Raw genomic sequence first — 57671 nt, forward strand, 5'->3', positions numbered from 1 at the left:
GACGCGCTCGCCGAAGAACTCGGTGAGATGGAGCGGACGCGGACCAACGGGATTGTGGCATTGCCTGGAGCCGCGGAACTCCTGCAGTCCTTGCCTGCCGATGCCGTCGCCATGGTCACCTCGGCCGATCGGATCCTCGCCGGCGTGCGCATGCAAGCAGCGGGACTCGCGATGCCCACGACCACCGTGACCTCCGAGGCCGTGACCCGCGGCAAGCCGGACCCGGAAGGGTACCTCACGGCGGCCGCGCTGCTTGGTGCCGAGCCGGCCGACGTCGTCGTTTTCGAAGATGCTCCCGCAGGGATCGCCGCCGCCCTCGCCGCCGGGATGAGGACAGTAGTGGTGGGCGATGCCGGCGGCCAAGCGGCAGATGGGTTGTGGCAGATCGCGGACTACTCCGCTGTCACTGCCGCAGCGAGCCTGGACGCTTCGGGCCGCCGGGTCATCGAACTACGGTTCTAGCGAGCCCGAGGGCAGCCAACACTCAGCCGGCCAGCGCGTACACCGTGGTTCCGCCGATGGTCTGCGCCTGGAAGTTCGCAGCSACCCATTGCGCGATCTGGGCCGGAGCGGCAGACCCACTATCGGCTTGCATGGTCCCACCGGCGATGAAGTAGTGGATTTTGCCCTGCGCCACGAGCCGCTGGAACTGCTCAAGCGTGGGAGACGGATCCGTTCCGTTGAATCCGCCCACCGCCATGACGGGCAGTTCTGTGGCCAGCTGGTARCCGGCCGCATTGTTGGAACCCACGACGGCGGCCGCCCAAGTGTAGTTCGAGGCGCCGGTTTTCAGTGCGGCCACCAACTCCGACGACGGCGTGGTGGAGCCGAGAAGACCGCCCATACCGCTGCCCTGCCGGTTTCCGCCAAAGCCGCCTTGCGCGCCGGGCTGCTGAAGGGCTTGCGGTGTTGTGTTTTGGCCAGTGCCGTTCTGTCCGAAACCGCCCCGGCCGCCGAAGCCGCCTCCGCCGAAGCCACCGAATCCCGCCGTCGGACCCGCACTGACGATTGCACCACTGTGCGTCACGGACGCCGTTGAAATCGAGTAGGCCAACGGCCCGGCGAGCGATGCCGCGAGGGCGAGTGCCGCCGTCGTGCGCTGGAGGGTCCGGGAGGCGAAGCGTCCGGCGAGCAGCAGTCCGGCCGCCGTGGCGAAACCGCCGAACAGCACCAGCCAGCGCAACCAAGGGACAAAGGCCGGCGTCCGGCCCAAGAGCTCGAACGCCATGAGTCCTGCAGCGATAATCGCCACGGAGAGCAATACGGCGGCGACGAGCTGGGCCCGGTGCTGCCACAAAAGCACCCCGCCCAAGCCCGCGAGACCGGCCATGCCCGGAGCCAGGGCTACCGCGTAGTAGGGATGGATGATGCCAGCCATGAAGCTGAAGACGAGCCCGGTGACAAGCACCCACGAGCCCCACACGATCACCGAGGCACGGACGCCATCCGTGCGCGGGGCACGGCGGTCAAGCCACAGGAGTCCGGCCCCGAGAACCAGCACCGAGGGAAGCAACCACGCGATCTGGCCGCCGAACTCGCTGTTGAGCATGCGGAACAGCCCTGGAACTCCCCAGCCGTTGCCGCCCCCCACGCTGCCGGTCTCCTGTCCGCTGAGCCGGCCCAGGCCGTTGTAGCCCAGCGTCAGTTCCAGGATGGAGTTGTTCTGGGAGCCGCCGATGTAGGGCCGCATGTTCGCCGGAATGAGTTCGACGACGGCGAGCCACCAAGCGGCGGCTCCCACCATCGCTGCACCTGCGCCRAGCAGCCGAAGCAGGCGACGCCCCACCCCACCCTGCGCGGCAGCTACATATGCCGCGGCAAATCCAGGTACCACCAGCAGGACCTGGAGTTGCTTAGTGAGGAAGCCGAAGCCCAGGAACACCCCGGCCAGCAGGAGCCAACGCAGCTTGTTGTCCTGGATGGACCGCAGTGTGGCGTAGCCGGCGGCCGTCATGAGCAGCACCAGCAAGGCGTCCGGGTTGTTGAACCGGAACATCAGCGTGGCCACCGGGGTGATGGCCATGACGACGGCGGCAAGCAGCCCGGCCCGGTGTGCTAGCCGTAGATCGCCGGTGGCGGGGGCCGCGGCCCGCCGGACTGCCAGGTACAGCAGCCACGCCGTGGCAACGCCCATGAGCGCCTCGGGAACCAGGATGCTCCAGGAGCTCAGCCCGAAAATCCGTACCGAGAGGCCCATGATCCAGAGCGATGCCGGCGGCTTGTCCACCGTGATGGAGTTGGCGGCGTCGGAGGATCCGAAGAACCAGGCAGCCCAATCCTGCGAACCAGCTTGGGCTGCCGCGGAATAGAACGGGTTGGCCCAGCCGGAAGCGCCAAGGTTCCAGAGATACAGGGCCGCCGTTGCGAGGAGCACACCGGCAAGTTCGACGCGGTGCCGCAGGGCTGGGCGGCTTTCGCTTCGGCTTCGGCCGGTGCGGGACTGCTCGTCCCGGACCTGCGTCCGCGGCAGGGGCACCAAGCGCGGTCGCAGGACCAACGGCATCGGCTGCTCCGACTCATCTGGCTTGGAACCGGCTTCCGTCGAGTAGGAGGTGGTCATCGGAACCTACTTCGTCAGCTTGTAGACGGTGGAGTTGCCCACTGTCTGGGCTGGGAAGTTGGCCTGAACCCAAGCTGCCACCTCGGAGTTTCCGCCCCGGCCGCCGAATCCACCGCCACCCATGCCGCCACCAGCGATGAAGTAGCCGATCTGTCCCTTGGCCACCATGTCCTGGAATTGTGCCAGCATGGGGTAGGGATCGCCGCCGTTCCAGCCACCGAGTGCGATCACGTTGGTGTTCGTGGCCAGCTCGAGGCTGGCGGCCTGGGTGGCGCCGGAAACGATCGCGGACCACGTGGTGGTGGTGGACGTCAGCAACGCGGTCAGTCCGGCGTCGGCCGTTCCCTCCGAACCGGGGCCGCCGGCAGCTTGACCATCAGCACCAGCACGTGCAGCACCGAATCCGCCAGCACGGCCCCCGAAGCCGCCCATCGCGGAGCCGCTGGGACCCGACGTCGGAATGGAACCGGAGTGCGCGGTAGCTGCCGTCGCGAGGGTCCACGCCGCCGTGCCGAGGCCGCCGGCGAGAAGGGAAACGACGACGACGGCCGCGGCCGCCGCGTTGCGGAACCGGCCGGCAGTATTTTGGCTGGCAGGGCGTAGCGAGTCGAGGCGAAGCAGGATTGCAGCGGCCGCCACCACACCCAGGACGACGATCACAATGCGCAGCCAAGGAAGCCATGAAGCATCGCGGCCCAGGAGAACCGCGGACCAGACTGAACTACTGAGGACCACCACGGCCAGGATGATCCGGGCTGGCCAGTACCCGCGGCCACGCCACAATTCCACGCTGCCCATGCCCACCAAGGCCGCGATGGCCGGAGCAAGCGCAACCGCGTAGTAGGGGTGCACGATGCCGCTCATGAAGCTGAATACGCCAGCGGTGACCAGAAGCCAGCCACCCCACAGGATGAGGGAAGCGCGGGTGCGGGAGGCTCGTGCTTCCCGGCGGGTGAACCACAGACCGGCCGCCAGCAGAATCAAGGCGGCGGGCAGAAGCCAGGAGACCTCTCCTCCGAAGCTCGTGCCGAACATGCGGGTGATCCCGGCAGCTCCACCGAAGCCAGCGTTGCCGCCACCGCCACCGCCGAAGCCACCAAGTCCACCGGCGGGCGCGCCGCCTCCGCCGCCCGGCATACCTTCGCCCGAGCCAGTGATACGGGACAGGCCGTTGTAGCCGAAGGTCAGCTCAAGGAAGCTGTTGGTTGTCGAGCCTGCCATGTAAGGCCGTGCCGAGGCCGGAGTCAGTTGGAAAAGTGCGATATAGCTGCCGGCCACCACTGCGATGCCGGCCAATGCGCCGAGCAGGTGCAGCAGCCTCCGACGCAACGTCGTGGGTGCGGCCCACAGGTAGGCCAGTCCTAGGCCCGGAACAATCAGGAAACCCTGCAGCATCTTGCTCAGGAACGCGAGGCCCACCACGGCGCCGGCAGCGGCGAGCCACTTCCAGCCCGCGCGTTCGATGGCGCGAGCGGTGAAGTACGCCGCCAACACGAGGCACAGCGTGAGCATGGCGTCGGGATTGTTGAAGCGGAACATGAGTGCGGCCACCGGAGTCAGTGCCAAGGCACCACCGGCCAACAAACCCGCGCCCGGTCCTGACACGCGCTTGACCGTCAAATAGAGGAGTCCGACGGCGGCCACGCCCATCAGCGCTTCGGGAACCAGCATGCTCAGGGGCGAGAAGCCGAAGATCCGGCCCGCCAAGGCAGGGATCCACAGGGAAGCAGGTGGCTTGTCCACGGTGATGGCGTTGCCGGCGTCGAGCGAACCGAACAGAAACGCCGTCCAGTCCTTGGTACCGGCCTGGATGGCCGCAGCATAGAAGGAGTTTCCATACCCGGTGGCCGCGAGATTCCAGAGATACAGGAACGCGGTGGACACAAGGAGCCCGGCGGCGGACGGACGCACCCAGCGAGGCTGCCGGCCAAAGACGTAACTGGCCCAGCGGGGCGTGGTACTCGAGGCCCCGGGGGTTGACGGGCCGGTCGAGCGGCGGCCGTGCGCTGCGTCGCCGGAACCAGGAGTGACAGTTCCGGCGGCGGGACCTGCCGTGTCGGTTCCGGCGGCGGTTTCGGTGCCTGCGGGAGAGATCGTGGAGGTCATGATGCTGCCGTTTCTGTGAGCGGGCTGTCTGGCGTGGTTGATTCGATCACTGGCTCTGGCTGGGCCGGCTGCGCCGGCGGGACCTGCGCCGGTCGAGCGGCTGGCTGCCGGAAGACCCATAGGCGGAACAACAGGAAGCGGACCGCGGTGGCGGCGAGGTTTGCCCCGACTACGGTGAGGAGCTCGCCCCCGCGGTCCGGCGTCGTCGTACTGTGCACCAGGGCGAGCGCTCCGGAAGTGAGTGCCAGGCCGATACCGAAGACGATCAATCCCTCGAAGTGGTGCCTGACGGGGTTGCCGCCTTGGATGCCGAAGGTGAAGCGCCGGTTGGCGCCGGTGTTGGCGATAGCCGTGATGAGCAGGGCTAGGAAGTTGGCCAGCTGCGGGTCCATGAAGCCGCGGCAGAACAGGAAGATGAGCACATAGGCGAGGGTGGACGCAGCACCGATCGCGGCAAACCGGACCAGTTGCCCGAACAGGCTGCTGCGGGGGCTCTGTTCAGCGGTTCGGGACGACGCCGGGAGCGGCCCGCGCGCAAGGGCTGCACGCAGTTCCGGGATGGGAATCCGTCCGGAGACGAGGTCCCGCGTGAGTCGGGCCATGCCGCGGATGTCGGCCAGGGCGGTGCGGACCACGTCGACGCTGGAATGGGGATCGTCGATCCAGTCCACCGGCACTTCGTGGACCCGGAGGCCGCAGCGTTCTGCGAGGACAAGGAGTTCAGTGTCGAAGAACCAGGAGTTGTCCATGGTGTGGGGGAGGATCTGCTGCGCCACATCTGCCCGGATCGCTTTGAAGCCGCACTGGGCATCACTGAAGCGGGCGCCCATGAACGAGTGCAGCATCAGGTTGTAGCTGCGGGAGATGAATTCGCGCTTGGGGCCGCGGACAACCCGGGAGTTGCGCGTCAACCGTGTGCCGATGGCGAGGTCCGAATGGCCAGAGATCAGCGGCGCCAAAAGGGGAGCTAGTGCGGCGAGATCCGTGGAAAGATCCACGTCCATGTAGGCCAGAACCGGCGACGGCGATGCGAGCCATACCTTGCGCAGGGCGTTGCCGCGTCCCTTCTCCTCCAGATGGACCACCACGAGCTCCGGCAGTTCCCTAGCCACCCGCTCGGCGATCTTCAAGGTGCTGTCCGTGCTGGCGTTGTCGGCCACGGTGATGCGGAAGCCGTGTGCGAAGGATTCACGCAAGTGGCCGTGAAGCCTGCGCACGCACTTTTCGAGGTCGCGTTCCTCGTTGAAGACAGGGATCGTGACGTCGAGGACGGGGACAGCGGTGCGGATGTCCACGGGGGCGTGCCGCATTGCGTTGTGTTGAGCGACAGTGCTGCGTTGAATGGGGTGCATCGGGGGGCCCGGCGGCACCACCGCGGGGTCCTTCAGGGTTCCTGTGGTGGATTCGATGAGCGTCATGAATCCAGAGTGGCGCTGCCGAATTTGAAGGCTTTAGGCGCAAGCTGTGATGTACCTGTGGAAGTGGGTAAGGCCGGTTAACGATGACTGATTAAGACCCCTGAACAGGCGCCACATCGTTGCTCTCGCCAGGGTTGATTGCGAGACCCGCGATCAGGGCGGCCAACCCGCGCTCGAACTGCTTCTCACCAGCGACCTCTGGCAGCTCGTCGAGGACGCCAACGACAAATGGAATCTCGGCTGGAGGCAGTTTGGCAACTTCTCGCCGCCAACTCGCCGCGTACGTCGCTTGTGGCTGCCGGCGTGTGCGCGGTATTTCCCAAGCCGCAAAACCTGTGGCATAGGTGAGGACGGCGTAGACCGCGTGGACGCCCTGCGCTGGGGGCATCCCGGCCCTGGCCAGTGGCCCGAGGAGAGCCTCGAGCCCGCGGAGGATGCCGGACCCGATCACCGCTCGGGAGAGGAAGATCATCGGTAGGCTCGGGTGCTCGATGAGGTTCAGGCGTAGAGCCCGTCCCCAGGCGTACAGGGTCGCCCCGGCATCCTCAGGGAGCGGGTGGGGGAGCTGGAGGTCTCGCAGACCGCGTTGGGCGATGGCATCGAGCAGGTCTTCCTTGCTGTTCACATAGCCATAGATGGTCATCACCCCGCATTTGAGGCGGCGCGCCAGCATCGGCATGGTGAGTGCCTCAAGACCTTCGTTGTCGGCCAGCGCCAGCGCGGCTTCGACCACTTGCTCTCGAGTCATGGAGCCCCGCGGTCGCCGTTTTCGCGGGGTCTTGACAGAGTCCTGCATGGATGTATCGTACTACTTACGGTAAGTAATACGCTCCTGGAGGTGTCAGGATGCTTCCCGACCATTTTGAAGTATCGCCATCAGCGTCACGCGCGCTTGACGCGACGGTCGGCCCGCTTACCCCGGGCCGGAGGGTGCTCTTCGCCGTCGCGTGCATCGTGGCTGGATTCCTGCCGGTGTCGGTCGGATACGTGCCCGGTGATGCCGCTCGGCTCGTTTACGGCCTGGCCGTCACCACCGCTTTGCTCGCCCTCTCGCTGCTGGCGAGGCGCAGTACCGCCATGCACGCGTACTGGGAGATACCCCTGGCCTTCTTCGGCATGTCCCTTTTTATCCTGGCAGATCGCTACGTGCCCGGATTGCTTGCCACCCAGGTCCTGCATAGCCCTCCGGTCGCCGGCAACCCACTGGCTTCGACAGTTTCGGGCACGATGATCATCGAGTTCGATGAACTGCTGCTCACCGTCGTCGCCGTCCTCGTGGTGGTCTGGATCTCAAGGAGTTCGCTGGCCTCGATCTATGTCCGCGGCGGGCGATTCGGAAGAGCATACTTGATCGGAATCATCGTGTTGGTCGCCTTCTATTTGCTCACTTTCGGCGTCCTATCGCACTCACGTTTCATGCCTGTGCACGGCACCTTCGATTTCGGCCGTTACCTCAGCCTGACGCCTGYGCTCTTGGCGGCAGTTGCTGCCAACGGGTTCCTGGAAGAGCTGATGTTCCGCGGGCTCCTGATGTCCAAGCTCAACATCGCCTTCGGGCCATACCTGGCAACCATTATCCAGGCGGCCATCTTCGCGTCCTGGCACGTCGGCGTGACCTACACGTCCTCCGCCATCCTCTTCATCGTGCTGTTCGCCTTCCCGCTCGGTCTGATCGGCGGCTATCTCACGCGCAGCTCGGGCAGCATTGTTCCCTCGTCCCTTTTCCACGCGGGTGTGGACATGCCGATCTACTTGGGATTCCTGTCCTTCGTCTCCTAGCTTCCTGAGGGCCCGTGGTCACGGGCAGCTCCCAGAGAGCGGATGCTGGCACAGATCTCAGACATGCCGCCGACAAGCGACAGCAGTCCCCCAAAGGACTGAGCCGATTAAGGACGCGGAAGTCCGCCCCTGACGGGACGGACCTCTTGAGTGCTTGGTGCGTCTAGTACCAGTTGTGGGCCAAGTGGAAGGCCCAAGCCGCGGACGGGGATCCGTAGCGTTGCTTGATGTAGTTCAGGCCCCAGCGGATCTGGGTCTGGTAGTTGGTCTGCCAATCGGCGCCTTCCGAGGCCATCTTTTCGCCGGGCAACGACTGCACAATGCCGTAAGCGCCGCTCGATGCGTTGGTGGCAGTGGTCCGCCAATCGGATTCCTTGTTCCACAAGGTGATCAAGGCAGACATTTCGCCCTGGCCCCAACCGTAGGAAGAAAGCATGCTCGCGGCGTAGGCCTGGGCGCCGGCGGGGTCATCGACGGCGACCGGAGCTGCGGGAGCGGCGGGTGCCACCGGCGCTGCCGGTGCGGCGGCCTGGGGAACGACGGCGGCCGGAGCGGGAGCAGGTGCCTGAGTCGGCGCGGTGCTCGGCTTGGCACTTGCGCTGGCACTTGCGCTCGCCGATGGCGTGGCGGTGGCGGACGGGGTCGCGTTGTGCTCTGCGACGGTGCGCGATTCGGACGCCCGGCTCAGGTCCTGGGCGCTGATGGCCTGTCCGGCGGCCTGGCTGGCTGCGCCTGCCCCGAGGAACACAGCAACAACGCCGGCAACAACGGCCATGCGCTGGCTGGGGCCGAGGTTTGCGGCTGCTCGCCTCAGGGTGGAACGTGACTTGTTTGTCCGGGCAGGTTCGCCGCGGTGGCGCGCAACAGGGCGCGACTGATTCTTGGAACCAGACATGGTGATTGCCTCTCAACGCCTGCGGAGTTAGCTGTCGGATTCGGATGAGGTCATCCGGCCGTGGCCACTGAGAATCGTGGCGGTACGGCTTCACCCCTAGGGCCGGCTCAACATGAGCGCTTGCCCGGAGACCTGGGTCCCCCGTCTCTGCCTGGAGTGTTCGGGCACCGGGCAGTGGCAGAGCTCGGCGCCTACCCGGCGGTGGCCGGGGATACCCTGCGCACCTATTCGACGGTACAGGAGGTCCCCGCTTAAGTCACATTTAGGTAACGGAGATCACGACGCCGGTGCGCCGACTTGCGCTCGCCGCGCTCCGGCGTCGTGATCTTCCGGATGGTCTTCAGGCCGTGGCGGTCCTGAGCGCCGGAAGGCGCACGGCAAACTCCGTCCGGCCCGGACGCGAGACTACCTCAACAGTGCCGCCATGGGCCTGGACAATGGACTCAACGATCGACAAGCCGAGCCCGGACGTGCCCTCGGAACCGGAACGCGCGGCGTCGGCGCGGGCAAAGCGGGAGAAGATCCTGCCTTGGAATTCAGGCGGAATGCCGGGACCGTTGTCGGTCACTGTGACCACGGCGCTGCCATCGGCCGAGCGCATGACTCCCGTGACCACCGTGGTGCCCGCCTCTGTGTGTTTACGGGCATTGGAGAGCAGATTGGCCAGGACTTGGTGGAGTTGCGTGGTGTCTCCGCGGACCGTGAGGGGCTCATCCGGGAGCTTGAGCTGCCAGATGTGCTCGGGGGCCATGACTTTCTCGTCACTGACGGTCTCTATCACCAACTGTGTGAGGTCCACGTCGGTGAACTCCGGTGCCTTGCCTTCGTCCAACCGCGCCAACAACAGGAGGTCCTCCACGAGGGTGGTCATTCGCTCGGACTGGCTCTGGACCCGGCCCAGGGACTTGCGGCCGTCCTCGGTGAACTTCTCCGTCATGCGCAACAGCTCGGTGTAGCCGCGGATCGCCGTCAGCGGAGTCCGGAGCTCGTGCGAGGCATCGGCCACGAACTGGCGCACCTTGGTTTCGCTCAGCTGGCGTGCCTCGAGGGCGCTGGAAACATTGTCCAGCATCAGGTTCAAAGCATGGCCGACGCTTCCCACCTCTGTACCCGGGTGGGCCGCCGACGCCGGAACGCGCACCGCGAGCGCCACCTCACCGGCGTCGAGCGGAAGCTTCGACACCTTCGTGGCAACGTCGGAGAGTTGCTCTAGTGGGCGCATGGTGCGGCGGATCAACACAGTTCCCGCGAGTCCAATCAGCACCAGTCCGCCCAAGGACACCAGCACCATGGTCCACACGAGCGAGGCCTCGGTATCCTCTTTTGAGGCGAGTGGCAGGCCAGTGATGATCACATCGCCGTAGGGGGTTGCGGTGGCCACCAATCGGTAGCCGCCCTTGGAAAGGCTCCGATCAACCGGACGTCCATCGTGGGGCAGCGCCAACAGCACCGCGGCATCGTTGGGTGACAAGTTCGTACGTGTGGCGTCCGGGGACAAGAATCCAGCGCTGCTCACTTGCCCGCCAAGAATGCGGGCATTCAGCGTGCCGATGCTCTGACCCCGGGCATCCAAAGGATCCGAGCGTCCATTTGGATCACCTATGGGCGGGCGGCCATGGGAGGCCTGCATCAATTGCTCGTCGAGCTGCTTCGTGAGAAACAGGTCCATGGAGGCGTAGCTGACGACGCCCACGGCTCCACAGATGGCCACGAGGAGGGCCATGGAGACCAGGATCAGGCGTGTGCGCAGGTGCCAGGTTGATGGATTGAACCACTGGTGATCCGTTTGGCGAGGGATACCCGAGAGTGCGGACATTCGGCGCCCCGGGCTATTCGGCGGGCTTGATGACGTAGCCGGCCCCGCGCACCGTGTGGATCATGGGCGGGTGGTTGGCTTCGATTTTCTTGCGCAGGTATGAGATGTAGAGCTCCACGATGTTGGCTTGCCCGCCAAAATCGTAGTCCCACACGCGGTCCAGGATCTGGGCCTTGCTGACCACGCGCTTGGGATTCTCCATGAGGTAGCGCAGGAGTTCGAATTGGGTTGCCGTGAGCTGGATGTCTTCGCCCCCGCGGGTGACTTCGCGGGTGTCTACGTTCAGGGTCAGGTCGCCCACAACCAGTTCGGCCGTGTCCATCGCGGCCACGCCGGAACGCTGGACCAGGCGGTGCAGGCGCAGCAGGACTTCTTCCATGCTGAACGGCTTGGTGACGTAGTCGTCCCCGCCGGCGGCCAACCCGACGATGCGGTCCTGGACGTCGTCCTTCGCGGTGAGGAAGAGCGCAGGCACCTCAGGGGCAAAGGCGCGGATCCTGCCCAACAGCTCAACGCCGTCGAACCCTGGAAGCATCACATCCAGCACCAGGACATCCGGCCGGAAATCCTTGGCGAGCTTTACCGCTGCGGGACCGTCGCCCGCCACGGCTACGGACCAACCCGCCATGCGGAGGCCCATGCTCATGAGCTCGGCGAGGCTGGGTTCGTCGTCCACCACAAGGGCGCGGATGGGGGAACCGTCCGGGTGGCTGAGCTGGGGAAGGTTGTTGGTCATGGAGTGCGAGGATGCCATGGGACAACTCTCCATTCTGCCGGTTTGCCGGTGCTTTGCCGATGCTGTGAGCACCCTGTGAGTCTCAGCCTAGCCACCTGACCAACTGCACGGTACAACGGCACCGGACGCCCGACGCGCAATGGCGGCTTTGTTCCCGGGGCCGGATGGGGCACTGGGCGCGGGTTTCGGCGGGGGCGGCGTCGGATTCTGCTGGATCACTCCTCAGTCCAGCCGGGCGATCCGCACGATCACGGGGCCTGGCGCTCGATGGCAGCGAATGATCCAGCAGAATCTGTCACAACACCGCGGGAGGTCACAGGAAGGCCTGCCGTTCGACACAGCCCGCACACAGCAAAGAGGCTGACGCTGTTTGGGACAAGGACAACTTCGACACAACAGTCCCGACTTCGATGGAGAACACCATGGATCAGCAAAACAACCCCTCCGCACCTGGGTCCGAACCTGGGTCCGAACCTGGGTCCGAACCTGGATCCGTGCCGGAGAATGGGCAGCCGCAGCCGGTGATCCGGCCCCTTGACGATTCTGCGCAGCCGGTTGCTGGGGAGCCTGCCGCTGGGTGGGGTGCGCCGCAGCCGCAGGGYCAGCGGCCCGGACAACCTGCCGCCGGGCAGCCCGCCGCTGGGCAGCCTGCCGCTGGGTGGGGTGCGCCGTCCCAATACGTCGTCGGGCAGACACGACCCTCGTTCTTCAAGAATTGGTCCGTGAAGAAAGGGCTCATTGTTGGTGGCGTCGCAGTGGTGGTCGCTGCGGCGGCGGGAGCGGGTGCATATGCGGCTGGAAACGCAACTACTGCTGATACCAGCAATGCGCTTGGGCCGGGTGCCGGGGGACAGGCCGGGCAGAACGGTCAGGGTGGATTCGGTGGCCCAGGTGGCACGAACGCCGGCCCAGGCGGCCTGGGTGTGGGAATGGGCGGCTTGAATGCGGCCATCCATTCTGAGTACGTGGTCCTCCAGAACGGTAGCTACGTCACCATGGTGGGGCAACAGGGCACGGTCACTGACATCTCGGCCAGCTCCATGACCGTCAAGAGCGAGGATGGATTCACTCGCAGCTATGCCCTTGGAACGGACGTGGTGGTGGCTGAAGGCATGCGGCAGCGCGGAAGTGGAACCAGCGGCACCACCCTGACCCTTGCCGATGTGAAATCCGGATCCAGCGTGAGGGTCACAGCGCTCAAGGAATCCGACAAGTACACGGCCCAGACCATCCAGCTCGTCACTGCCACCACCTCAAGTACCCAAGGGTCCGGCACCAGCAACTAGTGATGGATGCCCTAGCGTCCGTCGTGACCTTCTTTGCCGCGCTTTGCCTCAAAATGACGCAACTCGCCGTGTCGCAAGCGCTTTCCGAAGGCAAAGAGGGTCACGACGGCGCGCGCGCACCAGCCTGCATCGGGTCCCTAGCAGACGATTTGCCAAAAAATTTTCATGAGACTCAGATTCGGGATTGGACAAGGGTTGTTTCATATCTTGGGATTCAAAGGCAAGCGCGTGACGTGACTTAAGATTCAAAAATTGGCACTTCAATCAAATTATCTTCGAATATTGCGTACCAAGCGGCCATTGTGACGAACGAGAATGGGTCACATTTGGACATGCTTGAATTGTGACATGCGGCACAATAGTGCGATTCGTCTCAAAATGTGGACAGTTCGGCCCTTTGTTACTTGCAAGTTCCCTTTGTTACGTTGCACACTTCAAATGTGAACAAGAACTCAACAGCATCTGCAGCCGCAGCGATCGAGCCCAGCGTACCCGCTGGTTTTTCGATGAGCTGTTGTCGAATGCATGCCTAACTCTCGACCCCAAAAAAGTTTCAGGCATTCGCCCCCTGCCCAGCGTCGGGCGCCCCTCCCCATCTCATTGCGGGGACCAGACCAGCATTCGAAGCCGCGATGACGGCTATTCACTTTGAGGTAAGCAATCCATGTCAGTTGCATCCGGATACGTCCACATCTCCGTCCGTAACGCCAACAAGGCCGCGTCCAACGCCGGCCTTCGTCCCGGCTTCGGCAACCGGCCGGCCTACGCCCAGCCCGCCCCCCAGGGCGGTAGCCAGGCCCCCGGTTACGTGCCCCAGGGCTACAACCCCAACTCCTATGGCCAGCTCCGCGCCGTTCCCGCCAACGAGGCCTCGCCGATGACAGCACCCACGCCTGTCCTGGCTCCAGCCGACCGCTCCATCCGCCCCGTTGCCAACGACAATGTGGCGCGCGGCTTCGTGCTTTACATGGGCATCGACGAAGACACTGCGGCGGCTGCCGGAACATCCATCGCCAAGCTTGCCCAGGAAATCCGGGCCTACGCACAGTCCCTCGTTTCCGGCGCCGACAGCTACGCCGCCGTCGCGGTGGCCCCGGCCAGTGCGCCAGGTTCCGCGCTCGACGTCGTCCGCTCGACTTTCGGTGACCCGACCGTTGGCAACCGCCAGCGTTCCGAGGCGCTCCGGCCGCAGCCGGCGCAGGAAGCCCGCCCGTCCGGCGTCCTGATCGACCTCGCCCGCCGCGAAGTGCACCTCGACGGCGAATCCCTGAACCTCACGTTCAAGGAATTCGAACTCCTCAACTACCTCGTCGAAAACGGCACCCGCACCGTGGGCCGCGATGAACTCCTCGAGGGCCTGTGGCGCAACGCCGAAGAAGTTCCCAACGAGCGGACCATCGACGTGCACATCCGGCGCCTCCGCTCCAAGCTCGGACGCCTCGCAAACACCGTCCGCACCGTGCGCGGCCAGGGCTACCGCTTCTACGAGCACCCCGAGGTCATCGTCTGGGCCGCTCCGGAATACTCGATCTAACCAGGTTCCTAACCGCCAGAAGGAGGCACAATCCCTCGGCGCCTGCGCTCGTGCCTCCCCACCTGCTCCCAGCCTTCGCAAGCTCAGGCCGGGACCCTCGTCGGCGTGGGCCCAACGCAACAATGGCGCTTTCGGGATGTGCCGCCTTTTGGCTTCCCAGGTTCAGTGAGCATGTGCCTCCGCGGCGATAGGGTGGGGGGATGAGCGAGCATCACATTAAGCGGCTGGTGATCATGCGGCATGCGAAGTCGGACTGGCCTGTGGGGGTGCCGGATCATGATCGGCCCCTTGCGGAGCGTGGCCACCGGGAAGCGCCCCTTGCCGGGAAATGGCTCCTCAAGCACCATGTGATTCCGGACTTTATCCTGTGTTCCTCCTCGCTGCGGACCCGGCAGACCTGCACTTGGGTATGCAGCGAGCTCGGGGACAAGGCGCCGACGCCGAAACTCGAGGACGGCCTGTACGCCGCCTCCGCGCAGCGCATGCTGACCGTCATCAACCACGTCCCAGAGACCGTCACCACGCTGATGATCTTCTCGCACATGCCCGGCGTGCAGGACCTCGCCATGCACTTGGCTTCCCGCGACTCGGACCACGACGCCTACATGGATGCCGCAACGCGTTACCCCACGAGTGCCATGACTGTGATGGAACTCGAAAAGCCGTGGGCCGAACTCGATGGGCAGGATGCCCGCCTGACCCACTTCGCGGTGCCTCGCCCAAAGAAGTAGTCCCTGCTAGCCCACGTCGAGATCCGCGGCCACATCCTGCAGCAAACGGACCACGTGGCGGATGCTGGGGCTTGCCGTCATGGTCTTGCGGTACACGATTCCCACTTGGCGCTGCTGCATCGGGTTGGCCACAGGTACGGCCACGACTCCAGCCGGGAGCTCGGGCCGGCCGAGCCGGGGAACCAAAGCCACCGCAACACCTTGTTGGACCATCGCGATATGCGTTGAAAAGTCGGGGTCGTAGACGCGGATGTCCGGGACCCGCCCAAGGCCTGCGAGGATCGCCAGCAACGCCTCATTGCAAATAGCGCCGGCAGGCGTGCTGATCCAGCGTTCGTCCACCAGATCGGAAGGCTCGACGGCGGTCCGGCCAGCCAGCGGGTGCGCTGAGTTCAGCAGGACGTCGGCGGTGTCCAGGCAGAGGTCCTCGTGGACCATGTTCTCCGGAATGACCAGGGGCACCGAGTGCCAGTTGTGCACGACGCCGAGATCGGCTTCCCCTGTTGCGACCCTCTGCACGGCCTCGCGCGGGTCCTCGGCGACTACTCGGATTTCAAGTCCGGAGCCACCAGAGTCGGACGCTTCCGGCGAGGCGTCACTGAGCTTCCGCAGCATCGGCCCCACCAACCCGCGGCATGCCGTGGAAAAGGCCACGAGCCGAAGCACTCCGCTCGGCTTCGCGGGATCGGCAAGCAGGGTGGCCTGCAGTTCCTCCAATTCGCCCAGGATCCGGCGTCCGTACTCGGCCAATGCCATGCCCCGGTCGGTGAGCAGCACGCCGCGGCCGTGGCGCTCCAGGACGGTCACACCACTTTGCTTCTCGAGCTTCTTGATCTGCTGGGACACCGCCGACGGGCTGAAGCCCATGGCCTCCGAGGCCGCCACCACCGAGCCTTGTTGTTCCACTGCTACGAGGGCCCGCAACGCCGCAATCTCAATCATGAAGCAAACGTACATGATTTGATGCAGAATTCAACGCTGGTGCTTCATCCACTTGGCTGTCAGAGTTGAATCGTGAATATCCGACACTCAGCACTCGCCGTCCTTGTCGCCGTCCTTTGGGGCCTGAATTTCGTCGCGATCGATTTTGGCCTCCATCCCGCAAGCGGGAATGGCAGCAACGGGAGCGGTGGCGCGGCGGACGTGCCGCCGCTGCTGTTCGTGGCCATCCGCTTCGTGCTGGTGGTGTTCCCCTGCATCTTCTTCGTCCGCAAACCGGACGTGAGCTGGAAGGCGATCATCGGCGTCGGGCTGTTCATGAGCGCCGGACAATTTGGCTTGCTCTACCTGGGCATGGCCCTCGGCATGCCAGCCGGGCTCGCTTCCTTGGTGCTGCAGGCGCAAGTGCTCCTGACGGTGCTGTTGGCGGCCCGGTTCTTGGGGGAACGGCCCAACAAACGCCAACTGACGGGTGTGGTGCTGGGGGTCGCGGGGCTTGCCCTCGTCGCAGTGGGCCGCAGCCTGGTGGCTCCGGTGGTGCCGCTCATGATCGTGCTCGCAGCAGCGTTGTCCTGGACCGCGGGAAACATCATCGCACGCAAGGCCAAAGCCGCTTCGGGGTTGGGCCTGGTGGTGTGGTCCGGGGCCGTGGTCCCGCTGCCGCTCGCGGGCTTGTCGCTGATCGTGGACGGGCCTGCCGCCGTCGTCGGGACCCTCGCCAACCTTCAACCGGCCACCATCCTGAGCGCCCTGTACACAGCGGTGTTCGCCTCGCTCGTGGGCTATGGCATCTGGAACCGCTTGCTCAGCCTCTACCCGAGCTCGGCCGTAGTCCCGTTCACGCTGTTGGTTCCGGTGGTCGGAATGACCGCGGCCTGGTTGCTCATCGAAGAGATCCCGACGACGGCGGAACTGGCCGGCGGCCTGCTCCTGCTGGGCGGTGTGGCGACGGCGGTGCTACAGCAGCGCGCCAAGCCCAAGGTTCCGTTGCTGGACGATCGTCAGCGCTTGGGTGCAGGCTTGCGCTGAGCGGGAGATCCCGACGTCGGGCGCTTGGCAGGAGTTGCCGGCGTCCGGGGAGCAGGGCGTTTCACGGTACCCGACGCCGGACGGGCCGCCGGCCGTTGAGCTGGCCGGGCCGCCGGGACCGGGCGTGTGACCGTGCGGGGTGACTGCCGAGCAACGGGGCGGGACGCCGCCGTCGGGCGTCCCTTGCGGGAACTGCGGGATGGCCACACCGCCCCCACGAACAAGACCAGCAGCGAACCGCAGCCGGCAGCGGCGGCGAGGTAGAAGTAGATGTCCGAGTCCTTGGTGCTCACCGCGTTGCCCAAGGCATTTTCGTCCTGGTTGAAGGCAAGGCCCCACATGCGCAGGAACGCGATTCCGAACGCGATGAACAGGATCGAAGAGACGCTCCCGAGCAGGAGCATCAGGTAGCGGCGTCGCGCGAAAACCTCGGCCACGGACGCCAGATAGCCGATCGCCAAGACCCCCAGGAAGGCGTACATCACCGTTTCATCAAGGGTGATGGCAAGCAACACCAGCAAGCCAGCGGACACCACAGCAGAGATGATCGCAAGCTTTCCACTGTTCCCCATGTGACGCATGGACTAATCATCCCTGACCGGCCCGCGTTCCGCGCTCGCAAGGCGCGGCAGTTGCCATACCGTTACCGCAGCACGTAGCCGCGCATGATAGTCATGATGGCCGCGATGCTCTGCTCCCGGGTGCGTTCCGGGTTGTACGTCTGCCGGTCCAGGCCCACCACGAAGATCGCACCGAACATTGCCGCTTCCAAGCTGCCCCGGGCAATGCCAGTATCCACAATGTATGTAGTGGCGACCTTCTCGATCGCCGCGCCAATCACGGCCAACAGTTCGCTGCGGAGTTCGACGAAGAGCTTGCCCCACTCGCTAGGCGTCCGCCAGTTCTCGCTGACCCAAAGACGCGCGAAGGAGGGGTAGTCGTCCATGAAGTCCATGGCTTGGCCGAGCATGGCTTCCATGGCCTCGAGCGGATCGGCGTGCAGGCCCTCGATGGTCTGGAGCCGGCCGAGCATAATGTCGACGCCGTGGCGCAGCAACTGGGCGATCAGATCCGCCTTGCTGCCGAAATTGTAGTAGACCGTTCCCTTGGACACCCCGGCCGCGGCCGCGATCTCGTCCACCGTGACGCCTGCCGCGCCGCGCTCGCCGATCAGTTCCATCGAGGCATCGAAGAGGCGTTGCTTGGTGGCGTTGGTGCGGGCCGGGCGGAGCTTCTTTTCCGGGGCGGCCCCGACAGGTGCCGGGGCCCCCGGGGCGGCTGGCGTCGGGACCGCAGCCCCGGCGGTCCCTGGCGTTTGCATGCTCATACCGCGATCTCCGGCTTCAGGGTCTTGAGGGTCCAGAACTTGTGCTTACGGACGGCCAGGGTGGAAAGCGCGGCTCCCAGCACAGTGTAGCCAAGCAGGCCCAGGACAATCGGCCAGATCATGGACAAGTCCCCGCCATAGATCAAGTGCCGCATGCCCGTCACGACGTAGCCCATCGGCATGATCTCGTGGACCACGTGCAAGGGCATGGGAGTGGTCTGCCACGGGAACGTTCCGCCGGATGACACCAACTGCAGGACCAGCAAGATCAACACCACGAACTTTCCAGGAGTCCCCAGCAAAGCCACGATGCCCTGGATGAGGGCCGTGAATGCCATGACCGCTGCCAGCATGAACAACCACATCCACACCGGGTGCGCCGCGTTGAGGCCAAGTCCCAGGTCCACCACGAGGGTGAGGATGCTTGCCTGCAGCACGGACACGACGAAGAACGGGAGCCAACCTCCGACGGCGATCTTCCACGACGGAGCGTTCGACGCCAAGGCCCGCTGCGTGATGGGACGCATCGCCTGGACCAGCATGAACACACCGATCCAGAGGGAGAGTGTCAAGAAGAACGGGGCGAGGCCGGCGCCGTAGGATCCTGCCTTGGCCTGCGAAACGTTGTTGACCGCAACGGGATCCGCGATCACCTTGGACACCTCGCTCTTTTGGGCGTCGTTCGGGTTCGGGACCTTGCCGGCGCCCTTCGCCAACTCGCCCGCCAAGGTGCGGGATCCGTCCGCGGCCGTAGCGGCACCGCTGGCGAGCTGCGCCGCGCCGTCGTCGAGCTTCGCCGCGCCGTCCGCGAGTGCCGCGGTGCCGTTGACCGCAGACTGCTCGCCCGCCGCCAGGGCGGACGCGCCTGAGCTGAGCTGGTTCGCGCCGGCCGAGGCCTGGCCGATCGCGTCTGTCAGGGCAGGCGTGGCGCCCGCAAGCTTGGCGGCGCCCGCACTGACCGCGGCCGAACCGTCCGAGAGCTGCTGGATCTGGGCGGCATCCGCGGAAATCTTGGCCTTGGCATCTGTCACAGCGGTGGACGCGGCGGCGGTATCGAAGTCCGCCAGGATCTTGTTCGCCTGGTCCTGCGTGATGACACCACTCGCCACGAGTTTCTGGGTGCTGCCTATCACGCGGTCCCGGGCTCCGGCGTCGAACGCTGAAAGCTGCCCGACGACGTCCTGGACTTTCGCGTTCAGCTGCGCGTTTCCGGCGGCTACTTGGGCGGCGCCGTCGGCGAGCTTTTGGGAGTCTGCCGGGAGGGACGCGGTCTTGTTCTTCAGTTCGGTGAGTCCCGCGCTGAGCTGCCCCGCGCCATCGTTCAGCTGATTGGCGCCGTCGCGCAGTTTGTTTTGGCCCGCCAGGAGCTCGGACGCGCCGCTGCTGAGCTTGCTGGTGCCGTCGTGGAGGGTGGCCGCGCCGTCACTGAGCTTGCCGACGCCGTCCGCAAGCTGGGATGCGCCGTCGGACGCCTTGACGATGGAGGCGTGGATGGTGCCGAAGCCCGTGAGGAGTTGGTTGGCGGTTTCCTCACCTACTTCCTTGGCCACGGTGGAGTGCACCGCGGTGGTGAGTTTGTCCACGATGGTGCTCAGAAGGTAGTTGTTCGCGTCGTTGGTGGTGACGTTGAGCATCGCCTGGTTGGCGGCGTCGAAGCTGCCCGGCGAGACCAGGTTGGCGGAAAAGTCCTTCGGGATCTTCAGGGCGAAGGCGTATTTGCCTGATTCAACGCCGGCGTCGGCTTCGGCCGTAGTGGTCACCCGCTGCCAGTTGAAGACGTGGCCCTCCACGAGGCTGTCGGCAACCTTCTGGCCTGCCTGCAGTTCGGGGCCGCTGGCCGGTTTGGCTCCCGTGTCCTCGACCACCAATGCGGCGTCGATCTGGTTGAGGTTGCCGTACGGATCCCAGTTCGCGTAAAGGTACACGGCTCCGTAAAGCAGTGGCACCATGGTCAGGGCGAGGATGGTCAGCTTAGGCAGGAGCCCGTCGGTCATGCGCTTGAGTTCGGAGCGGGCCAGCCGCAGAACAGTCACTTTGCGGTCCTTTGCAGGGTTTCGGGTACTTCTTCGGGATCTTCTTGCGCATTGTCGAGAAGTTCGGCGGGTGCCGCGGCGGTGTGGCTGACCGAATTGCCGATCACGGCGGCCGGGCCGTCCCAGTTGTCCGGGAGGGCAGAAACGACCGCGACGACGGCGAGCGGCCGCCCGGCGTCGTACGCCAACTGCTCAAGCCGAGGGAGCCAGTCCGCAGGGTTCGCGCTGTGCCGGTCGGGGGAATCGAGCACCAGGAGATCGAGGGCAGGGTCCGCGAGGGCCAGGGCGGTCAGCAACTCGAGGCGGCGGTCCGCGGGGAGTTGCTCAATCCACAGCCCGGCGATGTCCTCGAAGCGGTTGACCTTGAGCCATGGCTTGCTGAGGAGGGCGCCACGGTAGCGGCGGGGGATGAGGGAGAGGTCTTCGGTGACGAGGTCGCGGACGCTCAGGTGCTGTTCTGGCTCATTGACGCCGGGGGAGTCAATCAGGGCGCTCGCTGCCCGGACTCTCTTGGTCTTCGCGGAGTTTTCCCAGCTCAGGACGCCCTTGCTGGGCTTCATCCGGCCGCTCAAGGCAAGCGCCAAAGCCGTCCGCTGGTCCTGGCCGTCGCCGCTGACGAGGAGGAGCTCCCCGCGCCGGGCTTCGAGGGACGTGGGAGGCAGGAGATCGTCCCGGCGGCCGTCGATCTGGAGTTGCTGTACGGACAGCACAATTGGACCTTTCGCAGAACCAGTAGTCTGCTCTCAATTGTAATCGAACTGACCGGTCAGTTCAAATAGGTCCTCATGGTCCCCGGGAAAGCTAGGCGCCCGTCTTCCCGGCGCGGCGTACGGGTATGAACGTGCGCGGCGGCCCGTCCGCGGTCAGGAAATTGACAATCAAGCCGGCGAGGAGATCCGGCTGTTCCAGTGGAAGCCCGTGGGACGCTCCCGGAACGACCGCCAATTGGCCTTCGGGCAGGGCTTCGTACAGCGAGACGGTATGGGGCAACGTGACCACGTCGTCATCCCCCACCACGACGAGCGCCGGTTGGGTGATTTGCGCGATGTCGGTGGTGGTAAGCGTCGGCTCCGTAGTGAACATCGCGACACTCTTGCCAAAGACAACATCCAAGTGTTCCGGCCCGTCTGGAGACCGCTCGATATAGGCCTTTCCGAGTTCCTGCGCAATGGGCGATTGCGGGTCCATCTCGAAAGGAACCGTACCGTTGTAGTGATAGTTGGTACCAATGACTACAAGCTTTTGCACGAGTTCAGGCCGCCGGAGCGCAACGAGGAGGGCAACGATCCCACCGTCACTCCACCCCACCAGATGAGCCGGGCCGCCAATGACGTCCTCAAGCACTCTAATCGTCTCGGTGGCCATGTCCGCGTAGTGGAACTCGGCGTCCGTGTCCGCCGTATAGCCGTGTCCGCGACGATCGAAGGCGACCACACGGAACCGATCCGACAGGCCTGGTCCAATGCTTCTCAGCAGATCGTCACTGTTGCTCAGGCCCCCGTGCAACAGCAGGAGCGGCTCGCCGGGACCACCCCGGTCTTCCACCCACGTTGGGTGTCCGTCAACGTCCGTCAGTTCAGCCATGCGGCCATTGTCCTCCCGCGTCCCGGGCACCACAACGGCTCATCGGTTGTGCCTCAGGGTCACAACCCGTACTTCTCCAGCAGCCTCAGCCACACCTCACTGATAGTGGGGAACGACGGCACAGCATGCCACAGCCTGTCCAGGGGGATTTCGCCTACAATCGCGATGGTCGCGCCGTGCAAAAGCTCGGCCACCCCCGGCCCGGCAAACGTCGCACCAACCACCACTTTCCGGTCCTCGTCCACCACCAGTTGCGCCCAGCCCTTGTACTTTTCCGAGTGCAGTTGGGCGCCGGACACATTGATGGGGACCTCCACGGCTGTGGCGTTGATGCCCTTCTGCAGCGCCTGCTTGAGGCTTGGTCCCACGGTTGCCACTTCCGGATCCGTGAACACCACGCTGGGGATTGCAAATTCGTCGGCCGTCTTTGCCTGGGCACTCCAGGGTTTCGGGGTACCGTGCAGGGTTCCCTTGGCCCGGGCCACGATGGCGTCACCGGTAGCCCGCGCCTCGTACTTGCCCTGGTGTGTGAGGAATGCCGATCCCACTGCATCGCCGGCGGCGTAGAGCCACAGCCCGCTGGTGCCGTCGCTTGCCGGGCCCTCGACCAAGCCGCTCGAGTCCGTGGTGAGGCGCAAAGCCTTGCCCTCTTCGGCGTCGAGCCCTACGTTCTCAAGTCCCAAATTGTCCAGGTTCGGCCGCCGGCCCGTGGTCACCAGCAGCTGATCACAGCTGAGGATCGAGCCGTCGCCGAGCGTGACGCCTAACGAATGGTCCTTGTTTTGTTCGACGCGAGCTGTGTCCGTCCCAAGGCGGAGATCGACGCCGTCGGCCCGTAGCCCTGCCGCAACCAACTCGGCGGCTTCCTCGGGGAACGCGCTGAGCAAGCGGCCGCGCGCAACTATCGTGACCGACGAGCCCAAGCGGGCGAACGCCTGGGCAAGTTCGACTCCGGCAACCCCGCCGCCCAGCACCACGAAGCGCGCGGGGATATGCCGGGCAGAGGTGGCGCCTCGGGTTGTCCAATACGGGACGTTGCGCAGGCCATCAATATTCGGGATAACGGGCGTGGATCCGGTGGCTACGACCACGGCATGGTGAGCCTTGAGTGAGTAGCTGTTGCCGTCCTTGCCATCCACGAGGACTTCGCGCGGTCCGGTGATGCGCGCGCGGCCCCGGATGAGTTCGATGCCTGTGTCCACGAGCCACTGCACGGCGCCGTCGTCCTGCCACTTGTTGGTGAAGTAATCGCGGTATTTCAGGACAGGCTCGGCGTCCAGGACCTTCGTGACGGAGTCGGCCGCCCCGGGCACTGACTGGGCTGTGTGCAGGGCGGTTCCAGGCCGAAGGAGCGCCTTGGACGGTATGCAAGCCCAATATGAGCACTCCCCGCCGACGAGTTCAGCCTCCACAATGGCCGCGGTAAGGCCGCCCCGGACCACTCTGTCTGCCACGTTTTCGCCCACCGCTCCGGCGCCGATCACAATGACATCGAACTCCCGGATATTCTCCTCAGCCATGGGAGAAGCCTACGCCCGGACGCAGGCTGGGATCAGGGGGTCAAGGCTTCCAGCAACAGTCAGGCGTGCATGGAGCCCTTGAACCAGCTGGTGATGCTTGCCGGATGCGTGATGGCGGTACCGACGACGACGGCGAACGCGCCGGCGTCGAGGGCCTGGCGGGCTTGCGTTGGGGTATGGATGCGTCCTTCGGCGACGAGTGGCTTGCCCAGTCCGGCGCTGGCGATCTCCGTAAGGAGCTCAAGGTCCGGGCCGTCAGTCTTCGGACGCTCCCGGGTGTAACCGGCCAGCGTGGTGCCAATAAGGTCCGCACCGGCCTCCACGGCGGCCACCGCATCGGCGTAAGAACCGCAATCGGCCATCACAAGGGCATGTGATTCGGCGTGGATTCCATCAACCGTTTGCTTGAGGCTCAAGCTGTCGGGCCGCGCGCGCCGTGTGCCGTCTATGGCCACGATGTGGGCTCCGGCATTCGCGACGGCGAGGGCGTGGCGGAGCGTCGGGGTGATGAAAACGCCGTCGTGCCCGTCCTTCCAGAGCCCGATGACCGGAACCTCGACAGCCGTGCGGGTGAACTGGACGTCCGCGAGGCCCTGGACCCGCACTGCCGCAGCGCCACCGATAACCGCCGACGCCGCCACTTGGCCCGTCGTCCGGGGATCACGCATGGGCTCGCCCGGGTAAGCCTGGCAGGAGACGATCAACTGCGAACGGAGGGCTTCGAGGCCATCGGGGGTCAGGATCATGGAACGTCTCCTTGCGAAAGGTGGTTGAACGGTTGGTTTCGGGTTTTCGGGTTTTCGGGTGCTTGGGTGATTAGGTGTGTCAGTTCAGGACGAGTTTGGCCGCGCCCACAATAGCCGCGGTATTGCCGAGTGCCGCGCGAAGCACGGGAATGTCAGCGAGCGGGACCATGAGTTCCTTGCGCATGGCGCGTTCCATGGGTTTCCACCAGAGATCTCCGGCGTCCGCCAGGCCACCGGAAACCACTACCGTCTCCGGGTCGAGGATGTTGACGAGTCCGCCAATCGCCTGCCCGGCGGCACCTGCACCGACGCCGATTGCCTTGATGGCGGCGGCACGATCGGCGGCGCCGTCTGCAGCATGGTCTGCCGGGCCGCCTACGGAGGCGGCCTGCGCTAAGGCAAACACGTCGCGGGTATCCGGGACATCGGGGGAGCCTCCGAAACGGATGAAGGATTCAAGAATCGCCGGACCGGAGGCGATCGCCTCAACATGCCCCGCACTGCCGCACACGCAGGGGAGTGCTTTGCCCTCGTGATAGGCGTACGGCGAAGCAAAATGCCCCACGTGCCCGCCCACATAGCGGTGCCCCAAAACGGGAGAACCGTCCAGTACAAAACTGCCGCCCACACCTGTTCCGAAAGCCGCCATGAGCGAACTCGAAGACCCCGCAGCTGCCCCACGCCACGCCTCACCCAGGGCATGCGCGTGCACATCGTTGACGGCCCTGACAGCATTCCGGGGGAGCCCCAGCCGATCCGCCAAGCCCACAGTTAGTTCCGTCCCGGCCCACCCCAGGATCGCGCCGGTGGCCGAGACCACGGTCCCGCTCCCGGCATCGATGACACCCGCCGAACCCACGCCAACACGCCCGACATAGATCCCCTCACCCGCAGCCCGCCACATGAGCCGCCCCACGAACTCCGCCGTCGCCTCCAAAATGGACTCGCCACCGTCCCGATTGCGCGTAGGAATTTGCTCCGAAAACAACACCTCCCCATCGGCCCCCACAACCCCCGCGGCAGTCTTCGTCCCACCAAGATCAACCCCGATCACGTGCACCATGTTTTGTCCTCCGGATCGTTCGATTGCTGGGTTCATCGTTGTTGGGTCACGTCTGTGCTGCGGCTGCGTCAGCGCGGACCGTGCGTTTTGTCCGTGCTCAGGTTAGGTGTGGTTGCGGCGGCGCCAAACCGCGGCCTTGCCGGCGCTTAGACACCTCCCGACGTCGCCTTCCGGTCGCTGGGCGACCTTCAGACGACTCTGGTCGGCGATGCGCGCTTACGCAAGACCCCGGCCCGGCGCCTCAGGCGGTCGGCCCAGCTGACGCTGCGACCGTCGTCCGCGGACCGTCCGTCGCTCCGCCCCCGGCGGCACAGTGCGGACCCAAAGTGGACCGCCCCGAAAGGTTCCGCGATCGCCCTAGTGGCGGAGGGACGGTTTTGTGTAGTCCCGCATCGCCGACCAGAGCCGCATGGACGTCGCTCAGCGACTGTAGCGGTGCGTCGGGAGGAAGAGAAGCTCCAGGGGCCCGAGCCGAGCTTGCGAGGCTTGGGGAGGGGCTGAACGCTAAGGGACGGCAAAACTGGTCCTGCGGCACGACCCGACCACGGCAACAGGCTGAGGCGACGTCCGGCAACCCACAAAAGGGTGACCTTCGGGAGCCCGCGTAAGCGAGCCAGCGCCGCCTCCCTAGACCAGGCCGTTGCGCTCGAGGATCGTCCGGATTGCGGCGGTTTCTTCGGCGTTCAGGGAAAGCATGGGTGCGCTCATCGTGTTGGATTCGATGATGCCCATGATTTGGAGGGCTGTCTTGAAGGCGCCCAGTCCTGCTGCGCCGCCGGAGACCCGGCCGTTGGGGGTGTAGACCATGTTGAAGACGTCGGCCAGGCGGTCTTGTTCGGCGGCGGCTGCGGTCCAGTCCCCGGCTTGGGCAGCGTCGAAGAGGCGGCGGTAACCGGCGGGGTCGACGTTGCCGAGGCCGGGGACTACGCCTTGGGCGCCGGCGAGGAGGGCGCCGTCCACGACTATTTCGTGACCTGTGAAGATGTCGAAGTTGGAGATGTCCTTGGCCGCGAGGACGAGTTGGCGGAAGGAGACGTCGTCGCCGGAGGAGTCCTTGACGCCGGCGATGACGCCGTCGCGGCCGAGACGGACCAGGAGGTCGGTGGGCAGTTTGAAGTGGGTGCGGACGGGGACGTCGTAGGCGAAGATCGGCTTGTCTACGGCAGCGTGGATGCTGCGGAAGTGGGTTTCGGTCTCCTGGGCGTTGCCGATGGCGTAGTACATGGAGGTGACCACGATTGCGTCGGCGCCGAGGTCAACCACCTTGCGTGCTTCTTCGATGACGCGGTTGGTGGTTTGCTCGTTGGCACCGACAATCAGGGGCACCGCACCGGCGTTCGCGTCGGCGATCGTGGAGACGACGAGTTCGCGCTCTTCGTTGGTCATGTAGGGGACCTCGCCGGAGGAGCCCAACACGAAAAGGCCGGACACGCCGCCGTCGAGCAGGTGCTTGGTGACGTTCTTCAGGGACGCGGTGTCAACGCGGCCGTCTGCGTGGCGGGGGGTGATGACCGGCGGAATGACGCCCTGGAACTGAGTGAACACAGAAATCTCCGTTGCTTGGATCTGAATGGGAAAAACTTAGGTGTGGAGCAGGCTGGGCGCGGCGCCGAGCAGCTTCTTCGTGTAGTCGTTGCTCGGGTTGTCGAACACCTGTGCGGCCGGGCCTTCCTCCACGATCTGTCCGAAGTACATGACGCAGATGCGGTCGGAGACGTAGCGGACGGTCTGGATGTCGTGCGAAATGAACACCATGCCGAGGTTCAGCTGGGCTTTCAGGTCGGACAGCAGGTTCAGGACTTGGGCGCGGACGGACACGTCGAGGGCCGACGTCGGCTCGTCCGCCACGATGACGTCCGGGTCCAGGGCGAGGGCACGGGCGATCGCCACGCGCTGGCGCTGGCCGCCGGAAACCTGCGACGGCGTGACCTCGGCCGCCGATTGCGGCAAACCGACGAGGGCCAGCAGTTCCTTCACCTTGTCCGAGCGGGACGCGGCGTTGCCGATGCCGTGCACCTGCAGGGGATCGGTGAGGATGTCCTGGATGGTCATGCGCGGATTGAGTGCCGTGGCCGGGTCCTGGAAGACCACGGAGACGGCACGTCCGAATTCCTTGCGCATCCGTGCGTTGCGTTTGATGGCCGGTTTGCCGTGGAAGAGCACCTGGCCCGACGTCGGAGCCTGGAGTCCCACGAGTACTGAAGCGAGCGTGGACTTGCCGCAGCCGGACTCGCCGACGATGCCGACAGTTTCGCCGCGGCTGATGCTGAAGTCCACGCCGTTGACTGCCTTGACGATGTTGGGGCGGAAGATGCCGCCCGTGCGGGCCCGATGGTGGACCTTGACGTCCTTGAGCTCGATGACCGGCCCGGCCGGGATGTCCCGTTGGGAAATACTCACTTTGCGTCTTCCTTCAGGTGGCTGGCCCAGTAGTGGTCCCTGTCCGCTCCGCCGCCGGCGGGTTCAACAACCGCGAGGACCAATTGCTGGTTCGGGTCGGCGTCGGGCCTCAACGAGCGCGCCGCAAAGCGGTCGCCGGGAGCGAAATCGCGCGGCGACGGGACCGTGCCGGGGATCTGGTGGAGGCGGACGGCGTCGGCCTCGATCGAAAGGACTGCGCCCAACAGACCACGTGTGTATTCGTGCCGCGGGTTCTGCAGGAGCTCCGAAGCCTGCGCGGATTCCACCACCTGGCCGGCGTACATCACCGTGATCCGGTGGGCCAGGGAGGCGACCAAGGCGAGGTCGTGGCTGACGAAGACCATGGCGAAGCCGAGCTGTTCGCGCAGTTCATTGAGCAGCTCCACCACCTGCTTCTGGACGGTGACGTCCAAGGCGGTGGTGGGTTCGTCTGCCACCACGATCTTCGGCGAGCGGGAGAGCGCCATGGCGATTAGTACGCGCTGGCGCTGGCCGCCGGAGAGCTCGTGCGGGTAGCTGGCAAGCGTGCGGACAGGATCGAGTTTCACCATTTCCAGCAACTCGGCGGGGGACTTGCGGCCGCCGCGCCTGGTCAGCTGGGTCATTTGCTCCTTGATCTTCATGGACGGGTTGAGCGAGCTCAACGCATCCTGGTAGACCATGGCGATCTGTTCGCCGCGCAGGCCTTGGTAGGCCTTGGGGTTGCTGTGCTTGGACCTTGAATCCAGGAGTTCCTTGCCATCGAAGATGATGGAACCGGTGATCTCGGCGGTCTTAGGCAGGAGGCCCATGATCGCGAGGGATGTGATGGACTTGCCGCAACCGGATTCGCCCACCAGGCCCATGGTTTCCCCTTCGCGGACGGTGAAGGAGACGTTGTCCACGATCGCGGTTTCGACGAAACGGCCGGGGAAGCGGATGGACAGGTTCTTGACTTCCAGCACAGTCCTGGCGTCGGCGGGGACCTGGGGGAGCCGGTCCGTGCGCTTCGCCTCGATGGAAGCCAATATCTCGAGTTCCTTGTCGAGGAGCGCGTGCGGATTCGCTATTGCGAGCCTCGGATTGGTCAGGACACGAGTATCGTTCAGGACCGATGCCGCGTAGTCCTCTTCGGAGAGCGGATCGCCGTTGGCGGCCAGCACGCCGTCGAGCTCGTGCTGTTCCAGGACGGAGGGCTGGGCCACCGACGTCGCGATCTCGGTATCGATAGCGGCGCCGGCCACCGCCGCGCCCGCAAAAGCAGCGGCAGCACCGTCGTCGTCCTTCACCACCGGGGCCTTCCGCAGTTTCGGGTTCACCATGGCGTCGGTGAGGCCCTCGGCGAGGATGTTCAGCGCAAGCACGGTGAGCAGGATGGTGAGGCCGGCGAAGGTGGTTGCCCACCAGCCGCCGGACAGGACCAGGTTGCGGCCGTAGGAGATGACGTTGCCCCACGACGGCGCGGGATCCTGGACGCCGGCGCCGAGGAAGGACAGCGAGGCTTCGAGGATGATGGCGTCAGCCACCATGACCGTGGCGAATACGAGCACGGGGGCCGCGGTGTTGCGGACGATGTGCTTGAGCAGGATGTAGGGGCGGTTTGCACCCATCACCCGTTCGGCGCGGACGTAGTCTTCGCCGTATTGGGCGAGCACGTTGGCGCGGACCACGCGGGCAAGCTGCGGGGTGTAGATGATGGCGATCGCGACGATGATGGTGGGTACCGAGTTGCCGAACGCCGCCAACAGCACGGCTGCGAGGGCGATCCCCGGGAATGCCATGAGGATGTCCATGAGCCGCATGATGATCTCGTTGACGGCCTTGCTGGACGTCGCGGCGAGCGAGCCAAGCACCGCGCCGATGACGATCGCGAGGGCCACTGCACCGAGGCCGATCATGAGCGACGACTGTGAGCCGTAAAGGAGCCGGGAGAAGACGTCGCGGCCGAGGCGGTCGGTGCCGAAGAAGTGGTCGCCGTCCGGAGCTTGCGCCGGAATGAACGTTTCCAAGGGATCATGCGGCGCGATGACCGGCGCGAAGATCGCCGCCAAGGCGATGACCACGAGGAACAAGAGGGCAAAACGCGATCCCCAGGGGAGGGACTTGAAGCGGACGCCCGGGGCGCTGAGCCGTTCAGCAAGTTTGCTGCGTATGGCTATACCGTCCTGATTCGGGGGTTGATGAGCAGGTACAGGAGGTCCACGACGATGTTCACCAGAACGAAGGTGACCGAGATGGTGAGGACCACGCCCTGGACCAGGTTCACGTCCAGATTGGTGATGCCGTTGAGGATCAGCTGGCCCATGCCGGGAAGGGCGAAGATCATTTCAATCACGACGGCGCCGCCCAGCAGGTAGCCCACGCGCAGTCCCAGCACGGTCACCGGAGTCACCAGCGCGTTGCGCAGGACGTTCCGGGAAACCACCTCGCGGTAGGGGACGCCGTTCCCGATCGCGGTGCGGACGTAGTCGCGGTCCAGTTCTTCGACCATGGACGTGCGGACAACGCGGATCAAGGAAGCTGAAACCGGGATGCCGAGCGCGAGGGCCGGGAGCGCCATCGAGTTGAGCCAACCGCCGAAGCCGGACTCCGGCGTCGCGATTCCACCCGAGGGAAACAGCGGATTGTCACCGAGCGCGAACCATTGGATGAGCAGGATGCCGAGCCAGAAGGACGGCGTGGCGATGGCTGCGATGGAGAAGACCCGGACCAGCTGGTCCTGCCACTTGTCGCGGTAAAGGGCGCCGATGATGCCGAAGACCAAGGACAGGACGACGGCGATGATCACGCCGAGGAACGTCAGCTGGAGGGTCAGCGGGAAGGCCGAGGCGATCATGCTTGCCACCGATTTGGACGGCGGGGTGGTCACGCCGAGATCGAGCTGCAGGAGCCTGCCCAGGAAGCGGAAGTATTGGACGAACAGGGGATCGTTCAGGCCGTTGTCCTGGCGGTACTGCTGTTTGGCGGCCTCGCTGGCGCCTTCGCCGAGGGCCGAGCTGGCCTGGTCGCCTGGGGCTGCCTGTAGGACGAAGAAGACCAGCAGCGTGATGCCCAGGATCATCAAGGGCAACGCTGCGAGCCTGCGTCCAAGCAGACGCAATATCATGACCAATTTGTTCTCCGGTTTGCGTTTGGTGCGGGGACCCAACTAACTCGCAGTAAGTGTCGTTTTGAGACGTCTAAACGACAACAAATGCGAGTCAGTTGGGGTTGGGTGCGGCGTGCTAAGCGGTGCGGCCGACGCCGATGAAGGATAGTCCCGTGGTGGGCAGCGGCTTGAAGCCCGAGAGCTTCTTCTCGTCCCATGCACTCGGGAGTTGACGGTGGAAGAGCGGGTACAGGGGGACTTCCTCGGAGACGAGGTCCACGATTTGGCCGGTGATCTTCTTGGCGTCAGCAGGCGCGGCCTGCGAGCCCTTATCCATCAGACCCTGGAGCGTGGCACTTTCCGGAGTGGTCCAGTAGGCACGCTTCGTCATCCAGGTGGCGCCGGAGTAGAACCAGCTCAGGAGCAGGTCTGCGTCGTTGCCGAAGACGGAGGGGTCGCCCGGGGCCGCCACTACCGAGAAGTCGGCCTTGCCAACCCTGTCCGAGTACAACGCGCCGGACTGGAGGTTCTTTGCCGTGACCTTGACTCCGGGGATCTTGTTCCAGGATTCCAGCATCAGCGGCGCAACGTCCTTGACCCATGCCGTGTCCGTGGTGAGCAGTTCGAATTCGAGGTTGCCCACGCCGGCCTGCTTGAGGAGGTCGGCGGCCTTCTGGGGATCGTAGCCGTAGACGTTCTTGGCCTTGACGTAGTCCGGGTGGCCCTCCTGGAAGTACGACGACGCAGCCTTGGCATTGCCGAACAAGGCCTTCTTGATGATGGCGTCCTTGTCTAGTCCGTAGTGGAGTGCCTGGCGGACCAGCTTGTTGTCGAAGGGCGCCTTCGCGCAGTTGAACATCAGGAACAGGAGACCGAAGGACTGCACGGATTCAACCCGCGCCTTGGACTTGAGTCCATCCATGTCCAAGTAGGGGACGTCTTCGATCGCCTGGACGCGGCCCGACTGGACCGCGGTGACGCGGGCGGCGGCGTCTGAGAGCAGCAGCCAGGTCATGCCCTTTGCGAGTGCGGGCTTGGGGCCGTTGTAGTCGGCGAATGCTTCGAAGACGATTTTGTCGTCCTTGACGGCCGAGATGAGCTTGTAGGGGCCGGAGCCGACCGGCTTGGCGTCGAATCCCTTCTGATCAGTTGAAGCCAGTGCCTTAGGAACCACCTTCACCACGGAGATTCGCGGTCCGAATCCGGGGAAAGGGTACTTCAGCGAGAACTCGACCGTCTTGGCATCAAGCGCCTTGACGTCCTTGATGAATGGAATGAACTGGGAGAACAAGGACTTGTTGGCCGGATCCATCACGCGGGTGAAGGAATAGGCCACATCTTCCGTGGTGACGAGGGAGCCGTTGTGGAACTTGGCGCCGTCGCGGATGGTCACCTGGTAAGTGGTGTCGTTGATCTTCTTGGGGTCGCTGGCGGCGAGTGCGTTGTAGGGCTCGCGGGTGGCCGGGTGGAGTTCCACGAGGCCTTCGAACACGTGCAAGTTGGCGGCCAGAGGCGTGGCGCCGGAGGAGGTCAACGGGTCGAAACCCGTGGACAGGGCATAGGAGATGCCCGCCTCGATGGTGAGGTCTTTGTTGACGGCAGCGATGTTGCTCGCTCCGCCCGTGGTGGTGGCGGCGGGACCGCCGCATGCCGAAAGGGTTGCGGTGAAGGCCGCGGCAGCGCCCACTGCTCCGCTCAGCTTGAGGAAGTTGCGTCGGCTGGCGTCATTGACCAGCGGCAGTTTGTTAATCGTGTTGCTCATAAGATGCCTCACCATTCAAGTTTTCTGGTTATCGGATGTAGGACATCCGATGCTCGTAAAGAAACTGTAAGGGCGGTCACATGAAGTCGTCAAGCGAAATGTGGATCACTGGTGGTCGCGCCGGCGGCTATCAGAGCCTACCGGCGGGCGTCCTGCGGTGCGCCTGCCTTGTGGGGGGGCAGTCAAAAATCAAGCAAACATCTATGAAGGAGATGGGACATCCGATATTGTATGTTGCGAAGCACTTATTCCCGGTGGGCGCTAGGCTCACCTCAACATTAACACCGCACTGATTCCTTGTCCCGGTTCCTGAAAGGGGGCCGGCCAGGGATGAGTACTTTTGCAAGGAGAGCCATGACCACTTCCGGTGTCGTTCCGCAGGCACGGTTCAGCGCACAGGCCCGGCTCAGGGCACTACAGGCGGACATTATGGAATTGATCCTCGAACGCGAGCTCGAGGCGGGCGATCCTTTGCCCACGGAAAACGAACTCTCCGTGGCGCTAGGGGTAGGTCGCAACACCCTGCGCGAATCCCTGAAAGTGCTGCAGGCCCTGGGTGTTATCGAGATTCGCCATGGCTTCGGCATGTTCGTCGCCCCCAGCAACTTCGAAGCACTCGCGGATGGCCTGACGTTCCGGGGCCGCCTATCGCTGCGCCATCAGGGCCTTGAAGCGCTGCAGCTCGTGGATGTGCGCCAGGCCCTCGAGTCGGGGCTGATCGGCTCATCGATGGACGTGATGACTACCGAACAGCTCGCCTTGATCGAAGAATCCGTCAAGCAGATGGAAGAGCTCGCGCACGCGGGGGAGAACTTCGTAGCCGCCGACGCCGAGTTCCACCGCCGGCTGTTCGAACCCCTGAACAACGAGCTCCTCATCAACCTCATGGGTGTCTTCTGGAAGGTCTACCGGAAGATCCACGTGGAGATCGGATCCGCCAACGAAGATCTCGTAGCCACCGCGGCGATGCACCGAAGCATCTATACCGCCGTCGCAACCGGAGACAGGACCGCCGCCGCCGAACTGCTCAACCGCCACTTCGACGGGATCCGTCGCCGCATCAGCGAGGCCGTCGCCGCGTAAGCCTGGCACCCAAGCGCAAGGGCCGCCGTCGTACTTTCTCGTTAAGTACGTACGGCGGCCCTTGGCGTTTGGAGCTATTCCGTCAGGCCGCACCGTCGCCCCCTTCTTTGACTGGGAAAGCGTTTGGGACACGGCGAGTCACGTCATTCCGGGTCTCGGCAGTGGCAAGGAGGGTCAGGACGGCGTGGCCCAAAACCGAAAGCCCGAATTTAACGAAAGAAGACCCGCACCAAGCACGGTGCGGGTCTTCATTTTGTGCGCCCAAAGGGATTCGAACCCCTGACCTTCTGTTCCGTAGACAGACGCTCTATCCAGCTGAGCTATGGGCGCATCTTGGTGATTCTCGGGAGTTTCAAACTCGTTCCCCCCTCGAACCTCAATAAACTTTACGCGAGATCCCCGTTCGTGCCAAATCGGCGCGGTGTAATCTACCTAACTAGACCGGTCTATGTGACCTTGGTCACTAATTTCGCAGTTTTAGGACCCAAGATCCTTGATTTTTAGCGGTTTTGCTCCGAAATGGTCAAGAGATCCCATGTCCGAACCCAGATTGGTCTACTCCGCGACCCCTAGCATTTAGGACACACCACTGAACCCGAGGAAGGGAACCACGATGGGCGATCTGGCGCGACTGCCGCTGCTTGAGAAGGCACCTACTACGCATGCACGCCTGCTGGCCTGGGTCGAGGAAGTAGCCGAGCTGACACAGCCGGACCGCATCCACTGGGTTGACGGCAGCGAAGCGGAATACAAGAAGCTGACCGACGAACTCGTCGAGGCCGGCACCCTGAAGAGGCTGAACCAAGAGCTCTTCCCCAACTCTTTCGCCGCATTCTCCGATCCTGCGGATGTTGCCCGCGTAGAAGAGCAGACATACATCTGCTCCGAGAAGGAACATGACGCCGGCTTCACCAACAACTGGATGGCTCCGGCCGAGATGAAGCAGAAGCTGCGCGGACTGTTCGCCGGCTCCATGCGTGGCCGCACCATGTTCGTCATTCCGTTCGTCATGGGCCACCTGGACGCCGAGGACCCCAAGTTCGGCGTCGAGATCACCGACTCCGCCTACGTTGTTGCCTCGATGCGCATCATGGCCCGCATCGGCACCGACGTCCTGGAACGCATCACCCAGACGGACGCGTTCTTCGTCCCCGCGCTGCACTCCCTGGGTGCTCCGCTGGAAGCCGGCCAGGCCGACGTTGCGTGGCCTTGCAACCCGGACAAGTGGATTGTGCACTTCCCGGAAGAGCGTTCCATCTGGTCCTACGGCTCCGGCTACGGCGGCAACGCCCTCCTTGGTAAGAAGTGCTACGCCCTGCGCATCGCGTCTGTCATGGCCCGCGACGAAGGCTGGCTGGCCGAGCACATGCTTATCCTGAAGCTGACCTCGCCTGAGCAGAAGAACTACTACATTTCTGCCGCGTTCCCCTCCGCTTGCGGCAAGACCAACCTCGCGCTGCTCGACCCCACCATCAAGGGATGGAAGGTGGAGACCCTCGGCGACGACATCACGTGGATGCGCTTCGGCAAGGAAGGCGAGCTCCGCGCCGTCAACCCCGAAGCCGGCCTGTTCGGCGTCGCTCCCGGCACCGGTTGGGGCACCAACCCCAATGCCATGCGCGCCATCGCCAAGGGCAACAGCATCTTCACCAACGTTGCGCTGACCGACGACGGCGGCGTGTGGTGGGAGGGCATGACGGAGGAAACTCCGGCGCACCTGACCGACTGGCAGGGCAACTCCTGGACTCCCAAGTCCGACAAGCCCGCTGCGCACCCGAACTCCCGCTTCTGCACCCCGATCGACCAGATCGACATGCTGGCCGAGGAGTACTTCAGCCCCGACGGCGTGGAACTCTCCGCGATCCTCTTCGGCGGGCGCCGGAAGACCACTATCCCGCTGGTCACTGAAGCCCGCGACTGGTCCAACGGCATCTTCATGGGTTCCACGTTGTCCTCCGAAACCACGGCTGCCGCGGCCGGAGCCGTTGGCGTCGTGCGTCGCGATCCCATGGCCATGCTGCCGTTCATCGGCTACGACGCGGGCGACTACCTGAACCACTGGGTCAACCTGTCAGCCAAGGCGAACCCGGAGCGTCTGCCCAAGATCTTCCTGGTTAACTGGTTCCGTCGCACCGCCGAGGGTGGCTTCGCATGGCCCGGCTTTGGTGACAACTCGCGCGTCCTCAAGTGGGCCATCGAGCGGCTTGAAGGCAAGGCCGACGCCGTCGAGACCCCCATCGGATTCGTGCCGACCGGCGAGTCCATCGACCTCGAAGGCCTGGACATGACTCCTGCCGAGGTGGAAGCCGCGGTACGCGTCGACCCCGCCGAGTGGGCAACGGAGTTGGCGTCGATCGAGGAATGGTACGCGAAGTTCGGCGGTTCCCTGCCGGCTGCGCTGATCTCGGAGCTCGAGGGCCTTAAGGCCCGCCTGGCCTAGCTCCCCGCTGCCTCCCCAGCGTGGGCCGAGGCAACCGAACGACGGCGGTCCCGCACCTTGTGTCCTCAAGGTGCGGGACCGCCGTCGGCGTTTCATTGACCAGGCATTGTGCCGCGCTTGCGGCGAGAGTAGCTTTTAGAGAACCAGCAGTTCTCTAATTTCCGGGACCGGGCCATGGACGATGCCCAGCAGCACAAAGAGAAAGTCCACTCTGCCATCAGGACGGCGCTGCCTGGAATCCTGTTGGTGATGTTCCTCGGAGCGCTGGACCAAACTGTCATGGCCTCGGCCCTGCCCACCGTCGCCGGGGATCTGGGCGGCCTGGATCAGATGTCCACCATCATCACCGGCTACCTTGTCGCCGCCACAGCCGCCATGCCCCTCACGGGCAAACTTGGCGACGCTTTCGGGCGAAAACGGATCCTGCAGGCTTCCCTCATCTTTTTCATCATCGGCGCGGGACTGTGCTCGCTGGCGCAGTCGGTGCCGCAGCTCATCGCTTTCCGCGCGATTCAGGGCATCGGCGGCGGAGGGCTCATGATCGGGGCACAATCGATCATTGGCGAACTTGTCAGTCCTCGCGAGCGGGGCAGGCTTCTGGGCATTATCGGCGCAGCCTTCGTCATGGCCGCGGTTGCCGGACCTTTGGCTGGCGGTGCGGTGGTTGATCATTTCTCCTGGCGCTGGATCTTCTACTTCTATGTTCCGTTCGGATTGGCTGCCCTTGCCGTGGTGACCTTTACACTGCGGCTCCCGGCCACTCCGCGCGGACGACGAGTGGACTACGGAGGCGCGGCCTTGCTGGGCCTTGCGATCGTGTCCGTGATCTTCCTCTCCAGCGGCGGCTACCCGGGGCAGCTTTGGGTGTCCCCGGTCCTCGGGGGTGTGGCTCTTGTGGCACTGGCGGCTTGGCTGTTCAGGGCGCGTCGCACGGCTGATCCGATCATCCCCTTGTCCCTGTTCCGGGATCCTGCCTTTGCCATACCGACGGCGGTGAGCTTCCTGGTCGGTTTTGCGATGTTCGCCACGTTGAATTACCTTCCGGCGTTCTTGCAGGTGGGGATGGGCATGTCGGCAACGGCCTCGGGCGGCATGTTGATTTCGCTGATGGCCGGGCTTCTGCTCACGACGTCGGGATCGGGTGCGCTGATCACCCTCACTGGACGCTACAAGCTGTATCCGGTGGCCGGGACGCTGCTTGCGGTTCCCGGGCTCTGGCTGTTCAGCACCATGGACTCGAGCAGCAGCCCGTGGCTCGTCCTGCTCTCCATGCTGCTTCTCGGTCTGGGAATCGGGCTCGTCATGCAGGTCATGGTACTGGTGGTGCAGAATTCCGTGGAGCGCCGGGACCTTGGTGCTGCGACGTCCACGGTGACCTTCCTTCGCCAGGTGGGCGCCGCCGTCGGCGTGGCTGTTCTGGGTTCCCTGATCACGGCGCGATTTGCCGCAGCGGTCCCGGCCTCACTGGCGGCCGCGCTGGGCAGCCGCATTAATTCCTTGACGCCGAAGGCCCTGGAAGCGCTGCCGGCCGCGGACCGCATCGCGGTTGCCCAGGCGTTCGGACATGCGCTTCCGCCGGTTTTCGGTTTTGCCGCCGTGGTGTTGGCTGTGGCATTCGTTTTGACGCTCTTCCTTCCCGAGCGGGAGTTGCGGACCACCGCGCACTCGGACACCGCGCTCCCAGAACCTTCCGACGCCGCCGACAGCACCGCACGAGGAGCCCACGATGACTGAGAAAACCACTGCTCCTCTGACCGCTTTCTGCGCGGGGGACATCGCCGTCGCAGGCGGCAAGGGCGCCGCTTTAGGCGAACTTGCGCGCGAGGGATTTCCGGTGCCGCCGGGCTTCATCATCACCACGAACGCGTACCTGTCCTTCCTGGCAGAAACGAAAGTGGGGATTGAGTTGGATAGCCTGCTGTCCGGCATGAGCGGTGCGCCCGACGGCGGAGCGTCCGGCGCCGCTATCCGGACCCTCTTTGCCGAGGCGGAAATGCCTGTCCCGCTGCGGCAGGAGATCCTTGATGCCTACGCGAACCTGGGCGGCGGGGCGGTCGCGGTCCGGTCCAGTGCTACGGCGGAGGATCTTCCGGGAGCGGCGTTTGCCGGCCAGCAGGACACCTACCTCAACGTCATTGGCGAGGAAGATGTCATCCAGGCGGTCTCGAGTTGTTGGGCATCGTTGTGGACGGACCGGGCTATGGCCTACCGGCTTCGGCAGGGAATCGACCCGCACGAGGTGGCCATCGCCGTCGTCGTACAAAAAATGGTGCCGGCCGCCATGGCGGGTGTCATGTTCACAGCGAACCCGGTCACGGGCGAGCGCGGTGCAATGGTGGTGGACGCGAACCCCGGGCTGGGGGAGGCCGTGGTCTCGGGGCGGGTGACGCCGGAGCACTACGTCCTCGACCGCTCGGGAAAGGTTCTTGGTTTCACGCCAGGTGGCCGCGAGGTAGTGATCAGCGTGGCAGCGGGCGGCGGTACGCGGGAAAGGGCTGGTATGCCGGGGGCCAAGCCTGGGCTCGCCGCGGGGCAATTGGCGGAGCTGGCCCGGCTGGGACGGGAAGCCCAGGAGCATTTCGCTCGGCCACAGGACATGGAGTGGGCCGTGGCCGGGGGCGTGCTGTATGTGCTGCAGTCGCGGCCGATGACCGCGCTCCCGCCTCAACCGCCCAGCCTCAACGCGGTACAACGGCGGGTGGGGCCGTTCTTCATCGAGATGTTCCAGGAACGGCCGTATCCGCTGGATGTCTCCGGGTGGATGAGCCGAGGAATCTTGGGCATGCTGCGGGGGATGGCCGGAAGCGTGGGCGTGGTCTTTCCCACGGTTGAGGAGTTGTTGCCGGAGGAGGACGGCGTGGTGGTTCAGCTCATCCCGCCGGTGCCGCGCCCGACCCTCCGGACCCTTGCAGCGCCCGTGTCTTTGCTGCGACGGTCAAGGCAATTCAAGCCAGACACGTGGACCCAAGATCCGCGCTTCGCCCGGTTCCTTGGCGAAATCGAACGACTGAACGGAATGGATCTCGGTCCGCTGCGCTGGCGTACGGTCATCGAACTTGTGGAGGAGTGCTTCGCGACGATGCAGGCGATCGGGGATCTCCGGATTTCTTACCTGCCCGGAATTCTCGTGCCGGTGCTGAAGATGCGCTTGATGCTTCTGTTCCTGGGCAAGATAAGGCTTGCGCCTGCGCTGATCGCGGGCGCGGAAACCCGGACGAGCCAGGCGAATCGGGCACTTGAACGGCTCGCTTCCCTTGCGGCAGACGACCCCGGACTGTCACGCGCCTTTCGTGAAGCCGACCCCCGCCAGCTGCTGGACCAGGTCGAAAAGGATCCAGAGCATCGCGCTTTCCGGGAGGCGTTCCAGGAGTTTCAGCTGGAATACGGACACAGGGAAACCACCAGCGTTGTCCTGAGCAGTTCGCCTACGTGGTCCGATGCCCCCGAGGTGGTGCTGGGGCTGGTGAAGGCCATGTCCGGAGAGCGGCATCAAGCGGCCGACCAGACCGGTACAGCGATTGCGGAATTGAAGCGTCACCCGGCACTCCGCTTCGAACCGGTGCGGCGAAGGGTGCTCGCCGCCGTCGAGTCCGCTCGGGCCGGAATGGCTTTCCGCGAGGACAGCCACTTCTACGCCACCAAAGCCATCCCGCCGATCCGCCGCGCCTACCGGGAGCTCGGCCGGCGGTTGGTACTGGGTGGCGTGATCGACGCACCGGACGACATCTATCACTTGCGGTTCGAGGAATTGGAGTCCATCACGGACGCGGACGACGGCGGTGCGCTGCCGGCTTCCCTGCGTGACCGTTACCGGCCGCTGGTGCTGGCGCGGGCGACGAAACGGAGGGAACTGGAGGGCATCCCGCTGCTTGATCCGGTTTTGCTCTTTGGCCGAGGCCGCCAGGTGGACGGGGCCCTCGTCTCCGGTACTCCGGCCAGCCGCGGCCAGGCAAGCGGGCTTGTCCGGGTGATCCGGGGGCCGGCCGAGTTCGGCCAGCTCCGCAGCGGCGAAATCCTGGTCTGCCCGTACACCAACCCTTCGTGGACGCCGTTGTTCCAACGGGCCGCGGCGGTTGTGGTGGATGCCGGAGGGCTTGGCTCGCATGCGGCGATCGTGGCCAGGGAATACGGAATTCCGGCAGTCATGGGCACCGGTTCGGGGACCAGCACTTTGGCCGATGGGCAGCGGGTGCTCGTGGACGGAAGCCTGGGAGTGGTCCTGCCGACCGCTTCGCCGGGGGATGTTTGACATGCCGAAGCAACAGGAGTTCTTGCCGGAGCAACAGCACCGCGTGCCGGTGCAGCAGGACCATCGCAAGCTGCCGCGCCGGCGCGGAGCTGCCTTGAACAGTGCAATTTTCGAAGCGGTCCGGGCGGAGATCGCCGAATCCGGGTACGCCGCGCTGACCATGGACAGCGTCGCCGAGCGCGCCAGGGCGAGCAAAGCTTCGCTCTACCGGCGGTGGCCCGGGCGGGCAGCGTTGGTGCTCGAGGCAGCCTACGATGCCATGCCCAGTCCGTCGTCCGCGCCGGATACGGGTAGCCTGCGCGGGGACGCCCTGGCGATCCTGCGGCTTGTAGCGCAACAGCTGGAAGGAGCAGTGGGCCAAGCCATGCGCGGGCTGTTAGGGGAGGCACTCCAGAACCCATCGGTGGCCGCAGAAGTCCACGAGTACACGCGCGGCAACGTAGGGAAGATCATGCGAGCCATTATTGAGCAGGCTGCGGCACGCGGCGAATGTGATCCCAGCGTGGCCACGGAGACGAGAATCGAGGCCGGACCCGCTTTGCTGCGGCAGCGGTTCATCTTCTCGGGAACGCCCATCGATGATGAATTCCTGGTGAAGGTCGTGGATGAGGTGATGCTGCCGCTGCTGGTGGTCGGCCCGCCGGGGGTGGTGGTCGGCCCGCCGGGGGTGGTGGTCGGCCCGCCGGGGGTTCCGGGGGCCGACGACCACGGCTAGTTGGCCAGCCAGATGTCCGGTCCGAAGACTTCGTAATGAATCTTCGTGGCGGGAATTCCGGCATTGATGGCTTCGTTGCGGATGTGCTTCATGAATGGCAGTGGTCCGCACAGATACAACGATGCGTCCGCCGGCAGGTCCACTTCGCGCAGTGACATGAAGCCCGCATTGGACCCGGGCTGCGGTTCCTCCAGCCAGAGTTGGAGTTCGGCTCCATCCAGCCGCTCGACGTCGTCCGTCATCTGCCCGCGCAATGCCCAGCTGTCCAGATTGCTTTCGGCGTGCAAGACCAGGACCTTGCGGTCCGAGCCGGAATCTGCGAGCGAGCGCAGGATGGATGCTGTGGGTGTGCAGCCGATGCCGGCCGATGCGAGGACCACCGGCCCGTGGCCGTCCTTGAGAGTGATCTCGCCGTAGGGGTTGGAGATCTCTAGGACGTCGCCGACCTCCACCGTGTTGTGCAGGACCGGGGAGACCTCGCCGCCGTCGTCGATCTTTGTAGTGAAGCTGCGGCTGGTGCCGGCATCACCGGAAAGTGAGTACTGACGGACCTGGCGCAGGCCGTCCGGGAGGGCGACCTTGACGCTGATGTATTGACCGGGCAGCGCCTCGGTGATGGGGGTATCGTCTGCGGGTTCCAGGGTGAAAGTCAGGGATCCGGTGCCGGCGGGAACCTTGGACGCGACCTTCCAGGGACTCCACATCTTGCCATTGGCCTGCGCCGCGTAGAGCCCTTTTTCGAGCTTGATCAGTGAGTCTGCCATGAGCCAATAGACCTCAGTCCAGGCTTCGGCGATTTCCGGGGTGATGACTTCGGCCAAGTCCTCTGCGATGGCGGCGAAGAGGTGCTCGTAGACCACGCGGTATTGCGGCTCAGTGATACCCAATGAGGCGTGGCGGTGCGCGATACGGGAAAGTACGGTCTCGGGCAGGGTGCCCGGGTTGCTGACCAAGTGGCTTGCGAAAGCGGCGATGCTGCCGGCAAGGGCCTGCTGCTGGTTGCCAGAGCGCTGGTTCGAACGGCTGAATAGCCCGTCAAGCAGCTCGGGGTGCGCAGCAAAGAGGCGGGAGTAGAACTTGGGAGTGATGTCACCAATCCGGGAGCCGACCAGAGGCAAAGTCGCCTGGATGACGGGGAAGGACTTGTCCGAGAGCATAGGAACTCCTGTCTTAGTGGCCCGTTGCTTGCGTACGGACCGGGATCAATACTCGTATTTAAAATGCAAGTATCTATGCCTAAGTTCTACACGCTGTAGAAGACTTTGGCCAATCGACAGGGCTGAGGACCGTCGGCGTGCGTCACAGCCCGGGCTTACGGTCCGGGCTTACAGCCCGGGGCGCAAGCCGATTGCTTGGAATGCTGGCGCCATTTGACGCATGTGTGGCAAGGAGGAGACGACGACGTCGTCCAGTTCCCGGTAGAAGGCTTCCCGTGCTCGGGCCAGGGCGTGGCGCAAGCCGCATTCGGTGATGAGTGGGCAGTCGCCGTTAGCGGATTGGCACTCCGCGGGATCCGCTCTGGTATTCAGCTCCCGCAGGAGCTGGCCCACTGTGGCTTTTTGTCCGGCTGCGCTGAGCCGGGATCCGCCGTTGCGGCCACGCTCGACGTCGATCAGGCCGAGCTCCCGCAGCCGAACGATGGCCTTGCTGACGTGGTGGTAGGGAGTCCCCACGGCGTCTGCGATGTTTTGGGTCGTCAGGAGTTCACCTGCGGGCGCGGACGACAGAACCAGGAGCGCGCGCAGGCTCACATCCGCGAAGGCATTGATCTTCATGCCAACAAGCTTACGGAGTCAGGTCTAGTCCACCCAGACGAGGGGTTCGTTGGTGTCGGCTTCGGCGGTGTCAAAGGTAAAACCTTCGGTTGTCTGGACATAGGGGACAACGGCTGCCATGAGCCCGCCGGCGCGATGCTCAGCCGCGGCGTGAATCCCGTCCGAGCCGTGTTCCGGAAGGATGACGTCGCTGGCGATGGCCACCGCGCGGTATCCGTCACGGCCTTGGCGGAGCAACTCGAGGATATCTGCCAGCATCGACTCGGTATCGACGTTTCCCTCGTCGTCCGGCTCTCCGGGAGTGACGAAGACGAGCCGGAGTTCGTCGTCGTCCGCGAGCGTGACGGCGAAGGGAAGGAATCCACCGTTTTGTTCCAGGTGTTCCTGCGCCGTCGCCAGAGCCGCTCCCAAGGTCTCACGGACTTCGCGGAGCTCGCGTTCCTCGGTACTTTCGAGGGTATTGGTACTCATGCTGTGCTCGTCTTCCGGGCCGCAGGCTAATCCCGGACCAGTGCGAGGACACGGTCGCGGACCTTTTCCATGGTGGCCACGTCCTTCGCCTCGGCGTTCAGGCGTAGGAACGGCTCCGTGTTGGACGGTCGAAGGTTGAACCACCAGGTGCCGTCCTTCGCGGTGAAGGTGCTGCCATCCATGGTGTCGACATCGACGTCTTCGCCGTCAAAATCGGCGCGGACGCGCTCAATGGCACCCGCTTTGTCCTCGATTTCGGAATTGATTTCGCCGGAGGAGACGTACGGCTCGTACTGACGGCCAAGTTCGGACAGCGGGCCGTCCTGCTCGCCCAGTGCCGCCAACACGTGCATGGCTGCGAGCATGCCTGTGTCCGCGTTCCAGAAATCGCGGAAGTAGAAGTGCGCCGAGTGTTCGCCGCCGAAGACGGCACCTTCTTCAGCCATGACGGCTTTGATGAACGAGTGACCCACGCGGGTGCGGACGGCGCGGCCGCCATCTGCGGCCACGAGCTCGGGGACAGCCCGCGAGGTCAGCAGGTTGTGGATGATCACGGGAGTTTCTTCACCTGCGGCCTGGGCGCGCGCGATTTCGCGACGCGCAACCATGCCAGTGATCGCAGAGGGGGATACAGGTTCGCCCTTCTCATCGATCACGAAGCAGCGGTCGGCGTCGCCGTCGAAAGCCAGGCCGATGTCCGCGCCGTGTTCGATCACCGCGGCTTGCAGATCGCGCAGGTTTTCTGGCTCAAGTGGATTGGCCGGGTGGTTCGGGAAGGAGCCATCCAGCTCAAAATACAGGGGGACGATCTCGAACGGCAGGGCAGGAAGCAGTTCGTTACCGAGCACGGCAGGCGTGGTCAGTCCGGCCATCCCGTTTCCGGCGTCGACCACGATCTTCAACGGACGGGAGCCTTGGAGGTCAACCAGGCTACGCAAGTACTCGGAGTAGTCCTTCAGGACATCGCGGACACTGATTTTTCCTCGGGCCTCGGCAGCAGGGATGCTGCCGTCGTTGAGGTACTTCTCCGCCAGCGCCTGGATTTCCTTGAGGCCTGTTTCGGACGAGATCGGCTGCGCGCCGGCCTTGGACATCTTGATGCCGTTGTACTCGGCCGGGTTATGGCTTGCGGTGAACGTGGCGCCGGCAGCATTGAGAGCGCCACAGGCGTAGTAAAGCTCGTCGGTGGAAATGAGGTCAAGCAGCTGGACATTGGCGCCACGGCGGGCGGCGCCGTCAGCAAATGCCTTGATGAATTCGGGGGAGGACGGTCGCATGTCGCCGCCCACCAGCACCGTCTCGCCTGCGAGGCCCAGAGTGTCGACGAACGCGGCGCCGACCGACTCCACGATGTGGGACGTGATGGATTCGCCGACGATTCCCCGGACGTCATAAGCCTTGAAGGAAGCCGAGAGGTCGAATGTCTTGTTCTGCTCGCTAGTCACGCGCTCAATCTTACTGTGGAGCGCGGTTGGCACTACGCCAGCGGCCGACTATGTGGAAAACGTTCGTCCACATAGATGAAGTTCCAGGTTCTGGCTGTCTGCGGGTGCTGGAATACTGAAGCCATGCCCAACAACCCGGATGCTGCTCTTCTTGCGGCGGAACAGTCCACCACCCGCCTGCAAGCCCTTGAGGTACTGAGGGAGCTTGTGGGAAGTACGGACGCGCAATTCCACGACGGCCAGTATGAGGCGATCGAGGCCCTGGTCGACGCCGGACGGCGCGCCTTGGTGGTGCAGCGGACGGGCTGGGGCAAGTCCGCCGTGTACTTCGTCTCGTCGTTGTTGTTGAGGCGTCGGGGCGCCGGACCTACGCTCATCGTTTCGCCGCTGCTGGCGCTCATGCGGGACCAAGTCGCGGCAGCCGCGCGCGCCGGCGTCCGCGCCGTGGCGATCAACTCCGCCAATCAGCTCGAGTGGGACAACGTTCGCGAGCAGCTGGCCGCGGACGAGGTGGATGTTCTCCTGGTTTCGCCGGAACGGCTCACCAATCCTTCGTTTCGCGAAAACCAGCTTCCCGAGYTCATCCGCCGTACCGGCCTCCTGGTGATTGACGAGGCCCACTGCATTTCGGACTGGGGCCATGATTTCCGTCCCGATTACCGGCGTATTTCCGATCTCATCGAGCAATTACCGGGAAGCGTCCCTGTGCTGGCAACCACCGCCACGGCCAACTCCCGGGTGGTCCATGACATCGAGGAACAACTCGGCGCCGGTGTGCTCACCATCCGAGGAGCGCTTGGCCGGGAGTCCCTGCGGCTGGGCGTCTTGAAACTCGCAGACTCGAGGGATCGCCTTGGCTGGCTGCTGACACATCTGGCCGACATGCCAGGCAGTGGGATCATCTACACCCTGACCGTCTCCGCAGCGGAGGACACCGCCCGGCTGCTCTCCGAGGCAGGCCACAACGTCTTGTCCTACACCGGCCGCACAGACCCTGCCGATCGCGAACGTGCTGAGCAACTCCTCAAGGACAATCAGGTGAAGGCTCTCGTGGCCACCTCGGCGCTTGGGATGGGGTTCGACAAACCAGACCTCGGTTTTGTCATCCACCTTGGTGCTCCCTCATCGCCGGTGGCGTACTACCAGCAAGTGGGCCGTGCCGGGCGTGGCGCCGCCAATGCCGATGTGCTCCTCCTGCCGGGATCCGAGGACCGCGAGATCTGGCAGTATTTTGCCACAGCTTCCATGCCATCAGAGGAAAAGGCGGCGGCCGTGCTCGACGTCCTGGCCGAGTCCGGATCCGCCTTATCCACTGTGGCGCTCGAAGCGAGGGTGGACCTGCGCCGCACGCCCCTGGAACTCCTGTTGAAGGTCCTCGCGGTGGATGGTGCGGTGGAGCGCGTTGGCGGTGGCTGGAGGTCCACGGGACGTCCATGGACCTATGACGYCGAACGCTACGCACGCATCGCCGAGGCCCGGGTGGACGAGCAGGACTCCATGGTGATCTATCAGGACACCGCTGGATGCCGCATGGAATACATCACCGCTGTCCTGGACGACGAGTCGGCACGTGCTTGTGGCCGCTGCGACAATTGCGCTGGCACGTGGTTCCCAGCGGACGTGGCTGCAGCAGCCGCCGACGCCGCGGGGCAGACTCTCCGGCGCGCGGGGCTCGCACTGGAACCACGCCTTCAGTGGCCCAGCGGCATGGACCGGCTAGGTGTTGCCGTGAAGGGCAAGATCAAGCCCGACGAGTTGCTGGCCGAAGGCCGTATCCTGGCCCGCCTGACTGACCTCGGCTGGGGAGGGGCCCTCCGTGCACTCTTTGCCGCCGGCGCAGCTGACCGCGACGTCGAGCCTGCCATGTTGCAGGCCTGCGTGCAGGTGCTGCGCGAATGGGCTGCCGGAGACGGCCGATCCGCAGGGTGGAGCGGGCAAGGACGGCCCGCGGCCGTGGTGAGCATCCCGTCCAGGAACAAGCCTGCGCTTGTCGAATCCCTGGCTCGCGGCATAGCAGGGATTGGCCAGATGCCATATCTAGGTTCTCTCCAGCTCCAGCACGGCGGGCCTGCTGGCGGGAGGGGTGGCAACAGCGCATACCGGCTGGCCGGTGTCTGGGACCGCCTTGTGGTGGGCCCGGAACTTGGACAGAACCTCGCGTCGCTAGGTGGTCAAGGCATCCTCTTGGTCGACGATCTTGCGGACAGCCGCTGGACCATGACCGTTGCCGGGCGCGTCCTCAGACAAGCCGGAGCAGGATCGGTATTGCCTCTAGTCCTCGGTCAAGCAGCTTGAGCGGCGCGGCATCGGACGTCGTCCAGTCCGAGTCCAAGTGGCAGCCACGGCTCGCATTGCTGGTTGCCGCCACGTTCTTCATGGAGTTCCTGGACGGCACAGTCCTCACCACCGCCATGCCGAGCATCGCGGCCGACTTCAAAGTGGTCTCGGCCGATGTCAACATCACGATGACTGCCTATCTGGTGACCGTGGCCATGGGAATTCCGCTCAGCAGTTGGCTCGCAGAACGCTTTGGTGCACGTCGGATCTTCTGCCTGGCGATCGCCGTGTTCACAGTTGCGTCGCTGTTGTGCGCGGCCAGCCAGGACCTCACCCTGCTGACCTTGAGCCGGGTGGCACAGGGGGCCGGCGGGGCCATGATGGTGCCGGTCGGGACTCTCGTCGTGCTGCGGGGCACACCCAAGTCAGAGCTCCTCCGAGCCACGGCATTCCTCGTTTGGCCCGGCTTGCTAGCCCCCGTTTTGGCGCCGCTTGTGGGCGGAGCTTTCACTACCTATCTTTCCTGGCACTGGATCTTCCTGATCAACCTACCGCTGGGGCTTGCTGCCTTCATCGCCGCCGTGAGGCTGGTTCCGCGTACAGGAGGCGATGCCGGCAGGCGGCTCGACTGGCCGGGGCTCACCCTGACTACCCTCGGCGTCGGATCGCTTGTGGTGGGCCTGGAAGGAGTTGGCGGTCATGGCGCGGGCGCGGTCCCGGCAGTCGTGCTGTTGGCTGGAGCTTTTGCTTTGGCAGGGGCGGCCTGGTGGATGCTCAAGGCCAAGACTCCGCTCTTCGATCTCCGGGTCTTCGCCACCCGGACCTTCCGGGCCACCTCCACCGGCGGCTTCGTCTATCGGCTGACCATCAGCTCGGTGCCTTTCCTGCTGCCGCTGTTGTTCCAAGACGGCTTTGGCTGGGACCCCCTCAAATCCGGTGCCATGGTGGCCGCTGTCTTCATTGGCAACATCGGCATCAAACCCGCTACAACGCCCATCATCCGCCGCTTCGGCTTCAAACCCGTGTTGGTCTTCGCGTCGCTCGCCTCGTCCGTCACCTTTGTCGCTTGCGCGGCGCTGAACGCCGGAACCCCGGAACCGTTGATTTTTGCCTTGCTGCTGGCCAGCGGAGCCTTCCGTTCCATCGGCTTCTCGGCCTACGCGTCTGTGCAATATGCGGACATCGTGCCGGGGGAGCTTCCCTCGGCTAACGCAGTCTCAGCTACTCTGGTGCAACTGGCCGCGGGTGCCGGCATTGCCGTAGGGGCACTTTTCCTGCGTCTTTTCGATCATGCTTCACTCTTTGGCGGCGGCCCTTCCTCGGCGTACCGCGGCGCTTTCCTCGCCATGGCTGCGGCGATGCTCCTGAGCACCGTAGACAGCCTCACGCTGCACCGGCATGCTGGGGCTGAAGTCAGCCGTGTTGTGGGCAAGCCGGAGAAACGTCGGGGCTAGGAGCGCTAGGGGCAGCCAAAACGCCGGAACCTCCAGCACGGAGATTCCGGCGTCTTTTGGCGGCCCGGTGACTTGCTGGGACAACGCTAGCTAGGAAGCAGGGTGCGTGAACGGAACCCGGTCGAAGGACACGACGCTTGCTGAGTCCTCGGGATTGACCGTGACCTTGAGCCAGTCCTTTGCATTGTTGGACCCATCCACAGTGACCCGCGTCAGGTTCTTCGCCGCGGTGGCCTGGCCGTAGAACGTAAGCCACGCCGAACCGTCTGCGAGAGGGTGGTCCTGGTTATAGACGTGGCTGTCGCCGTTGATCAGATAAACCGGGCCACCAAATGAGTTCGATTCCTCGATCAAGGTCTGCACCAGGGGCTTGAACGCACCAAAATCCGCCTGGGAAGGAGCCGCGACGGTCGGGTCGAACATATCGGCCTGCGTCATCACGACGACGGCCCGGTCACCGTTGTTCCGCGCCTTGCGGAAAGTGTCCTTCAGCTCCTGGATGTCTGCCCGGGTTCGCTGCTGCACTTCGTTCAATTGGGCGGCGGTGGGCTGCGTCTGGCCGAGTCCCGTCCAAGGCAGCATCGAGTTGTTACTACCCGGAATGTTGACAGCAGTGAAGGCGACCTCATGCTTGCGGAAGCTGACGTTTTCCGGGAAGCCTTCCTTGGCCTGTGACTTCACTTGCATGGGCGAACCAAGCGTGACACTTGGTTCCGGGAAGAAGACTTCACGGACCTTGGCCAGTCTCTCCAAGGGGTTGTAAGCTCCATTGTTCGTTCGGTGGCAGTCAGTCCACTCGTTGTCGCCCGGGGTGTAGACGAGTGGCGCCGTAAAGCTGTCGAAGTTCTTCTTGATGGCTTCGAAGTACTGGTCCGTGCACTGGGACGATCCGTTCTTGATGTCGCCCACATGTGCTACAAAACTCAGTTCCTTGTGTGCGTTCAGGTCCTGAATGTAGGACGGGAACGCCTGGATTTCAGCGTCACCGTAGGGCACATCGCCGATCACTCCAAAGCTGAAGCCATTGGTGTTGCCTTGATGGCCGTTGCCGTTAGAGCCATTCTGTCCTGTCTCAGCACCGTTGATTGCTGCACCGTTGCCAGCCGCCAGGGCTGGCGGAGTCAGCAACGTGGTTGACAGCAGGACGGCTCCGACCGTCGCGATCGCGAATCTTGACATTGAACGCATGAAACTCTCCTCGTCGTTGGTCTCGGGTTACCCGGACGAGGCTATTGGCGCGAGCTGAATTCGAAGAGTCGGAGACATGAATCTTCCCCGCCAAAATCCGGCCAGGAGGACCCTGGAACGCAAAAAGGCCCCGGTCCGAAGACCGGGGCCAAAACGCGGAGACGGGGGGATTTGAACCCCCGGTGGAGTTGTGCCCCACACTTCATTAGCAGTGAAGCCCATTCGGCCGCTCTGGCACGTCTCCAGTTGCTATTGCTAGCCAACCAAGGATACGCAGAACTGGGCACCCAGCGCAAAACGGGGGACCCAGGGGCCGCGGGCGTGGATCTTAGGCGACCGTCACCGCCCCGCACCTTCCTTGCCCGCAAGCGCCCGCCACAGGAAGTGCTGGCTGCGGGCTTGGAGCGAGGCCGCTTGCCGGTTGTCCGAGGCTCCGGCGTGACCGCCTTCAAGTGCTTCGTGGAACCACACGTTCGGGATGCCCATCGCCTGCATCCGGGCTGCCATCTTCCGCGCCTGGACCGGGCCCACTCGGTCATCGGAGGTGGCCGTCCAGATGAACGTCTCCGGGTAGTCCACGCCGTCGCGCAGCAGGTGGTACGGCGAGAAGGTGCGGATGTATTCCCACTGTTCCGGGACGTCCGGATCGCCGTATTCGGCGATCCAGGAGTAGCCGGCCGAAAGTTTCGTGTAGCGGCGCATGTCCAACAATGGGACACCGCAGGAGACCGCCCCGAACAGTTCCGGATACTGGGTCAACATGTTGCCAACTAGCAGACCGCCGTTGGAACCGCCCACGCAACCGAGCCTGCGCGGACTGGTGACGCCCCGCGAAATGAGGTCCCGGGCAACCGCGGCGAAGTCCTCGAACGCACGGTGCCGCTTTTCCTGCAGGGCGGCACGGTGCCAGGCAGGACCGTACTCACCGCCGCCGCGGATGTTGGCTACGACGTACACGCCGCCACGGGAATGGGATTCTGAGCCGTCTTCGGATTGGATGCTTTCACTTCGGCATTCCAGCCACGCACGGCCGATGGCTCCGCTGTAAGCAGGGGTCCTGGAGATCTCGAAGCCGCCGTAGCCCGAGAGCTGGGTGGGGTTTTCGCCGTCGAGGTCAAGATCTTTGGACGCCACCTGGAAATAGGGCACACGGGTGCCGTCTGCCGAGGTGGCGAAGTGTTGCTGGACCTCGTAGTCCGCCTCGTTGAAGAACGACGGCGAGGACTTCACCACGGAGTGCGTGCTGGACACCCCGCCGTCGTGGCCCGCGTCGAGGGTGTAGCTGGCGATGCCCGGGGACAGTGTGCCGCGCATGAGGGTGGTGGGAGTGGTGAAGCTGGTTGCCACGAGCCAGTAGTCGTTGCCGGCGTCGTCGCCTTCTGCTTCGTCCTCGTCGTCGACGGCGTAGGCGTTCACATCGTGCAGCGGTGGGCACGCATCGAGCAGGGTCACGGCCCACCCACCGGCAGAATCCTTGCGTGCGGGGTCGATTACCCTGATCTCGGAAGAGACATCGTGCAGCAGGTTCAGGAGCAGGTAGTCCCGGGTCCAACTCCAGGACTGCAGGGAGGTGTGCTCATCCGGGGTGAAGAGCACCGTGAAGTCGCGTGCTCCGGACAGATAGCCCTCAAAGTTGGCGGCCAGCAGCGACCCCGCCGGGTAGGTGGTATCGCCGACGTTCCAGTCCTGCCGCGGACGGAACATGAGCCAGTCGCGGTGGGAACTGAGGTTGACGTCCGTGGGGACATCAATGGCAAGCCACTCGTCGTCACGCAGTACGGAGGTGGTTCGGTTGAAGAAGTCGATCCAGTCGACGGCGAAGGTGCGTTCGAAACCCGGGGTGGAGTCGTGGGCGACGAGGGCCATCATGTGGTCTTCGGGGATCTCGAAGATCCGCCCGGCTTCAGCCAGGCTTTGGCCCCGTCGAAGCCTCACGCCGGTCCGCGCGTAGGACGAGCTGGTTTTCGGCAGGCCATCCGCAGTAGTGGAAACCAGCAGCGTATCGGCGTCGAGCCAGCTTACGTTGCCCTTCGCAGTCGGAAGGTCGAAGCCGCCAGCTGCAGGGTCCACGAAACTGCGGGTATCGACGTCGAACTCGCGATGGCGGTTGGCGTCGCCGCCGTCGGGGGACAGGGCGACCATGGCGAAGCGGTGCGGTTCGCCCTCGGCCGGACGGAGGAAATTGGCGCCGTGGAACACCCATTCTTCGCCTTCTGCCGCGGCCAGTGCGTCTATGTCCAAAAGCACGTCCCATTCCGGGGTGTCGCTGAGGTAGCTCTCCCACGTGGTCCGGCGCCAGAGACCTTTGGGGTTCTGCTGGTCCTTCCAGAAGTTGTAGTAGTGCTCGCCGCGTTTGTTGACCATGGCGATCCTGTCAGTGGAGTCAAGAACCTCAAGGATTCCGGTTTCCAAAGCGGCGTACTCGGCATCGTCGAGCAAGTCTTCAGTGCGGGCATTTTGCTCCCGCACCCAAGCCAGCTGTTCCTCGCCATGAACGTCTTCAAGCCAGATATTCTCGTCAACAGGTTCGGGTGCGATTGCGGTTCCCTGGGCAGTTTCGTTGTCGGGCGCGGGCGCTTGATCAGCTGCTGTGGTGGTCATCCCTCATCCTAGAGTCACTGTCTGAGAAGGAAGCAAGTCACAAGAAGTTAGGCTTGGGCGTGGGTAAATCGCAGAACATTCGGGTAGGGCTGATCGGGGCAGGTCCTCGCGGCACCAGTGTGCTGGAGCGTTTACTCGCCAATTGGGCTGCGACGGAAACGGGAGCGCGTTCCCTTCACATCGACGTCGTGGACCCCTTTCCCGCGGGTCCGGGACACGTCTGGCAGCCCGAACAGTCCCGGCTGTACCTCATGAACACTCAGTCCTTCTATCCCACCCTGATTCCCGAGGACGATCAGCTCGCGCCGCCCTTGGCCGGGGGGTCTTTCGAGCGGTGGCGGTCGGAACAGTGTGCGTCCGGGGGCGCCGGCCTGAGCCCCGAGGAGCGGGCCGAACTTGCCACCCTCGCCTCCCACGACTTTCCAAGCCGCGCCCTCTATGGACGGTATCTGCGCTCCACGCTGGAAGAATTACTGGAACGTGTCCCGGCCGGCGTCGAGATCGCGTTCCACCGGAGCAACGCCGTGGCGGCGCGTCCCCTGCCGGGTGGCCTGGCGGACGGCGCAGCGTACGCCTTGCCGGTCGGGCCTGCGGGCGGAGGGTTCGACGTCGAACTCGACGACGGCGCTCGCCTCACCGTCGATTCCCTCGTCCTCGCGCTGGGCCACCTTGGGTCCCGGCTCAACCCGGAGCAGCGTTCGTTCAGCGAGGCTGCTGCCGAGCTCGGTCTGCTGTACTTCCCGCCGGCCGCTCCTGCCGACGTCGACTGGGCCTTGGTCCCGGACAAGGAAACGGTCCTGGTCCGGGGCATGGGCCTGAACTTCTTCGACGTCATGGGCCAGTTGACGGAAGGCCGAGGGGGACGATTCGTGGCGGCCGGCGACGGTCTCCCGGGGAAGCTCAAATACGTGCCCTCTGGCCGGGAACCGAAGATCATCGCGGCGTCCAGGCGCGGCACTCCGTACCGGGCCAAGGCCGGGTTGGATGGCTACTACCCGAAGTCGGTGCGTTTGCGGTACTTGACGGAGAATGCGCTGAAACGCTTTGCCGCCGCGGGTATCCAACCTGGCTTCGATCATGACCTCTGGCCCCTCCTGCATCGTGACGCCTTGTGGGCCTACTACTCCACGTTGGTTGTTGCTGAACCAGTGGCCGTGTCTGATGCGACGGAATTCCTGACTGCCCTCGAAGACCTGCTGCGTCCCCATGCGCATGCAACCGGGCGGTGGGAAAACCAAGTCGCAGAGTTGGTTTCCATCCACGTTGCGGCGTCGCGCCGCCTTGACCTTCTGGGCCTCGCGGCGCCCTTGGCCGGGCGTTCCTTCGCGTCTAGGAAGGAACTCGACGCCGCCGTCGTGGACTATCTGGACGACGACGCCCGCCGTTCCGCGCTGGGTGAGGCGGATCCCGTGAAGATGGCAATCGGCGCCTTGCACACGGGACGGGCCATCTTGAAAAGTGCCGTGGCCGACGGCGGCATCACGGACGAATCGTGGGTGGGTGAACTCCGGGGCTGGTTCGAGTCCTTCGTTGAGGGGCTCGCGAGCGGTCCTCCCGCCCTGCGTGCCGAACAGCTAGCCGCTTTGGCGCGTGCCGGCGTCGTGAGTTTCGTGGGGCCGGATCCGCGGTTCAACGTTGACCATGGCAGGGGTGTCTTCCGGGTGGTATCCGCCTGGGTGCACGAGGGCGCTGCCGAAGCCAGGACGCTGATTGAAGCGATGTCTCCGGCGAACAGGGTGGGCGCGAGTGTTTCCCCGTTCTTGCGGCAGTTGCTCGCGGATGGGTTGGTGCGGCCCAAGGTGATGATGACGGCCGAGGGAACGCCGGTGCAGACCTCCGGATTGGATGTCCAAGCGCACCCCTACCGTCTGGTGGGTGGCAATGGTTCCCTGACTCCCGGGATGTACGCCTTGGGCCTGCAACTTTCTTCTGCCCAGTGGGGGACGGCCATCGCCGCCGAAGCCCGACCTTCCGATGGTCCCGCCTACCCCAGCGGCCAGCGGACCCTCCGCGACGCCGACGAAATCGCGAGGGACATGCTCGGCCTGCCCCCGCAAAAATGAGAATGCTCCTCCGGCTCCGCCAAGAAAAAATGAGCATGCTCCCCGCCCGCTCCGACGAGTGGACATATTCCCAATATGTCCACTCGCCAAGGCCGGGGGAGAGCATGCTCATTGGTGGCTGGCGCTGCGATTAGCCCTTAAGGCATTTCTGGTACTCAAGCCATGCAAAGGCATACTTGATCCAGCCGAGGACGTCGTACCACTTGCTTGGCTTGACCGGTGCCGTGCACTTCGGGGGCAGCGGAGCAGCGACCTTGACGGCGGCCTTCACCACGGTCCCTGACTCGACGGCGGTCAGCACCAAGGTGCCTGTTCCGGCAGCCGCTCCCGCGGGAACCTTGGTGTTCACTGTTGCCGCACCGGATGCCACACTGACTGTTCCCAGCTCCGTTGCGACGCCCTTGGCATCTGTGAAGATGGCCTTGAGCGAGGCGTTTTGCGGGCTACCGAGAGAGGTCAGATTCAGTTTGGAGACGGCCAGGGTCATGGCGTCTCCGCCCCCCACCTCTGCCGCCGTGGTGTTCACGACGGCAACGGATCGGCGTGCGAAGTCCGGCGAGACAGGGTTGTGCGCTTTCAAGTACTTGATCCATGCGTCGCGGTCCACCAGTCCGGAGTCCTTGGTGTTGCTGCCGTCCTTGAAGACACGGAAGTTGTCGCCACCTGCAGCCAGGAAGCTGAAGGTGCCGATCCGGTACGACTTCGCGGAGTCGAGGAGGGCGCCATTCACCCAAATGGAGGTGATCCGGTCGCCTGCCGCACGGGCGGCGTCGTACGTGTAGTTCACGTTCTTGGACAGTCCCAGCTGCAGGTAAGGACGGCTCGGCACGGATCCATCGGCGCTAGTCTGCCACTGCTGCTCAAGGAGCGACTTGAACTGCGTGCCGGTGAGGGACGTGGTCCAGAGGTTGTTTACGAAGGGCAGCACAGCGTTGGCTTCCGCATACGTGATGGTGCCGTCGGGCGCGTAGTAGAGCTCGTTGCGCAGGCCGCCGGGGTTCACGACGCCGATCTCGGCCCCACCAAGTTCGGGCGCCTTAAGCGTGTCCACGAGCGAATCCGCCACCAGATTGCCAAGCGTGGATTCGCTCGCGCGGTCATCACGCTTGGGAGCACCGCCGGCGGGGTCCGGCGTGAAGGCAGTGGTGATATCCGCAGTGACCGCACCAACCGGCTGGTTCCCGACGGCGGCGGCGTCGGCAAGTGCCTTGTCCACGATGGCCTTGACTTGCGCAGCACGGGGGTACGTTCCGGACATGTCCGTTGTGGAGCGCTTGACGTTGCCCGCGGTGTAGGCAGTCACCGCCATGCTCTTGGTGTCCACCGTCAGGGTGATCCGCCCGATGTTCTCGCCGTAATTGCCGGTCTGCACGATCGGGCGGGTCTTGCCCGTCGGCTGGCCGTTGGCGTCAAGGATCGGGGCGTCCCAGGCGTATTCCTTGTGCGTGTGGCCGTTGAAGATGGCCACCACATCGGGTGTGGTTTCCTTCACGAGCTTGGCGAACGGGCCTCCCGCCGCGACTTCCTGCTCAATCGTGGCGCCCTCCGGCGTACCTGCTCCGGCGCCGTCGTGGATTTCCGCGACGATCACGTCGGCGAGCTTGTCGGCCTTGATCTTGGCAGCGACCCGGTTGACAGCGTCCACAGGGTCGCCGAACTCGAGGTCCGCGATGCCAGCCGGACTGACAAGCGACGGGGTTTCCTGGGTCACGGTGCCGATGACGGCCACCTTGATACCGTTCGTGTCCAGAACGGAGTACTCCGGCAACACCGGCGTAGTGGTGCCCTTCTGGTAGACGTTGGCACCCAGGACCGGGAACTTCGCATTGTTGCCGCCAGCGATGACGCGGTCGCGCAAGTCCGCCCATCCGCCGTCGAACTCATGGTTGCCCACAGCGGACGCCTTGAGCTCAAGGGCGTTCAAGACATCGATGGTCGGCTGGTCCTTGGCCACAGCAGAGGCGAACAGGGACGCGCCGATGTTGTCTCCCGCAGAGATGAACGCGGTGGAACCGGGAGTGGCAGCCGCGCGGAGCTGTTCGATGGTGCTGGCGAACAAGACGGTGTTGCTGTCGATACGTCCGTGGAAGTCATTGATGCCCAGGAACTGCAGGTCAACTGAGGCAGGGGTGGTCGGAAGGTTCAAGCCAACCACCACAGGGTCGTGGTCGCTGGCCCGGAATTGGTCCGGAGCGTAGTAGTTGACCACGTTGTTGTTGATCCTGCTGTACTCGAACGCGACCGACTCTACGGAGTTGATGTTCCAGATGTCGGTTCCCGTGACTACCTCATGAGCGGCAGGAGAAGCCAAAACGTGGTCGAGGGAGCCAACCATTCCGCCGAACAAGTACGAGTGCTTGCCCGTGCTGGTTTCCAGATCCGCGTAGCCGGCCCCCGTGAGGACATTGATCGGGTCTTCCTTGGAATAGGCGTTGAAATCGCCGATCAGGAACACTTTGTCGGTGCCCTTGGAGGACTTCAACTGATCGGCGAAGGTCAGGAGCGACTGAGCCTGCTTGGTGCGGGCGACGTTGGAGGCCCCTTGGCCCTTGTCAGTGTCGTCCGGCGTGGCTGCGGAGCCCTTGGATTTGAAGTGGTTCACGATCGCGATGAACTTCTTGTCATCGCTTGCCCCCACTGGTTTGAATACCTGGGCGAGGGGCTTGCGTGCACTGGCGAAAGCGACGGTGTCGTTGTGGATGATCGACTCACCCAGTGGTTCGGCGGTGGCCTTCTTGAAAATGAAAGCCGTACGGATCATGTCCTCGTCGCTCAGCGGGGGAGCGTTGGCGGGCGAGCGGACATAATCCCAGATTCCCGGGGTTTCAACATTGAGGGAATCCACCAGCTTGGCGAGGGCATCGTCGCGGTTCTTGCCGAATTGTGCCGAGTTCTCGATCTCCTCCAAGGAGACGACGTCGGCCCCGGACTTGTTGATGGCAGCGACGATCTTTGCCTGCTGGCGCTGGAGGTTCTCGGCATTCGCCGCGCCGCGGGCGTTGCAGCCGTCCTTGACCGTGATCGGGTTGCCGTCGCGGTCCGTGTAGTAGTTGCAGCCACTGAGCTGGTCACCGGTGGTGGGGAAGTAGTTCAGAACATTGAAGGACGCGATCTTCAGGTTGCCGCCCACATTGGCCGGGGCCTGGGGCCGGCTACCGGCGAAGCTGACCGGTTGCACGGAATCCGCGGTGGCCGTGGTCAGCTGGGAGAGCGGCTGGAATTTCCAGGAGTTATTCCCGTAACCGAGGATCACGTTGGTACGGAAGGTCGCAGCCGATCCAACCCGGACGGGATCGCTTGTGGTCAGGTAGGGGAGCGCCTGGGCCTTCGTGGAGGCGTCCTTGAGGAAGTTGGTGGATGCGCCGTCGTCGAGCTTGATCCCGCGCACGGCATTGTCCGCAACCACCGCGTTGTATTCCGCTGAACCGTAGCTTGCCACGGCTGTCGGCTGAACCAACGGTGAGGTTCCCGCCGCCAGGCCGATTTCGCCGTACTGGTTGAGCGAGTAGTTGTCCGTCACCGTGAAGGCGCCCTGCGGTGCCAGGAGCATGCCTTCGT

The 57671-nt window shown here is 64.4% G+C and carries 42 protein-coding genes, 2 tRNA genes and 1 riboswitch (2 of these 45 only partly in view); of the genes, 14 read left to right on the plus strand and 30 right to left on the minus strand.

Going from position 1 to position 57671, the window contains the following annotated elements; genetic code table 11:
- A protein-coding gene (locus tag AC1DLO_RS14815; protein ID WP_184740904.1) for an HAD-IA family hydrolase crosses the window boundary here: on the plus strand, window positions 1-462 show its 3' portion. The gene continues 216 nt to the left of window position 1, outside the view; only the last 462 of its 678 coding nucleotides appear in the window; its start codon lies beyond the left edge, outside the window; its stop codon occupies window positions 460-462.
- Between the two features lie 22 nt (window positions 463-484).
- Here the strand turns inward: AC1DLO_RS14815 and AC1DLO_RS14820 are convergent, their stop codons facing one another.
- The 4 genes from AC1DLO_RS14820 to AC1DLO_RS14835 form a co-directional block, all read right to left on the minus strand.
- Window positions 485-2560: an ArnT family glycosyltransferase gene (locus tag AC1DLO_RS14820; protein WP_476890439.1), complete on the minus strand. Its 2076-nt coding sequence runs from the start codon at window positions 2558-2560 to the stop codon at window positions 485-487.
- Window positions 2561-2566: 6 nt separating this feature from the next.
- Window positions 2567-4666: an ArnT family glycosyltransferase gene (locus tag AC1DLO_RS14825; RefSeq protein WP_476890440.1), complete on the minus strand. Its 2100-nt coding sequence runs from the start codon at window positions 4664-4666 to the stop codon at window positions 2567-2569.
- Window positions 4663-6084: a glycosyltransferase gene (locus AC1DLO_RS14830; protein ID WP_476890441.1), complete on the minus strand. Its 1422-nt coding sequence runs from the start codon at window positions 6082-6084 to the stop codon at window positions 4663-4665. The genes AC1DLO_RS14825 and AC1DLO_RS14830 overlap by 4 nt, the downstream gene beginning before the upstream one ends.
- Before the next feature lie 91 nt (window positions 6085-6175).
- Window positions 6176-6880, minus strand: coding sequence for a TetR/AcrR family transcriptional regulator (locus AC1DLO_RS14835; protein WP_476890442.1), 705 nt, complete (start codon window positions 6878-6880; stop codon window positions 6176-6178).
- Between the two features lie 50 nt (window positions 6881-6930).
- Here AC1DLO_RS14835 and AC1DLO_RS14840 point away from each other — a divergent pair, with 50 nt between their 5' ends.
- Complete coding sequence (locus AC1DLO_RS14840) at window positions 6931-7863, plus strand: CPBP family intramembrane glutamic endopeptidase (protein WP_476914512.1); 933 nt, start codon at window positions 6931-6933, stop codon at window positions 7861-7863.
- Window positions 7864-8026: 163 nt separating this feature from the next.
- Here AC1DLO_RS14840 and AC1DLO_RS14845 read toward each other — a convergent pair whose 3' ends face one another.
- The 3 genes from AC1DLO_RS14845 to AC1DLO_RS14855 all read right to left on the minus strand — a co-directional run bounded on the left by AC1DLO_RS14845 (window position 8027) and on the right by AC1DLO_RS14855 (window position 11328).
- Window positions 8027-8758, minus strand: a complete 732-nt coding sequence (locus tag AC1DLO_RS14845; RefSeq protein ID WP_184740901.1) for an aggregation-promoting factor C-terminal-like domain-containing protein — start codon at window positions 8756-8758, stop codon at window positions 8027-8029.
- A gap of 2 nt (window positions 8759-8760) precedes the next feature.
- Window positions 8761-8935: riboswitch (cyclic di-AMP (ydaO/yuaA leader) on the minus strand.
- A 163-nt stretch (window positions 8936-9098) separates the two neighbouring features.
- On the minus strand, window positions 9099-10574 hold the full coding sequence (locus AC1DLO_RS14850; protein WP_476890444.1) for a sensor histidine kinase: 1476 nt from the start codon (window positions 10572-10574) through the stop codon (window positions 9099-9101).
- 13 nt (window positions 10575-10587) lie between these two features.
- On the minus strand, window positions 10588-11328 hold the full coding sequence (locus AC1DLO_RS14855) for a response regulator transcription factor (RefSeq protein WP_184740899.1): 741 nt from the start codon (window positions 11326-11328) through the stop codon (window positions 10588-10590).
- Between the two features lie 704 nt (window positions 11329-12032).
- Here AC1DLO_RS14855 and AC1DLO_RS14860 point away from each other — a divergent pair.
- From AC1DLO_RS14860 to AC1DLO_RS14870, 3 genes are all read left to right on the plus strand, one after another.
- Window positions 12033-12596, plus strand: coding sequence for a hypothetical protein (locus tag AC1DLO_RS14860; RefSeq protein WP_476914513.1), 564 nt, complete (start codon window positions 12033-12035; stop codon window positions 12594-12596).
- Window positions 12597-13260: 664 nt separating this feature from the next.
- On the plus strand, window positions 13261-14130 hold the full coding sequence (locus AC1DLO_RS14865; protein ID WP_476890446.1) for a winged helix-turn-helix domain-containing protein: 870 nt from the start codon (window positions 13261-13263) through the stop codon (window positions 14128-14130).
- 200 nt (window positions 14131-14330) lie between these two features.
- Window positions 14331-14861 (plus strand): SixA phosphatase family protein, encoded by a 531-nt coding sequence (locus AC1DLO_RS14870; protein ID WP_184740896.1) that lies wholly within the window; start codon window positions 14331-14333, stop codon window positions 14859-14861.
- A 6-nt stretch (window positions 14862-14867) separates the two neighbouring features.
- Here the strand turns inward: AC1DLO_RS14870 and AC1DLO_RS14875 are convergent, their stop codons facing one another.
- Complete coding sequence (locus AC1DLO_RS14875) at window positions 14868-15803, minus strand: LysR family transcriptional regulator (RefSeq protein ID WP_476890447.1); 936 nt, start codon at window positions 15801-15803, stop codon at window positions 14868-14870.
- Window positions 15804-15875: 72 nt separating this feature from the next.
- On the opposite strand from AC1DLO_RS14875, the gene AC1DLO_RS14880 reads away from it, so the two are divergent.
- Entirely contained in the window at window positions 15876-16829 is a 954-nt protein-coding gene (locus tag AC1DLO_RS14880; protein ID WP_476890448.1) for an EamA family transporter, read from the plus strand.
- Here the strand turns inward: AC1DLO_RS14880 and AC1DLO_RS14885 are convergent.
- The 13 genes from AC1DLO_RS14885 to AC1DLO_RS14945 form a co-directional block, all read right to left on the minus strand.
- Window positions 16802-17410 (minus strand): hypothetical protein, encoded by a 609-nt coding sequence (locus AC1DLO_RS14885; protein ID WP_476890449.1) that lies wholly within the window; start codon window positions 17408-17410, stop codon window positions 16802-16804. The genes AC1DLO_RS14880 and AC1DLO_RS14885 overlap by 28 nt on opposite strands.
- Window positions 17411-17472: 62 nt before the next feature.
- The gene (locus AC1DLO_RS14890) at window positions 17473-18156 is read right to left on the minus strand and encodes a TetR/AcrR family transcriptional regulator (protein ID WP_476890450.1); all 684 of its coding nucleotides are present in this window, start codon (window positions 18154-18156) and stop codon (window positions 17473-17475) included.
- Window positions 18153-20189: a YhgE/Pip family protein gene (locus AC1DLO_RS14895; protein ID WP_476890451.1), complete on the minus strand. Its 2037-nt coding sequence runs from the start codon at window positions 20187-20189 to the stop codon at window positions 18153-18155. Before AC1DLO_RS14895 ends, AC1DLO_RS14890 begins: the two co-directional genes overlap by 4 nt.
- Window positions 20186-20899, minus strand: a complete 714-nt coding sequence (locus tag AC1DLO_RS14900) for an ABC transporter ATP-binding protein (RefSeq protein WP_476890452.1) — start codon at window positions 20897-20899, stop codon at window positions 20186-20188. The genes AC1DLO_RS14895 and AC1DLO_RS14900 overlap by 4 nt, the downstream gene beginning before the upstream one ends.
- A gap of 91 nt (window positions 20900-20990) precedes the next feature.
- Entirely contained in the window at window positions 20991-21773 is a 783-nt protein-coding gene (locus AC1DLO_RS14905; protein WP_184740892.1) for an alpha/beta fold hydrolase, read from the minus strand.
- 59 nt (window positions 21774-21832) lie between these two features.
- A complete protein-coding gene (locus AC1DLO_RS14910) occupies window positions 21833-23293 on the minus strand; it encodes a dihydrolipoyl dehydrogenase family protein (protein ID WP_476890453.1) in 1461 nt (486 codons plus the stop codon).
- A 59-nt stretch (window positions 23294-23352) separates the two neighbouring features.
- Window positions 23353-24039: an N-acetylmannosamine-6-phosphate 2-epimerase gene (locus AC1DLO_RS14915; RefSeq protein ID WP_476890454.1), complete on the minus strand. Its 687-nt coding sequence runs from the start codon at window positions 24037-24039 to the stop codon at window positions 23353-23355.
- Between the two features lie 79 nt (window positions 24040-24118).
- Window positions 24119-25102 (minus strand): ROK family protein, encoded by a 984-nt coding sequence (locus tag AC1DLO_RS14920; protein ID WP_476890455.1) that lies wholly within the window; start codon window positions 25100-25102, stop codon window positions 24119-24121.
- 627 nt (window positions 25103-25729) lie between these two features.
- A complete protein-coding gene (locus AC1DLO_RS14925) occupies window positions 25730-26647 on the minus strand; it encodes a dihydrodipicolinate synthase family protein (protein WP_476890456.1) in 918 nt (305 codons plus the stop codon).
- Between the two features lie 36 nt (window positions 26648-26683).
- Window positions 26684-27496 (minus strand): ATP-binding cassette domain-containing protein, encoded by an 813-nt coding sequence (locus AC1DLO_RS14930; protein WP_476890483.1) that lies wholly within the window; start codon window positions 27494-27496, stop codon window positions 26684-26686.
- Between the two features lie 2 nt (window positions 27497-27498).
- Window positions 27499-29655, minus strand: coding sequence for a dipeptide/oligopeptide/nickel ABC transporter permease/ATP-binding protein (locus tag AC1DLO_RS14935; protein ID WP_476890484.1), 2157 nt, complete (start codon window positions 29653-29655; stop codon window positions 27499-27501).
- Window positions 29656-29657: 2 nt separating this feature from the next.
- Entirely contained in the window at window positions 29658-30614 is a 957-nt protein-coding gene (locus AC1DLO_RS14940; RefSeq protein ID WP_476890457.1) for an ABC transporter permease, read from the minus strand.
- 112 nt (window positions 30615-30726) lie between these two features.
- A complete protein-coding gene (locus tag AC1DLO_RS14945) occupies window positions 30727-32367 on the minus strand; it encodes an ABC transporter substrate-binding protein (RefSeq protein WP_476890458.1) in 1641 nt (546 codons plus the stop codon).
- Between the two features lie 339 nt (window positions 32368-32706).
- Between AC1DLO_RS14945 and AC1DLO_RS14950 the strand changes: the two genes are divergently transcribed.
- Window positions 32707-33435, plus strand: coding sequence for a FadR/GntR family transcriptional regulator (locus AC1DLO_RS14950; protein ID WP_476890459.1), 729 nt, complete (start codon window positions 32707-32709; stop codon window positions 33433-33435).
- Window positions 33436-33691: 256 nt separating this feature from the next.
- On the opposite strand, the gene AC1DLO_RS14955 is transcribed toward AC1DLO_RS14950, so the two are convergent.
- Window positions 33692-33765, minus strand: a tRNA-Arg gene (locus AC1DLO_RS14955).
- Window positions 33766-34048: 283 nt separating this feature from the next.
- Between AC1DLO_RS14955 and AC1DLO_RS14960 the strand changes: the two genes are divergently transcribed.
- The 4 genes from AC1DLO_RS14960 to AC1DLO_RS14975 all read left to right on the plus strand — a co-directional run bounded on the left by AC1DLO_RS14960 (window position 34049) and on the right by AC1DLO_RS14975 (window position 40839).
- A complete protein-coding gene (locus AC1DLO_RS14960) occupies window positions 34049-35875 on the plus strand; it encodes a phosphoenolpyruvate carboxykinase (GTP) (protein WP_476890460.1) in 1827 nt (608 codons plus the stop codon).
- A gap of 174 nt (window positions 35876-36049) precedes the next feature.
- Window positions 36050-37609 (plus strand): MFS transporter, encoded by a 1560-nt coding sequence (locus tag AC1DLO_RS14965; protein ID WP_476890461.1) that lies wholly within the window; start codon window positions 36050-36052, stop codon window positions 37607-37609.
- Entirely contained in the window at window positions 37602-40124 is a 2523-nt protein-coding gene (locus AC1DLO_RS14970; RefSeq protein WP_476890462.1) for a PEP/pyruvate-binding domain-containing protein, read from the plus strand. Before AC1DLO_RS14965 ends, AC1DLO_RS14970 begins: the two co-directional genes overlap by 8 nt.
- A 1-nt stretch (window position 40125) precedes the next feature.
- Window positions 40126-40839, plus strand: a complete 714-nt coding sequence (locus tag AC1DLO_RS14975; RefSeq protein ID WP_476890463.1) for a TetR/AcrR family transcriptional regulator — start codon at window positions 40126-40128, stop codon at window positions 40837-40839.
- On the opposite strand, the gene AC1DLO_RS14980 is transcribed toward AC1DLO_RS14975, so the two are convergent.
- The 4 genes from AC1DLO_RS14980 to AC1DLO_RS14995 form a co-directional block, all read right to left on the minus strand.
- Entirely contained in the window at window positions 40836-41996 is a 1161-nt protein-coding gene (locus AC1DLO_RS14980; protein ID WP_476890464.1) for a globin domain-containing protein, read from the minus strand. The genes AC1DLO_RS14975 and AC1DLO_RS14980 overlap by 4 nt on opposite strands.
- A 168-nt stretch (window positions 41997-42164) precedes the next feature.
- Window positions 42165-42614 (minus strand): RrF2 family transcriptional regulator, encoded by a 450-nt coding sequence (locus AC1DLO_RS14985; protein ID WP_476890465.1) that lies wholly within the window; start codon window positions 42612-42614, stop codon window positions 42165-42167.
- A 24-nt stretch (window positions 42615-42638) separates the two neighbouring features.
- Window positions 42639-43085, minus strand: coding sequence for a hypothetical protein (locus tag AC1DLO_RS14990; RefSeq protein WP_184740882.1), 447 nt, complete (start codon window positions 43083-43085; stop codon window positions 42639-42641).
- A 26-nt stretch (window positions 43086-43111) separates the two neighbouring features.
- Entirely contained in the window at window positions 43112-44530 is a 1419-nt protein-coding gene (locus tag AC1DLO_RS14995) for a phosphomannomutase/phosphoglucomutase (protein ID WP_476890466.1), read from the minus strand.
- A gap of 123 nt (window positions 44531-44653) precedes the next feature.
- Here AC1DLO_RS14995 and AC1DLO_RS15000 point away from each other — a divergent pair, with 123 nt between their 5' ends.
- Both AC1DLO_RS15000 and AC1DLO_RS15005 read left to right on the plus strand, forming a co-directional pair.
- Window positions 44654-46825 carry a RecQ family ATP-dependent DNA helicase gene (locus AC1DLO_RS15000; RefSeq protein ID WP_476914514.1) on the plus strand — a complete coding sequence of 724 codons (2172 nt, stop codon included), beginning with the start codon at window positions 44654-44656 and terminating at the stop codon, window positions 46823-46825.
- On the plus strand, window positions 46822-48261 hold the full coding sequence (locus AC1DLO_RS15005) for an MFS transporter (RefSeq protein ID WP_476890468.1): 1440 nt from the start codon (window positions 46822-46824) through the stop codon (window positions 48259-48261). Before AC1DLO_RS15000 ends, AC1DLO_RS15005 begins: the two co-directional genes overlap by 4 nt.
- A 90-nt stretch (window positions 48262-48351) precedes the next feature.
- Here the strand turns inward: AC1DLO_RS15005 and AC1DLO_RS15010 are convergent, their stop codons facing one another.
- The 3 genes from AC1DLO_RS15010 to AC1DLO_RS15020 form a co-directional block, all read right to left on the minus strand.
- Entirely contained in the window at window positions 48352-49449 is a 1098-nt protein-coding gene (locus AC1DLO_RS15010; RefSeq protein ID WP_476890469.1) for a hypothetical protein, read from the minus strand.
- Window positions 49450-49605: 156 nt separating this feature from the next.
- A tRNA-Ser gene (locus tag AC1DLO_RS15015) sits at window positions 49606-49693 on the minus strand.
- A gap of 95 nt (window positions 49694-49788) precedes the next feature.
- Window positions 49789-52050, minus strand: coding sequence for a prolyl oligopeptidase family serine peptidase (locus tag AC1DLO_RS15020; RefSeq protein WP_476890470.1), 2262 nt, complete (start codon window positions 52048-52050; stop codon window positions 49789-49791).
- Window positions 52051-52109: 59 nt separating this feature from the next.
- Between AC1DLO_RS15020 and AC1DLO_RS15025 the strand changes: the two genes are divergently transcribed.
- Window positions 52110-54113 (plus strand): FAD/NAD(P)-binding protein, encoded by a 2004-nt coding sequence (locus tag AC1DLO_RS15025; RefSeq protein WP_476890471.1) that lies wholly within the window; start codon window positions 52110-52112, stop codon window positions 54111-54113.
- A gap of 130 nt (window positions 54114-54243) precedes the next feature.
- Here the strand turns inward: AC1DLO_RS15025 and AC1DLO_RS15030 are convergent, their stop codons facing one another.
- Window positions 54244-57671 carry the 3' portion of an ExeM/NucH family extracellular endonuclease gene (locus AC1DLO_RS15030; RefSeq protein ID WP_476890472.1) on the minus strand. 1072 nt of this gene lie beyond the right edge of the window, so 3428 of the gene's 4500 nt are visible here — the last part of the coding sequence; its start codon lies beyond the right edge, outside the window; the stop codon is at window positions 54244-54246.

This window comes from Arthrobacter sp. 01T419, from assembly GCF_056398865.1.

Coding starts and splice junctions, on each gene's coding strand:
- AC1DLO_RS14835 (WP_476890442.1), bottom strand. CDS start 6,880: ATGCAGGACTCTGTCAAGACCCCGCGAAAACGGCGACCGCGGGGCTCC.
- AC1DLO_RS14920 (WP_476890455.1), bottom strand. CDS start 25,102: ATGGTGCACGTGATCGGGGTTGATCTTGGTGGGACGAAGACTGCCGCG.
- AC1DLO_RS14870 (WP_184740896.1), top strand. CDS start 14,331: ATGAGCGAGCATCACATTAAGCGGCTGGTGATCATGCGGCATGCGAAG.
- AC1DLO_RS14850 (WP_476890444.1), bottom strand. CDS start 10,574: ATGTCCGCACTCTCGGGTATCCCTCGCCAAACGGATCACCAGTGGTTC.
- AC1DLO_RS14865 (WP_476890446.1), top strand. CDS start 13,261: ATGTCAGTTGCATCCGGATACGTCCACATCTCCGTCCGTAACGCCAAC.
- AC1DLO_RS14875 (WP_476890447.1), bottom strand. CDS start 15,803: ATGATTGAGATTGCGGCGTTGCGGGCCCTCGTAGCAGTGGAACAACAA.
- AC1DLO_RS14980 (WP_476890464.1), bottom strand. CDS start 41,996: ATGCTCTCGGACAAGTCCTTCCCCGTCATCCAGGCGACTTTGCCTCTG.
- AC1DLO_RS14975 (WP_476890463.1), top strand. CDS start 40,126: ATGCCGAAGCAACAGGAGTTCTTGCCGGAGCAACAGCACCGCGTGCCG.
- AC1DLO_RS14825 (WP_476890440.1), bottom strand. CDS start 4,666: ATGACCTCCACGATCTCTCCCGCAGGCACCGAAACCGCCGCCGGAACC.
- AC1DLO_RS14910 (WP_476890453.1), bottom strand. CDS start 23,293: ATGGCTGAGGAGAATATCCGGGAGTTCGATGTCATTGTGATCGGCGCC.
- AC1DLO_RS14830 (WP_476890441.1), bottom strand. CDS start 6,084: ATGACGCTCATCGAATCCACCACAGGAACCCTGAAGGACCCCGCGGTG.
- AC1DLO_RS14985 (WP_476890465.1), bottom strand. CDS start 42,614: ATGAAGATCAATGCCTTCGCGGATGTGAGCCTGCGCGCGCTCCTGGTT.
- AC1DLO_RS14845 (WP_184740901.1), bottom strand. CDS start 8,758: ATGTCTGGTTCCAAGAATCAGTCGCGCCCTGTTGCGCGCCACCGCGGC.
- AC1DLO_RS14890 (WP_476890450.1), bottom strand. CDS start 18,156: ATGAGCATGCAAACGCCAGGGACCGCCGGGGCTGCGGTCCCGACGCCA.
- AC1DLO_RS14945 (WP_476890458.1), bottom strand. CDS start 32,367: ATGGTGAGGCATCTTATGAGCAACACGATTAACAAACTGCCGCTGGTC.
- AC1DLO_RS14885 (WP_476890449.1), bottom strand. CDS start 17,410: ATGCGTCACATGGGGAACAGTGGAAAGCTTGCGATCATCTCTGCTGTG.
- AC1DLO_RS14965 (WP_476890461.1), top strand. CDS start 36,050: ATGGACGATGCCCAGCAGCACAAAGAGAAAGTCCACTCTGCCATCAGG.
- AC1DLO_RS15020 (WP_476890470.1), bottom strand. CDS start 52,050: ATGACCACCACAGCAGCTGATCAAGCGCCCGCGCCCGACAACGAAACT.
- AC1DLO_RS14915 (WP_476890454.1), bottom strand. CDS start 24,039: ATGATCCTGACCCCCGATGGCCTCGAAGCCCTCCGTTCGCAGTTGATC.
- AC1DLO_RS14960 (WP_476890460.1), top strand. CDS start 34,049: ATGGGCGATCTGGCGCGACTGCCGCTGCTTGAGAAGGCACCTACTACG.
- AC1DLO_RS14855 (WP_184740899.1), bottom strand. CDS start 11,328: ATGGCATCCTCGCACTCCATGACCAACAACCTTCCCCAGCTCAGCCAC.
- AC1DLO_RS14905 (WP_184740892.1), bottom strand. CDS start 21,773: ATGGCTGAACTGACGGACGTTGACGGACACCCAACGTGGGTGGAAGAC.
- AC1DLO_RS14970 (WP_476890462.1), top strand. CDS start 37,602: ATGACTGAGAAAACCACTGCTCCTCTGACCGCTTTCTGCGCGGGGGAC.
- AC1DLO_RS14950 (WP_476890459.1), top strand. CDS start 32,707: ATGACCACTTCCGGTGTCGTTCCGCAGGCACGGTTCAGCGCACAGGCC.
- AC1DLO_RS15010 (WP_476890469.1), bottom strand. CDS start 49,449: ATGCGTTCAATGTCAAGATTCGCGATCGCGACGGTCGGAGCCGTCCTG.
- AC1DLO_RS14990 (WP_184740882.1), bottom strand. CDS start 43,085: ATGAGTACCAATACCCTCGAAAGTACCGAGGAACGCGAGCTCCGCGAA.